50 protein-coding genes (2 of these 50 running past the window's edge) are annotated in these 57,671 nt (G+C 61.4%); 18 read left to right on the forward strand and 32 right to left on the reverse strand.

The features are described 5' to 3' along the window. The 10 genes from AOA59_RS20025 to AOA59_RS20075 all read right to left on the reverse strand — a co-directional run. Positions 1–1,309, reverse strand: the 5' portion of a protein-coding gene (locus tag AOA59_RS20025; RefSeq protein WP_099488837.1) for an AAA family ATPase. The gene continues 2,330 nt to the left of window position 1, outside the view; 1,309 of the gene's 3,639 nt are visible here — the first part of the coding sequence; it begins with the start codon at positions 1,307–1,309; the stop codon falls past the left edge of the window. Beyond that, a complete protein-coding gene (locus tag AOA59_RS20030; protein WP_099488838.1) occupies positions 1,306–2,547 on the reverse strand; it encodes an exonuclease SbcCD subunit D C-terminal domain-containing protein in 1,242 nt (413 codons plus the stop codon). Before AOA59_RS20030 ends, AOA59_RS20025 begins: the two co-directional genes overlap by 4 nt. Before the next feature lie 185 nt (positions 2,548–2,732). Beyond that, complete coding sequence (locus AOA59_RS20040; RefSeq protein ID WP_099488840.1) at positions 2,733–3,032, reverse strand: DUF6124 family protein; 300 nt, start codon at positions 3,030–3,032, stop codon at positions 2,733–2,735. A gap of 373 nt (positions 3,033–3,405) precedes the next feature. Further along, a complete protein-coding gene (locus tag AOA59_RS20045; RefSeq protein ID WP_099488841.1) occupies positions 3,406–5,046 on the reverse strand; it encodes a BatD family protein in 1,641 nt (546 codons plus the stop codon). Next, complete coding sequence (locus tag AOA59_RS20050; protein ID WP_069786348.1) at positions 5,043–6,782, reverse strand: tetratricopeptide repeat protein; 1,740 nt, start codon at positions 6,780–6,782, stop codon at positions 5,043–5,045. The genes AOA59_RS20045 and AOA59_RS20050 overlap by 4 nt, the downstream gene beginning before the upstream one ends. Further along, positions 6,779–7,867, reverse strand: a complete 1,089-nt coding sequence (locus AOA59_RS20055) for a VWA domain-containing protein (protein ID WP_065931297.1) — start codon at positions 7,865–7,867, stop codon at positions 6,779–6,781. The genes AOA59_RS20050 and AOA59_RS20055 overlap by 4 nt, the downstream gene beginning before the upstream one ends. After that, positions 7,860–8,354, reverse strand: coding sequence for a DUF4381 domain-containing protein (locus tag AOA59_RS20060; RefSeq protein ID WP_017136650.1), 495 nt, complete (start codon positions 8,352–8,354; stop codon positions 7,860–7,862). The genes AOA59_RS20055 and AOA59_RS20060 overlap by 8 nt, the downstream gene beginning before the upstream one ends. Next, positions 8,351–9,283 carry a DUF58 domain-containing protein gene (locus AOA59_RS20065; protein ID WP_056860262.1) on the reverse strand — a complete coding sequence of 311 codons (933 nt, stop codon included), beginning with the start codon at positions 9,281–9,283 and terminating at the stop codon, positions 8,351–8,353. The genes AOA59_RS20060 and AOA59_RS20065 overlap by 4 nt, the downstream gene beginning before the upstream one ends. Positions 9,284–9,288: 5 nt before the next feature. Further along, complete coding sequence (locus AOA59_RS20070; protein WP_003174327.1) at positions 9,289–10,248, reverse strand: MoxR family ATPase; 960 nt, start codon at positions 10,246–10,248, stop codon at positions 9,289–9,291. Between the two features lie 279 nt (positions 10,249–10,527). Next, positions 10,528–10,881, reverse strand: coding sequence for a hypothetical protein (locus tag AOA59_RS20075; RefSeq protein WP_099488842.1), 354 nt, complete (start codon positions 10,879–10,881; stop codon positions 10,528–10,530). A 492-nt stretch (positions 10,882–11,373) separates the two neighbouring features. Here AOA59_RS20075 and AOA59_RS20080 point away from each other — a divergent pair, with 492 nt between their 5' ends. Next, positions 11,374–16,242 (forward strand): NAD-glutamate dehydrogenase, encoded by a 4,869-nt coding sequence (locus AOA59_RS20080; protein WP_099488843.1) that lies wholly within the window; start codon positions 11,374–11,376, stop codon positions 16,240–16,242. 187 nt (positions 16,243–16,429) lie between these two features. Here AOA59_RS20080 and AOA59_RS20085 read toward each other — a convergent pair whose 3' ends face one another. The 4 genes from AOA59_RS20085 to AOA59_RS20100 all read right to left on the reverse strand — a co-directional run bounded on the left by AOA59_RS20085 (position 16,430) and on the right by AOA59_RS20100 (position 19,990). Further along, complete coding sequence (locus tag AOA59_RS20085; RefSeq protein WP_065931300.1) at positions 16,430–17,032, reverse strand: hypothetical protein; 603 nt, start codon at positions 17,030–17,032, stop codon at positions 16,430–16,432. Positions 17,033–17,101: 69 nt separating this feature from the next. Continuing rightward, positions 17,102–17,800: a GntR family transcriptional regulator gene (locus AOA59_RS20090; RefSeq protein WP_099488844.1), complete on the reverse strand. Its 699-nt coding sequence runs from the start codon at positions 17,798–17,800 to the stop codon at positions 17,102–17,104. 17 nt (positions 17,801–17,817) lie between these two features. After that, on the reverse strand, positions 17,818–18,519 hold the full coding sequence (locus AOA59_RS20095) for a FadR/GntR family transcriptional regulator (RefSeq protein ID WP_065931302.1): 702 nt from the start codon (positions 18,517–18,519) through the stop codon (positions 17,818–17,820). 145 nt (positions 18,520–18,664) lie between these two features. Continuing rightward, positions 18,665–19,990, reverse strand: a complete 1,326-nt coding sequence (locus tag AOA59_RS20100) for a C4-dicarboxylate transporter DctA (RefSeq protein WP_169986452.1) — start codon at positions 19,988–19,990, stop codon at positions 18,665–18,667. 217 nt (positions 19,991–20,207) lie between these two features. On the opposite strand from AOA59_RS20100, the gene AOA59_RS20105 reads away from it, so the two are divergent. Beyond that, positions 20,208–20,837 (forward strand): DNA-3-methyladenine glycosylase I, encoded by a 630-nt coding sequence (locus AOA59_RS20105; RefSeq protein WP_069786351.1) that lies wholly within the window; start codon positions 20,208–20,210, stop codon positions 20,835–20,837. Between the two features lie 50 nt (positions 20,838–20,887). On the opposite strand, the gene AOA59_RS20110 is transcribed toward AOA59_RS20105, so the two are convergent. The 7 genes from AOA59_RS20110 to AOA59_RS20140 form a co-directional block, all read right to left on the reverse strand. Further along, positions 20,888–21,655 carry an SDR family oxidoreductase gene (locus tag AOA59_RS20110; RefSeq protein ID WP_056860254.1) on the reverse strand — a complete coding sequence of 256 codons (768 nt, stop codon included), beginning with the start codon at positions 21,653–21,655 and terminating at the stop codon, positions 20,888–20,890. A 22-nt stretch (positions 21,656–21,677) separates the two neighbouring features. Then, positions 21,678–22,745 carry a phosphotransferase family protein gene (locus AOA59_RS20115; protein WP_099488845.1) on the reverse strand — a complete coding sequence of 356 codons (1,068 nt, stop codon included), beginning with the start codon at positions 22,743–22,745 and terminating at the stop codon, positions 21,678–21,680. A 130-nt stretch (positions 22,746–22,875) separates the two neighbouring features. Beyond that, positions 22,876–24,768, reverse strand: coding sequence for a pilus assembly protein TadG-related protein (locus AOA59_RS20120; protein ID WP_099488846.1), 1,893 nt, complete (start codon positions 24,766–24,768; stop codon positions 22,876–22,878). Between the two features lie 90 nt (positions 24,769–24,858). Next, entirely contained in the window at positions 24,859–25,809 is a 951-nt protein-coding gene (locus AOA59_RS20125; protein ID WP_069786353.1) for a 2-hydroxyacid dehydrogenase, read from the reverse strand. Positions 25,810–25,904: 95 nt separating this feature from the next. After that, entirely contained in the window at positions 25,905–26,429 is a 525-nt protein-coding gene (locus AOA59_RS20130) for a cysteine hydrolase family protein (protein ID WP_099488847.1), read from the reverse strand. Positions 26,430–26,611: 182 nt separating this feature from the next. Continuing rightward, complete coding sequence (locus tag AOA59_RS20135) at positions 26,612–27,226, reverse strand: TetR/AcrR family transcriptional regulator (protein ID WP_099488848.1); 615 nt, start codon at positions 27,224–27,226, stop codon at positions 26,612–26,614. 134 nt (positions 27,227–27,360) lie between these two features. Next, a complete protein-coding gene (locus AOA59_RS20140; protein ID WP_099488849.1) occupies positions 27,361–27,801 on the reverse strand; it encodes a hypothetical protein in 441 nt (146 codons plus the stop codon). Between the two features lie 494 nt (positions 27,802–28,295). Between AOA59_RS20140 and AOA59_RS20145 the strand changes: the two genes are divergently transcribed. The 3 genes from AOA59_RS20145 (at position 28,296) to AOA59_RS20155 (ending at position 31,952) form a co-directional block, all read left to right on the forward strand. After that, positions 28,296–29,573, forward strand: a complete 1,278-nt coding sequence (locus AOA59_RS20145; RefSeq protein WP_099488850.1) for a serine/threonine transporter — start codon at positions 28,296–28,298, stop codon at positions 29,571–29,573. Between the two features lie 125 nt (positions 29,574–29,698). Next, positions 29,699–30,316, forward strand: a complete 618-nt coding sequence (locus tag AOA59_RS20150; protein ID WP_056860246.1) for a ParB-like protein — start codon at positions 29,699–29,701, stop codon at positions 30,314–30,316. Further along, positions 30,306–31,952: a SulP family inorganic anion transporter gene (locus AOA59_RS20155; RefSeq protein WP_099488851.1), complete on the forward strand. Its 1,647-nt coding sequence runs from the start codon at positions 30,306–30,308 to the stop codon at positions 31,950–31,952. The genes AOA59_RS20150 and AOA59_RS20155 overlap by 11 nt, the downstream gene beginning before the upstream one ends. 136 nt (positions 31,953–32,088) lie before the next feature. Here AOA59_RS20155 and acnB read toward each other — a convergent pair whose 3' ends face one another. Further along, a complete protein-coding gene (gene acnB / locus AOA59_RS20160; protein WP_017137496.1) occupies positions 32,089–34,698 on the reverse strand; it encodes a bifunctional aconitate hydratase 2/2-methylisocitrate dehydratase in 2,610 nt (869 codons plus the stop codon). Positions 34,699–35,092: 394 nt separating this feature from the next. Between acnB and AOA59_RS20165 the strand changes: the two genes are divergently transcribed. Then, positions 35,093–35,563, forward strand: coding sequence for a DUF1289 domain-containing protein (locus AOA59_RS20165; protein WP_056860344.1), 471 nt, complete (start codon positions 35,093–35,095; stop codon positions 35,561–35,563). Positions 35,564–35,688: 125 nt separating this feature from the next. Here the strand turns inward: AOA59_RS20165 and AOA59_RS20170 are convergent, their stop codons facing one another. After that, the gene (locus AOA59_RS20170) at positions 35,689–36,552 is read right to left on the reverse strand and encodes a universal stress protein (protein WP_099488852.1); all 864 of its coding nucleotides are present in this window, start codon (positions 36,550–36,552) and stop codon (positions 35,689–35,691) included. Positions 36,553–36,702: 150 nt separating this feature from the next. On the opposite strand from AOA59_RS20170, the gene AOA59_RS20175 reads away from it, so the two are divergent. Further along, complete coding sequence (locus AOA59_RS20175) at positions 36,703–37,305, forward strand: tRNA-(ms[2]io[6]A)-hydroxylase (RefSeq protein ID WP_058421365.1); 603 nt, start codon at positions 36,703–36,705, stop codon at positions 37,303–37,305. Here AOA59_RS20175 and AOA59_RS20180 read toward each other — a convergent pair. Genes AOA59_RS20180 through AOA59_RS20195 form a run of 4 tightly spaced genes read right to left on the reverse strand, consistent with a single transcriptional unit; the run spans position 37,261 to position 39,834 of the window. Further along, positions 37,261–38,460: an MFS transporter gene (locus tag AOA59_RS20180; RefSeq protein ID WP_099488853.1), complete on the reverse strand. Its 1,200-nt coding sequence runs from the start codon at positions 38,458–38,460 to the stop codon at positions 37,261–37,263. The genes AOA59_RS20175 and AOA59_RS20180 overlap by 45 nt on opposite strands. A 44-nt stretch (positions 38,461–38,504) precedes the next feature. Further along, a complete protein-coding gene (locus tag AOA59_RS20185; RefSeq protein ID WP_099488854.1) occupies positions 38,505–38,891 on the reverse strand; it encodes an ectoine synthase in 387 nt (128 codons plus the stop codon). Positions 38,892–38,903: 12 nt separating this feature from the next. Then, positions 38,904–39,362, reverse strand: coding sequence for a hypothetical protein (locus AOA59_RS20190; protein ID WP_158235258.1), 459 nt, complete (start codon positions 39,360–39,362; stop codon positions 38,904–38,906). Then, positions 39,301–39,834 carry an AMP-binding protein gene (locus AOA59_RS20195; RefSeq protein ID WP_099488856.1) on the reverse strand — a complete coding sequence of 178 codons (534 nt, stop codon included), beginning with the start codon at positions 39,832–39,834 and terminating at the stop codon, positions 39,301–39,303. Before AOA59_RS20195 ends, AOA59_RS20190 begins: the two co-directional genes overlap by 62 nt. A gap of 566 nt (positions 39,835–40,400) precedes the next feature. Between AOA59_RS20195 and AOA59_RS20200 the strand changes: the two genes are divergently transcribed. Beyond that, positions 40,401–41,108, forward strand: a complete 708-nt coding sequence (locus AOA59_RS20200) for a winged helix-turn-helix domain-containing protein (RefSeq protein ID WP_069786361.1) — start codon at positions 40,401–40,403, stop codon at positions 41,106–41,108. Continuing rightward, the gene (locus AOA59_RS20205) at positions 41,109–42,386 is read left to right on the forward strand and encodes an ATP-binding protein (RefSeq protein WP_099488857.1); all 1,278 of its coding nucleotides are present in this window, start codon (positions 41,109–41,111) and stop codon (positions 42,384–42,386) included. It abuts the gene before it with no gap. 142 nt (positions 42,387–42,528) lie between these two features. Here the strand turns inward: AOA59_RS20205 and AOA59_RS20210 are convergent, their stop codons facing one another. The 4 genes from AOA59_RS20210 to AOA59_RS20225 form a co-directional block, all read right to left on the reverse strand. After that, entirely contained in the window at positions 42,529–43,320 is a 792-nt protein-coding gene (locus AOA59_RS20210) for a MipA/OmpV family protein (protein WP_099488858.1), read from the reverse strand. 17 nt (positions 43,321–43,337) lie between these two features. Then, the gene (locus AOA59_RS20215; protein ID WP_099488859.1) at positions 43,338–45,161 is read right to left on the reverse strand and encodes a serine hydrolase; all 1,824 of its coding nucleotides are present in this window, start codon (positions 45,159–45,161) and stop codon (positions 43,338–43,340) included. Between the two features lie 94 nt (positions 45,162–45,255). After that, a complete protein-coding gene (locus tag AOA59_RS20220) occupies positions 45,256–45,744 on the reverse strand; it encodes a GFA family protein (RefSeq protein ID WP_069786365.1) in 489 nt (162 codons plus the stop codon). Positions 45,745–45,776: 32 nt separating this feature from the next. After that, positions 45,777–46,667, reverse strand: coding sequence for a LysR family transcriptional regulator (locus AOA59_RS20225; RefSeq protein WP_099488860.1), 891 nt, complete (start codon positions 46,665–46,667; stop codon positions 45,777–45,779). A 253-nt stretch (positions 46,668–46,920) separates the two neighbouring features. Here AOA59_RS20225 and AOA59_RS20230 point away from each other — a divergent pair, with 253 nt between their 5' ends. The 8 genes from AOA59_RS20230 (at position 46,921) to dctM (ending at position 55,655) form a co-directional block, all read left to right on the forward strand. Continuing rightward, positions 46,921–47,739, forward strand: a complete 819-nt coding sequence (locus tag AOA59_RS20230) for a MaoC family dehydratase N-terminal domain-containing protein (RefSeq protein ID WP_099488861.1) — start codon at positions 46,921–46,923, stop codon at positions 47,737–47,739. 28 nt (positions 47,740–47,767) lie between these two features. Then, positions 47,768–48,931, forward strand: coding sequence for an acyl-CoA dehydrogenase family protein (locus tag AOA59_RS20235; protein ID WP_099488862.1), 1,164 nt, complete (start codon positions 47,768–47,770; stop codon positions 48,929–48,931). A 10-nt stretch (positions 48,932–48,941) separates the two neighbouring features. Beyond that, positions 48,942–50,291, forward strand: coding sequence for an MmgE/PrpD family protein (locus AOA59_RS20240; RefSeq protein ID WP_099488863.1), 1,350 nt, complete (start codon positions 48,942–48,944; stop codon positions 50,289–50,291). Between the two features lie 9 nt (positions 50,292–50,300). Further along, entirely contained in the window at positions 50,301–51,494 is a 1,194-nt protein-coding gene (locus AOA59_RS20245) for a CaiB/BaiF CoA-transferase family protein (protein ID WP_099488864.1), read from the forward strand. 15 nt (positions 51,495–51,509) lie between these two features. Further along, positions 51,510–52,325, forward strand: coding sequence for a CoA ester lyase (locus AOA59_RS20250; RefSeq protein WP_099488865.1), 816 nt, complete (start codon positions 51,510–51,512; stop codon positions 52,323–52,325). Positions 52,326–52,565: 240 nt separating this feature from the next. After that, a complete protein-coding gene (locus tag AOA59_RS20260) occupies positions 52,566–53,549 on the forward strand; it encodes a TRAP transporter substrate-binding protein (protein WP_065931333.1) in 984 nt (327 codons plus the stop codon). 193 nt (positions 53,550–53,742) lie between these two features. Then, positions 53,743–54,375, forward strand: a complete 633-nt coding sequence (locus AOA59_RS20265; protein ID WP_065931334.1) for a TRAP transporter small permease — start codon at positions 53,743–53,745, stop codon at positions 54,373–54,375. After that, positions 54,375–55,655, forward strand: a complete 1,281-nt coding sequence (gene dctM / locus AOA59_RS20270; RefSeq protein WP_065931335.1) for a C4-dicarboxylate TRAP transporter large permease protein DctM — start codon at positions 54,375–54,377, stop codon at positions 55,653–55,655. The genes AOA59_RS20265 and dctM overlap by 1 nt, the downstream gene beginning before the upstream one ends. A gap of 119 nt (positions 55,656–55,774) precedes the next feature. Here the strand turns inward: dctM and ampC are convergent, their stop codons facing one another. Further along, positions 55,775–56,917, reverse strand: a complete 1,143-nt coding sequence (gene ampC, locus AOA59_RS20275; protein ID WP_069786371.1) for a class C beta-lactamase — start codon at positions 56,915–56,917, stop codon at positions 55,775–55,777. A gap of 131 nt (positions 56,918–57,048) precedes the next feature. Between ampC and AOA59_RS20280 the strand changes: the two genes are divergently transcribed. Then, on the forward strand, positions 57,049–57,671 hold the 5' portion of the coding sequence (locus AOA59_RS20280; RefSeq protein WP_099488867.1) for a LysR family transcriptional regulator. 256 nt of this gene lie beyond the right edge of the window; 623 of the gene's 879 nt are visible here — the first part of the coding sequence; the start codon lies at positions 57,049–57,051; its stop codon lies off the right edge, out of view.

A 57,671-nucleotide genomic window follows, 5' to 3' on the forward strand; every position in this document is an offset into this window, starting at 1 on the left:
GCGGCGCCAACGCGGCGCTGCGCTCAAGTTCAGCGGCCAGGCGTTGCAGGCGCCCGGTAACCTGGGCCTGCTTCTCCAGCAAACCATTGAGCAACGATTGCCCTTCGGCGCAGGCGGTGTCCTGTTGCTGCTTGTCGTCGTTGCGTTTGGCCAGGTCTTTGCTCAGGTGGGCGAGGGTGCTCTGCTGTTCGAACGCCTGGCGCAGCAAGGGCACGGCGTCGGCCTGGTGTTTCAAGGCGTCAGCCAAGGCAATCTGGGCGGCGGACTGCTGCTGTTGCGCCTGCTCCTGGCGCGTTTGCAACGTGGTTTGCTGCTCGAGGTGCTGTTGAATCTGCACCGCCAGCGGCGTCAGCAGGGTGTCAAGTTCAGCCAGGCGCGCGAACTGATGGCGTTGTGGCGCTAACTGCTCCAGGCGGCTCAGGTCCTGACGTTGTGGGGCTTGGCTGTCCCAGACCTGTTGGGCTTGTTGCAACTGTTCGGTGGCACTGAGCTGGCGCTCCTGCCACTCACGCAGCTCCTTGAGCCAGGTGTGCTGCAATTCCAACTGTTTGAGTTGAGCCTGTTGGGTCTTGAGGTGCAGCTGCGCCTCGGCCAATTGCTGGTCGAGTTCGGCGCGGGCCTCAGGCGCCAGCGGCACCAGGCCGGTGGCCTGGTCTTGCAGCTGTTTATGCGCGTCCCGGGCATCCTTGGCCTTGTCGAAGGCGCGGCGGCCGAGCTGGGTGTACAGCGCGGTGTCGGTGAGCTTTTCCAGCAGTTCGCTGCGCTCATTGTCGTTGGCTTTGAGGAACGCGCTGAACTCACTTTGCGCCAGCAATACGGCGCGGGTGAACTGCTCGAAGTTCAAGCCCAGGGCCAGTTCCAGCTGGGTTTTGTATTCGGTTTTCTGGCTGGCCAGCAGTTGGTCGCTGTCCAGGTCGATCAGGCTTTGGCGGCTGTTTTGCAACTTGCCGCTGGCCTTGTCGCGCGCGCGGTTGGCTTCCCAGCGTGCCCGGTAGCGACGGCCGTTGACGCCGACAAAATCCACCTCGGCATACCCGCCGCCGGTGCCGCGGCGGATCAGGGTGCGCGGGTCGCCGATGGAGATATCGCTGTCGGCATCCGGCATCTTCGCCTGGCCGGTATCGCCCAGGCGCGGCACGGCGCCAAACAGCGCCAGGCACAAGGCATCCAGCAGGGTACTTTTACCCGCGCCGGTGGGGCCGGTAATTGCAAACAACCCGGCACTGGCCAGGGGCTCGGCGGTAAAGTCGATTTCAAACGGGCCGGCCAGTGAGGCGAGGTTTTTCAGGCGGATGGCGAGGATCTTCATGGCTGTTCGCCCTCCTGTTGCACTTCCTGGAGCAGCACGGCGAAGTCCTTCAAGGTCTGTTCATCCACCTCACTGCCGTAGTTGTCCTGCCAGGCGCGGCTGAACAGTTCCTGGGGCGTGAGCTGGTCCAGTTCGACCAGGCGCTCGTCGTCGGTGTCGTCGCTGCCGCGTTTGCCGGCGTATTCGGCGGCGATGCGCACCAGGCGCACGGCCTTGCCTTGCAGGGCGGTTTCGATTTGCTGGCGCAGGTCCGGTTGCGGCTCGTCGAGGCGCACACGCACTTCCAGCCAAGGGTGGCGCTGGGTTTCGGCGAGCAGGTCGATGTCGGGCAGGTCGGCCAACTGCGCGAGGATATCCGCCAGTGGCGCGGCGTCCAGGCGTTGCAGGTTGACCGAGCGTGGGATCAGGCGCGGCTCGACACCCACCAGGCGTTGGCCTTGGAACGTCACATCGAGAATCTGGTGTTTGTAGCCGATTTCGGAAAAAGACAAGGGAATGGGCGAGCCGCTGTAGCGGATGCGCTCCTCGCCGTTGACCTGCTGCGGCTTGTGCAAATGGCCCAGTGCCACATAGCTCACACTGGCGTCGAACAGGCTGGCAGGCAGGGCTTCGGCATTGCCGATAATCAGGCTACGCTCGGAATCCTCGGACACCGAACCTCCGGCCATGTGCGCATGGCTGATGGCAATCAGCGCCTGGCCTTTTTTGCGTTTGGCATTGGCGGCAGCGATCAGCCATTCATGTACCTGGCCGATGCCGCGCAGATAGTCGTCGCCCAGATGTGCGCCGGTCACTTCCGCCGGGCGCAAAAACGGCAGCGCCAGGCACCAGGCGGCGATCTTGCCTTTGGCGTCGGGCAGCGGGATCAGCAGGCGCTCGGCGTCCAATTGGCCGTCATCCAGCCACAGCACGCGGCCCAGCGCGTGGGTGCGCAAACGGCGCATCAACGGCGCGGGCAGCTCGATCCGCGAGCCGGAATCGTGGTTGCCGGCGATCATCACAATGGTCAGTTTGGGGGTTTGTTCGTGGGCGCTGATGATGAAGTCATACAGGCGCTCCTGGGCCTTGAGCGGCGGGTTGACCGTGTCGAAGATATCGCCGGCGATCAGCAGCGCATCCGGCTGCTCGGCTTTCAACTGGCCCAGCAGCCAGTCGAGAAAACAGGCGTGTTCGTAGTCGCGTTCCTGGCCGTGAAGGTTTTGGCCAAGGTGCCAGTCGGAGGTGTGGAACAGACGCAAGGCGAACTCCGTGGAGAAGATGAAAAGGAGGGGAGTTTACCTGTAAAACACCGTTCTCGCGGACAACCCTGATCAAATGTAGGAGCTGGCTTACCTGCGATGCAGACACCTCGGTTTTTCAAGTAAACCCAGTTGATGCCATCGCAGGCAAGCCAGCTCCCACACAAGCCACTTCCTACTGAGGGTTAGGCGGCGTGCAGGCACTCCAGTGCGCGGTCGGCAAGGGTTTTGGCCTGGTTGATCAAGTGCTCGGTGGCGCCGGCCATGTGGTGTTCATCGCCTGTCAGCGTTTGGCGCGTGCCTGCGGCAGTGGCGGCTGCACAGCGCAGCAAATCGCAGATTTGGGCGAGGGCGTCTTCGAAGCTGAGGTCGTGATGCACGGTGAAGGACGGCGGTGGGGCAGGTTGCAGGTAGTGGCGCAGGGCGCGCTCAAAGAGTTCGCGGTCGGGGGTGAAGCGGGGTGGGTCTGGGACGATTTTGGTCATGAATGAAACTCCTAAAAGGTTGGGAGCCATTCTTTTGCAGATCTCACTCAACAAAAGGTGGCAGCTATGTGCGGGGTGAGATAACCGGTCAGGAGCACCCGGCCAGACCTAAGTCTGCCCGCACACAGCCGCCATAGAGCATGTTGCTCGCGGTTGTGGCACTTGGCACTCCGTTCACAGGATCTCACTCCTGATCGCTGATATGCAGCGACGGAGCGAAGGCTAGCCACTGAACTGAGCAGGCGCAAGGCCAAGGGATTGTCTAGGAAACTTCCCGCAAATTAAAGGGATATGGACTGCTGGCCTTTAACAATGCATGTCGCCCAGGCAAGCCAGCTCCCACATGGGTTTTATGGTGTGAGCTGGATCAAGATTACTTGGGGTACAGCGGCGGCAAGCTGGTGGTATCCGTCGCCGGGTCTTGCTCGCGCTCGACCATTGGAATCGCCTTGACCGCACGCCATAAATCTTCACCCAGCCAATACTGGCCGCTCTCGCTGTACAGCGCGCCATTCAACCCATCCAGGGCATCCGACAACGGCACAAATCGCGCCGCCATGTCGGCCAGGGTTTCCGGCTGTTGCCGCGCCCAGGCATCCAGCGCCTGGCGTGTGGCTTGCGGGTCGTTGGCCTGGGTGGCGCGTTTGAGGTCGTCCAGCAGCGAGCGTGGGCTCGGGCCGGTTTGGGCCGCGCGCTGCACGGCAGGTTGGCGACGCGCGCGCCACCACAGGCCGAAACCCAACAGCGTGGTGCAGGCGAGTATCAAGGTGCTCAGTTGCCACAGCCACAGGCGGCTATCGTCCGGTGCGGTAATCACCGTTGGCGTGGCGGGCGTGTCCACCACCAGGCTTGGGTTGGTCGCCACTTGCAGCGTGCGCGCGGGCAGGCTGGTGCGTTCCAGGTGATCCTCGTGGGTGTTCCACCACACCACTTCCACGGCGGGCATTTCCACGCTGCCGGCGCGGGTCGGCACCAGGGCTTCGCGGTCTTCACGGCTGCCGATCAGGCCTCGGTCGCTGTTCTGGTTGGCGAGTACCGGCTGGTCCGGGTAACGGCGCAGGCCGTTGACCTCGCTGGTGGGCAGTGCCGACAGTTGTGCGCTGGACAAACCCTCGGCCTTGACCGTGAGGCTGCGCGTCAGGGAGTCGCCGACTTGTACGTGATCGGGTTCAGGGTTCCAGGCTTCACTCAGGGTCAGGCTGCGCGCAGGCAACCAGGCCACGTCGGCGGGGTAAAATTCCGGCTTGGGCTTTACCGTCAGTGGCAACTCGGCCGAGCTGACATGAATCAACTTGCCCGGTTTGGTGCCTTGCAGGGTGTTCTCCTGGTGCGGCCGCGATTCCACCAGGGTGGCACTGAAGGTCTGCGCCGGTATCACCAGGGCGCCGCTGCGCTGCGGGTAGATCGCATAACGGGTTTCGATCACACCGTGTCGAATGCTGTTGATGACCTTTTCGTAGGTGCGCGACTCGCCCAATTGCTCGATGCGCGCATCCGGGATTTGCAACGGCGTGAGACTGCTGTCGTCATACAGCGACACCGAGTGGTACACGCGCACGGTCAACAGTGCCTGGGCCTGCACGTACACGCTGCTCTGGTCGAGGTTGGCTTCGATAAACACCGGGGCCAGTTCGGCGCTGGTGTTCTGGCTGGCGGTTTCCAACACTTGCAGGCTGATCGGCTGGGTCTTGAGTTCGCCCACTTGCAGCGGCGGAATCACCACGGTGCCGTTTTCCTTGGGCAGCAACGTGATGATCCAGCGCGTGGTGGCGTGGTTATCGCCGCCCAAGGTGGTGAGCTGGTTGATCTGACGCGTGCCGCTGACTTCGAACTGCGCATCCAGCGGTGACAAGTCGGGTTTACCGAACTGGGTGACGTCACTGGACTCCACCGTCAGCTCCACCGTTTCCCCGGAATTGACGCGGCTGCGGTCGACACTCGCCACCAGGTTGGCCGCCTGGGCGTGGCCTGCCGAGAGTGCAAACAGGAGCAGAAGGGTGGTGCGGCGGCTCATCGAGTCTTGTCCTGATGTTGTTGCTGTTCGTACCAGAATTTACGCCGCAGCAACTCGCCGGGGTTGTCCGGGATCTGCTGCAGCCATTGCTCCAGCGCCTGGCGATGCTCGCCATCGAGGCTGGCATCGGCGGGGCGCAAGGGCGGGGTGGTGGTGTGCTCGTCGCCCAGTTCGCTGCCGGGTACGTCATTGCCGCCGGCTTTGGGGGTGGCGCCCGTCTGGTTGTCGCCGGCACTGGCCTGGCCTTGGCCTTGAGGCGATTGCTCGCCGCCCGTGGCACTTTGGCCGCTGGCGCCCGGTTGCGCAGTTTGGCCGGGTTGGGTGGTTTCGTCATCCTCATTTTTGGCGGGCTTGGCCGGTTCCGGCTGGGCTTTTTCCTGGATCAGGCTTTCGACCAGGGCTTTGTTTTTCAACGCCGGTTGCAGGTCTGGCTGGGCTTCGAGCGCTTGCTCGTAAGCGTCGATGGCGGCTTCCAGTTCACCGGACTTGGCCAGGGCGTTGCCGCGATTGTAGTGGGAATAGGCGTCGTTGCCCTGGGCAAAACGCTTGATCGCCTCGGCGTAGTCGCCCGCCTCATACAGCGCCACGCCTTGCCATTGCGGGTCTTCGAAGTGTTCGGCGGCCTCGCTGGGGCGCTTTTTCTTCAGCAGGTATTGGCCTTGCTGGTCGGGGCGCAGCCACAGGTCCTGAAGTTCAAAGGCATAGCTGGGCTGCGGCGCGCCCAACAGCAGCAACGGCAAACAGAACAGCCAGCCACGGCGGCCCGCGCAGGCGGCGAGCAGCAACAGGGGCAGCAGCAGCCAGTAACCCTGGTCGGCCCAGGTATCGAGGTGCAGCAGTTGGCCGTCATTGCGCAGTTGTTGCGGGCCGTCGAGCAGGTTGAGCTGGCGCAGGTCTTTGTCGTCCAGGCGCGCGGCGCGGTAACGGCCGCCCATCTCACTGGCAAAGGCTTTGAGGGTCGGGCTGTCCAGGCGCGGCACCAGGATGGCGCCCTGGTCATCCTTAAGGAACTCGCCGCTTTCCTGGGTCACCGGCGTGCCTTCGCGGCTGCCGATGCCGAGGATCGACAGGCTCGGGGCCTGGGCGCTCTGCAACTGCAGGCGGATGCCCTGGCGCTCCTGTTTCGACAGTGACGAGCCCACCAGCAGCAGGCGCCCCTGGCCAAGGCCGGCCTGCTTGAGCAGGCTCAGGGCTTTTTCCACCGCCAGGTCGGCGCGATGGCCGGGCTCGGGCATGATCGAGGGGCGCAACGCTTCGAGCAGGTTGCGGCTGGTGGCCAGGTCGTCCGACAGCGGCACCAGCGTGTGCGCGCTGCCGGCATACACGACGATGGCGGTGGGCGCGTTGTCACGTGCTTGCAGCAAGTCGTAGAGCTTGCGCCGCGCCTGTTCCAGGCGATTGGGCGGGCTGTCGGTGGCAAGCATTTCCGGGGTCAGTTCCAGCAGCACCACCACCGGGTCGGCGGGTTTCTGGCTGTTCTGTTCAACCCTTTGCCAGCTGGGGCCGAGCAACGCCAACACGGCCAGCAGCCAGGCGACGCCCAGCACCACCCACGGCGATTTGCTCTCGCGGCCGTTGCCGCCACTGAGCAGCACCGCATGAAAGGCCGGCGGCAAAATCATCTGCCAGCGCCCGGCGCGCTTTTGCCGGTGCCACAGCTGCCACAGCAGCCAGCCGAGCAACGGCAGCAGCAACAGCCACCAGGGGCGGAACCAGTGCGGCCACAGGTCGATCATCGACGCCTCCGCAAGCGCAGGCGTTTAAGGCGTTGGCGCCATTGCGGGTGTTGCTGCAAAAAAATGCCTTTGGTCGAGAGCTTATTGAACCAGCGTTGCAATGCGTTATTGGGCCAGCGCTCCTGCACCACCAGCAGCATGCTCAGTATCAGGGCCAGCGTCAGGGGTGCGCTGTACAGCGCCTGGGCCGGGCGTGCCTGGGTCGGTTGTTGGGCCACCGGTTCCAGCTGATCGAGGGTTTGCTTGATCTTTTGCAGCTCATCGCCGTCGCGGGCGCGGAAGTAGCGGCCACCGGTGGCGTCCGCGATGGCCTTCAAGGCCGGTTCATCCAGGTCCAGGCTCGGGTTGACGCCCAGGATGCCCAATGAGCCGGTTTGCTCCGGGTCGGCGCCGATGCCGATCGGGTAGATTTTCACGCCTTCTTCGGCCGCCAGGCGCGCAGCGGTCAGCGGGTCGATCTGCCCGGCGTTGTTGGCGCCGTCGGTGACCAGGATCAGCACGCGGCTTTGCGCCGGGCGCTGGCGCAGGCGTTTAAGCGCCAGGCCAATCGCATCGCCGATGGCGGTGTTTTTACCGGCGATGCCGATGCGCGCTTCATCCAGCCAGGTGCGCACGGTGCGCCGGTCGAAGGTCAGCGGCGCTTGCAGGTACGCCTGGCTGCCGAACAGGATCAGGCCCACGCGGTCGCCTTCGCGGCTTTCCAGGAAGTCGCCGAGCAAATGCTGCACCAGGCTCAGGCGGCTGACGTCATCGCCCTGCCAGTGCATATCGGGAAAGTCCATGGAGCCGGACACGTCCACGGCCACCAGCAGGTCACGGCCGCTGGCGGCAATCGGCAGCGGTTCGCCGAGCCATTCCGGGCGCGCGGCGGCGGTCAACAGCAGTAACCACAGCACCACGAACGGCGCTTGCTGACGCCAGCCGGGCAGGTTGACCCGTGCGCGGCGGCGCGCCAGGCCTTCAAGGTCGGCCAGGTAGCTGACCTTCAGCGCGGGCTCGCCGCTGTCGGCCACCGGCAGGATAAAGCGCATCAACCACGGCAAGGGCAACAGGGCGAAGATCCACGGCCAGGCGAACTCAAACATGTTTGCGAATCCAGGTATCGACCGCTTGGGTCAGGCCGGCGATGGCCTTGTCGTCAAGTTTGCATTCGGGTTTGTAGGCGCCTTCGACCAACACCATCCAGCGCGTAAGGCCGGCGGCCGGGCAACGGTTGTCGAGGAACGCCAGCCATTTGCGCCCGTTGAGCGTGTGGCTCTGGCTGTAGGGGTAGTCGTTGCGGCACAGGCGCTTGAGCAGGCCATTGAGTTGTTGCAGCCAGGCACCGGCGGGCGCGCCGTCGTAGGGTTTGGGCATCAGTGCCAGTTCGGCCAGGGCGGCGATGCGCAGCGGGTCCAGTGGTTGTTCGGCACGGGCCACGGGGCGGCGTGTGGGCAGGAACCGGCGCAACCACCACAGGCCCCAACCCAACAATGGAATCACCAGCAGCAACAACCACCAGCCCGGCGCAGGCGGCCAGAAGCCGATGGCCGGTGGGGCGATCAGGGGCTGCAGTTGGTCGAGGCTGCTCATTGCTTTTTAACCGGGCGTTGCGGGTTGAGGTATTCGCGCAGTTGCTCGACCATTTCGCTTTGGGTGCTTAAGGGCATCAATAGAATGCGCAGCTTCTGTGCAAGCAGTTCCCAGCGCGCAATACGCTCCTCGGCCTGGGCTTTGTAAGCCTGGCGCAAATCGAAGTTCAGGGTGTCCAGTTCCAGTTGCGCGCCTCTTTGTGCGAAACGCAGCAGCCCCGCAGCGGGCAGGGCGTGGTCCAGCGGGTCAGAAATAGGCAGCAACAGCAGGTCGCAATGCCGTGACAACAGGCTCAGTTGCTGCTCGGCACCTTCGGTCAGGGCGCGCTCGTCGCAGATCACAATGACCAGGCTGCCCGGGCGCAGCACTTCGCGGCCACGGCGCAGGGCCATGCCCAACGCGTCGGCTTCGGGGCGACTTTCGGTGTTCAGGCTCTGGTTCACCCGCACCAGGCGGTTGAGCAATTGCAGCAGGCTTTGTTTGCTGCGCCGGGGTTTGATTTCGTAGTGTTCGCTGTCGCCGAACACCAGCCCGCCGACACGGTCGTTATGCCCCAGCGCGGCCCAGCCGATCAGGCTGGCGGCTTGGGCGGCGAGCACCGATTTGAACATCTGTCCGGAACCAAAAAACAGCCGGCAGCTTTGCTCGACCATGATGAAAATCGGCCGTTCGCGTTCTTCGTGGAACAGCTTGGTGTGCGGCTCCTGGGTGCGCGCCGTGACGCGCCAGTCGATGGTGCGCACATCATCGCCGGCCTGGTACACGCGCACCTGGTCGAAGTCGACCCCGCGCCCACGCAGCTTGGAGTGGTGCAGGCCGATCAACGGGCTGCGCTGGCTGGGTGTGGAAAACAGCTGCACTTCGCGAACGCGATGGCGCATCTCAATCAATTCACTGAGCGTGACGCGGATTCCATCGCCGGCATTCATGGGGTTCAAGCGACGGCTACGACGTCGAGAATGCGTTGCACCACGCGGTCCTGGTCAATGCCGGCCGCTTCGGCCTCGAACGACAGAATAATGCGATGGCGCAGCACGTCGAACAGCACCGCCTGGATATCTTCGGGGCTCACAAAATCGCGCCCGGCCAGCCATGCATGGGCGCGGGCGCAGCGGTCGAGGGCGATGGAGCCGCGCGGGCTGGCGCCATAGGCGATCCACTCGGCCATTTCCGGGTCGAACTTGGCCGGGGTGCGTGTGGCCATGACCAGTTGCACCAGGTATTCCTCCACCGCATCGGCCATGTACAGGCCTAGGATTTCCTTGCGCGCGGCAAAAATCGCCTGCTGGCTTACGCGCCGTTCAGGCTTGGTTTCGCCATTGAGTGCTTCGCCACGGGCCTGTTGCAGGATGCGCCGTTCGACGGCCGCGTCCGGGAAGCCGATTTTGACGTGCATCAGGAAACGGTCGAGCTGGGCTTCGGGCAACGGGTAAGTGCCTTCCTGCTCGATGGGGTTTTGCGTGGCCATCACCAAAAACAATGGCGACAGGTCGTAGGTGCTGCGGCCCACGCTGACCTGGCGTTCGGCCATGGCTTCGAGCAGTGCCGATTGCACCTTGGCCGGGGCGCGGTTGATTTCGTCCGCCAGCACCAGGTTGTGAAAGATCGGGCCTTGCTGGAACACGAAGCTGCCGGTTTCCGGGCGATAGATCTCGGTGCCGGTGATGTCGGCGGGCAGCAGGTCGGGGGTGAACTGGATACGATGGAACTGCGCTTCGATGCCTTCGGCCAGCTCTTTGATGGCCTTGGTCTTGGCCAGGCCCGGTGCGCCTTCGACCAGCATATGGCCGTCGGCGAGCAGGGCGATCAGCAGGCGATCGATGAGTTTTTCCTGGCCGAGAATCTGCGTAGAAAGAAAGGTTCGCAGCGCAAGCAGCGCTTCACGATGTTCCATCGATGACGGTTCCTGGAGAGATGAGCCCCAACGTCGAAAAAAACCGCCGGGCCTGGGGCGTCTACTTTAATGCATCGCGGGGTGCGGCGACTAACGGCGCGGGCGGTATTTTTAGCAAAACGTGTAGGATTTTTGTGTGCAGCGTACAAATTTCACCAAAGGTTACTCGGTCCCTGTGGGAGCCGGCTTGCCTGCGATGCAGGCACCTGGGTGTATCAGGTACTCCCAATTGAAGCCATCGCAGGCAAGCCAGCTCCCACATTTGAGCGGTGGAGCTGGCTAAATACGGGTAAAGGTGCCGGTGCCCTTGAGAATGTTCTGCAAGGTTTCTTCGACTTCAGCCATATCCGCCGCAGCGGTGGTGTGGGTGATCGCCAGGCAGTCCTTGCCGCCCAGTACATCGGCATCGCCGGCCGCCAGTTCAATCACCAGGGTGGTGTCACTCAGGGCGACTTTCAGCCCGTCCAGGGTCGACGGCTCATAGTCCCAGGTCAGTTCAACCTCATCTTCGTCCGGGTAGCGGCTGAGCATGAACATCTCGCCATTTTTGCCGTGACAGCACAGCATGGCCATGTTGTCTTCTTCGTCGTCGCACGGAGTGGCCATCAACGCATCAGTGTTCATTTGCAGCATGGGAAATCCTGTAGGGGGGAGGGCGCAGCGAGGCAATTGTGCCATTGCGGCGAATTTTGTGCTGCATTCTGTGTCAGAACCAATGCATGACTTGACGGGCAACATCAGTCATTTTTGATACTCGACAGGTTGGAAATAGCCGGTTTTTCTTCGGAAAAATTCGGGTTGCCCAAGTCGCAACCCCAAGCCTGCGTACCGATGACCGAATATGTCGCAGCGTCGCAAGCAGCTGTCTTCCTACACTCGTTAAGCTGCGCAACGGATGTGCCCTGTGCCGGGAGCCTGACCTGCCCGTCTTACCGTCGTCTGGCGTGGAGTGCATCTTATGGAAGTTGTATGTGACCTCATTGTCTTGTCCAGCTTCACCCACCTGTCACCCTGATTCGTTTAAGGTGCTTGTTATCAGTACCGACGAACAGCGCTGACGGTCTCCCTGCAAGGGGATAACACGCGACGCTTCCATCAATAACAAGCCCAAGCGGAGTACCACAGATGGCGTTCTTCACCGCAGCCAGCAAGGCCGACTTCCAGCATCAACTGCAAGCGGCACTGGCGCAGCACATCAGTGAACAGGCACTGCCACAAGTGGCGCTGTTCGCTGAGCAATTTTTCGGCATTATTTCCCTGGACGAACTGACCCAACGTCGCCTTTCCGACCTGGCCGGTTGCACCCTGTCTGCCTGGCGCCTGCTTGAGCGCTTTGACCACACTCAACCGCAAGTGCGGGTCTACAACCCCGATTACGAACGTCATGGCTGGCAGTCGACCCACACCGCGGTTGAAGTGCTGCACCATGACCTGCCATTTCTGGTCGACTCGGTACGCACCGAGCTCAACCGCCGTGGCTACAGCATCCACACCCTGCAAACCACTGTGCTCAGTGTGCGTCGCGGCAACAAAGGCGAGTTGCTGGAAATCCTGCCAAAAGGCACCCAGGGCGAAGGCATTCAGCAAGAATCGCTGATGTACCTGGAAATCGACCGTTGCGCCAATGCCGCCGAACTCAACGTGCTGAGCAAAGAGCTTGAGCAGGTGCTGGGCGAAGTGCGCGTGGCTGTGGCCGACTTCGAACCGATGAAAGCCAAGGTCCAGGACCTGCTGGCCGGTATCGACGCCAGCGAGTTCAGCATCGACGGCGAAGAGAAAGCCGAGATCAAGAGCTTCCTGGAATGGCTGGTGGGCAACCACTTCACCTTCCTGGGTTATGAAGAGTTCGTGGTACGTGACGAGGCGGACGGCGGTCATATCGAATATGACACCGGCTCCTTCCTCGGTCTGACCAAATTGCTGCGTGCCGGCCTCACCGCCGAAGACACGCGCATCGAAGACTATGCCGTGGCCTACCTGCGTGAACCGACCGTGCTGTCGTTCGCCAAGGCCGCGCACCCAAGCCGCGTGCACCGCCCGGCTTACCCGGACTATGTGTCGATCCGTGAGATCAGCGCCGACGGCAAGGTCATCAAGGAACACCGCTTCATGGGCCTCTACACCTCGTCGGTGTACGGCGAAAGCGTGCGGGTTATCCCTTACATTCGCCGTAAAGTCGCGGAAATCGAGCGTCGCTCGGGCTTCCAGGCCAAGGCGCACCTGGGCAAAGAGCTGGCCCAGGTGGTTGAAGTGTTGCCCCGTGATGACCTGTTCCAGACCCCGGTCGACGAGCTGTTCAACACCGTGATGTCGATCGTGCAGATCCAGGAGCGCAACAAGATCCGCGTGTTCCTGCGCAAAGACCCGTACGGTCGTTTCTGCTACTGCCTGGCCTACGTGCCGCGCGATATCTATTCCACCGAAGTGCGCCAGAAGATCCAGCAAGTGCTGATGGACCGCCTGAAAGCGTCGGACTGCGAATTCTGGACCTTCTTCTCCGAGTCCGTACTGGCCCGTGTGCAATTGATTCTGCGGGTGGACCCGAAGAACCGCCTGGACATCGACCCGGTTCAACTGGAAAAAGAAGTGGTGCAGGCTTGCCGCAGCTGGCAGGACGACTACGCCAGCCTGGTCGTGGAAAGCTTCGGCGAAGCCCAGGGCACCAACGTGCTGGCGGACTTCCCGAAAGGCTTCCCGGCAGGTTACCGCGAGCGTTTTGCCGCGCATTCGGCCGTGGTCGACATGCAGCACCTCAACAGCCTGACCGAAGCCAACCCGCTGGTCATGAGCTTCTATCAGCCGTTGGGCCAGGTCTCCGGCCAGCGTGAGCTGCATTGCAAGCTCTACCACGCCGACACGCCGCTGGCGCTGTCCGACGTGCTGCCGATCCTGGAAAACCTCGGCCTGCGCGTGCTGGGCGAGTTCCCGTACCGCCTGCGTCATGCCAATGGCCGTGAGTTCTGGATCCATGACTTTGCGTTCATCGCCGCCGAAGGCGTGAACCTGGATATTCAGCAGCTCAACGACACCCTGCAGGACGCGTTCGTGCACATCGTGCATGGCGATGCCGAAAACGATGCGTTCAACCGCCTGGTACTCACCGCCGGCCTGCCTTGGCCCGACGTGGCGTTGCTGCGTGCTTACGCCCGTTACCTCAAGCAGATCCGCCTGGGCTTCGACCTGGGTTACATCGCCAGCACCCTGAACAACCACACCGACATCGCCCGCGAGTTGACCCGGTTGTTCAAGACCCGCTTCTACCTGGCGCGCAAGCTCACTGCCGACGACCTCGAAGACAAGCAGCAACGCCTGGAGCAAGCGATTCTCACAGCCCTGGACGATGTTCAGGTGCTCAACGAAGACCGCATCCTGCGTCGCTACCTGGACCTGATCAAGGCCACCCTGCGCACCAACTTCTACCAGACCGACGCCAACGGCCAGAACAAGTCGTACTTCAGCTTCAAGTTCGACCCGCGTGCGATTCCCGAGCTGCCCAAGCCGGTGCCGAAGTTTGAAATCTTCGTGTACTCGCCGCGTGTTGAAGGCGTGCACCTGCGCTTTGGTAACGTGGCACGCGGCGGCCTGCGCTGGTCCGACCGTGAAGAAGACTTCCGCACCGAAGTGCTTGGCCTGGTAAAAGCCCAGCAGGTGAAGAACTCGGTCATCGTGCCAGTCGGTGCGAAGGGCGGCTTCCTGCCGCGTCGCCTGCCATTGGGCGGCACCCGTGACGAAATCGCGGCCGAGGGCATCGCCTGCTACCGCATCTTCATTTCCGGCCTGTTGGACATTACCGACAACCTCAAGGACGGCGCCCTGGTGCCGCCGGTCAATGTCGTGCGTCATGACGACGATGACCCGTACCTGGTCGTTGCGGCGGACAAGGGCACTGCGACCTTCTCCGACATCGCCAACGGCATTGCCATTGATTACGGCTTCTGGCTGGGTGATGCGTTCGCTTCCGGTGGTTCTGCCGGTTACGACCACAAGAAAATGGGCATCACCGCCAAGGGCGCGTGGGTGGGTGTGCAGCGTCACTTCCGTGAGCGCGGCATCAACGTGCAGGAAGACAGCATCACCGTGGTGGGCGTCGGCGATATGGCCGGTGACGTGTTCGGTAACGGCTTGCTGATGTCCGACAAGCTGCAACTGGTCGCGGCCTTCAACCACCTGCATATCTTCATCGACCCGAACCCGAACCCGGCGACCAGCTTCGTCGAACGTCAGCGCATGTTCGAGCTGCCGCGTTCGGCCTGGACCGACTACGACACCAGCATCATGTCCGAAGGCGGCGGGATCTTCTCGCGCAGCGCCAAAAGCATCGCTATTTCGCCACAGATGAAAGAGCGCTTTGATATTTCGGCCGACAAGCTGACCCCGACCGAACTGCTCAACGCCTTGCTCAAGGCGCCGGTGGACCTGTTGTGGAACGGCGGTATCGGGACTTACGTCAAGGCCAGCACCGAAAGCCACGCCGACGTGGGCGACAAAGCCAACGACGCGCTGCGCGTCAATGGCAACGAGCTGCGCTGCAAGGTCGTGGGCGAGGGCGGTAACCTCGGCATGACCCAATTGGGCCGTGTGGAATTCGGCCTCAATGGCGGCGGTTCCAACACCGACTTCATCGACAACGCCGGTGGTGTGGACTGCTCCGACCACGAAGTGAACATCAAGATCCTGCTCAACGAAGTGGTGCAGGCCGGGGACATGACCGACAAGCAGCGCAACCAGCTGCTGGCGAGCATGACCGACGAAGTCGGCAACCTGGTGTTGGGCAACAACTACAAGCAAACCCAGGCACTGTCCCTGGCCGCGCGCAAGGCTTACGAGCGTGCTGCCGAGTACAAGCGCCTGATGAGCGACCTGGAAGGCCGTGGCAAGCTGGATCGCGCCATCGAGTACCTGCCGACCGAAGAGCAGCTTGTGGAGCGTGCCTCCACCGGTAAGGGCCTGACCCGTCCCGAGCTGTCGGTGCTGATCTCCTACAGCAAGATCGACCTCAAGGAAGCCCTGCTCAAGTCGCTGGTGCCCGATGACGATTACCTGACCCGTGACATGGAGACCGCGTTCCCGCCGAGCCTGGTGGCCAAGTTCGGCGAAGCCATGCGCCGTCACCGCCTCAAGCGCGAAATCGTCAGCACCCAGATCGCCAACGACCTGGTCAACCACATGGGCATCACCTTCGTTCAGCGACTCAAAGAGTCGACCGGCATGAGCCCGGCGAACGTGGCCGGCGCTTACGTGATCGTGCGTGACATTTTCCACCTCCCGCACTGGTTCCGTCAGATCGAAGCCCTGGACCACCAGGTGTCCGCCGACGTGCAACTGGAGCTGATGGATGAGCTGATGCGCCTGGGCCGTCGCGCTACGCGCTGGTTCCTGCGCAGCCGTCGCAACGAGCAGGACGCTGGCCGCGACACCGCGCACTTTGGTCCGCACCTGGCGGCGTTGGGCCTCAAGCTCGACGAACTGCTGGAAGGCCCGACCCGCGAAGGCTGGCAGAACCGCTACCAGGCCTACACCGAAGCCGGCGTACCGGAGTTGTTGGCGCGCATGGTTGCCGGTACGACTCACCTGTACACCTTGCTGCCGATCATCGAAGCCGCCGACGTGACCGGGCATGACGCCGCCGAAGTGGCCAAGGCCTACTTCGCCGTCGGCAGCGCCCTGGACCTGCCGTGGTACCTGCAGCAGATCAGTGATCTGCCGGTGGCCAACAACTGGCAGGCTCAGGCCCGCGAAGCGTTCCGCGACGACGTGGACTGGCAGCAACGGGCGATCACCATCTCGGTGCTGCAAATGGCCGATGCGCCACAAGACATGGAAGCCCGCGTGGCCCTGTGGCTTGAGCAGCACCAGGACATGGCCGATCGCTGGCGCGCAATGATGGTCGAAATCCGTGCAGCCGTCGGCACGGACTACGCCATGTATGCGGTCGCCAACCGTGAGTTGCTCGACCTGGCATTGAGCGGTCAGTCGGTGCTGCAACCGGCTTGATCCCTCGGTAAAACAAAAGCCCCCGCCTCGTGAGAGGCGGGGGCTTTTTGTTGGCGCCACATTCATCAAACCCCACACACCCAATGTGGGAGCTGGCTTGCCTGCGATAGCGGTCTTTCAGTAACAGGAAGGCTGCCGACCCACCGCTATCGCAGGCAAGCCAGCTCCCACACTTGATCTTCCAGCGTTAACGACTACCCAAACACGGCTGGATAACTTTTTTTAACCCATCGTTGTTTGCCGGCAATGTGAAGGTTGCCGTCAGCGGCTTGCCGCCTGCCATGGCGGGCGCCAACCAAAGTTTCAGCGTCTGGCCCCGTGAGGCATCACTGGCCCAGTAGGCCAGTTCATCACGCGGCACTTGGGTGCTGAACGCAAAGACGGTTCCTAGCTGGAAAGACCCGGCGTAAGCCCAAACGCCGCTGACCGAAAGCTCAATGGCCGTGCGGGTTCCTGTGGCAATACGCAACGGCCCACTGGTACTGGCGTCTGGACCATGAAAGGGTTCAATATCGAAGCCCAACGATTGCGGCTCTATTTGCAGCGCCAGCCCGGCCGTTGGGTTTCGCGGGTGGCAGCTGATTTCCAGGCTGGCCTTGGTGTGGAAGTTGTTGTAAGCGCTGTCACCAAAAGTCCGTGCGGTGGTCAACATCGGGTTGTCGACGTCGGGCCGCTCAAGCAACCACACGGGGTGCGCGGGTGTGATGATTACGTCGTCACCGGCGTGTGCGTAAACCGTGAGCGATGGTATGAAAAGAGCTGCGAGCAACGTAAAGGCAAAGGGTTGCATCGAAGTATTCATCCGTAGGTGGGCCTTGATGTAAGGAATGAATGCATTCTGCAGCTTAGCGGACGCTCGTTATGTCGGGCGTTTCCCAAGCGGGAGTAGTTTGTCTTCCAGGTGATCCAGATGCCGGCTCATCAGGCTTGTCGCGCTGCGCACGTCGCGTTGCTCCACCGCATCGACAATCGCCAGATGCTCCTGCCACGCGCAGTAGGTGCAGGCTTTCGCTTCATATTGCGCAATGATCAATGACGTCAACGGCACCAGGCTGTTGAGGAATTGCGCCAACGGGGCGTTGCCTGCCATCTGCGCCAATTGCAGATGAAACTCCCCCGATAATCGAATGGCCGGCCCGCGCTGGTCGCGTTCGATGCAGTCGCGCTCCCGTGCAATCAACTCGCGCAGCTGGCGTATCTGCGTGGTGGTCGCCTGGGCGCACGCCAACTGCACCACGGTGATCTCGGTCATCCGCCGTGCTTCCAGGATCTGCCGCGTCTGTTGCGCATCCGGCGCCGCCACCTGGGCGCGCTGGTTGGGGCGCAGGATGATCACTTGCTGGTGGGACAGTTTGGCCAGCACACGGCGAATCACGCTGCGGCTCACACCAAAGGTTTCGCCCAGGCTCTCTTCGGTAAAACGGCTGGCCGGGGCGATGCGTTGTTCGAGGATGGCGTCGAACAGGCGTGGGTAGATGTCATCCACCGACAGTTTTTTGCCGCCAACCAGGCGCAGGGCAGGGAGGACGGCATTGCGTTGCAGGGCGTGGGCGCTCATGGTCGGTCTCCAAAAAATCAGCTGCCCAGATGGTCGTCCGGGATGTTCAAACGAATGCCCATGCGCAGGCCTTCCTGGAGGATGTGCCGGCGCATTTCGGCGCTGGCCAGGGCGCTGTTCTTGTTGCGGATGGCGCGCACCACGGCGTCGTTCTCCTGCAGGCGTTCGGCCAAGTGCTCGGGCGAATTGCGCAGTACCTGGGCGCTTTGCTTGAGGGCGTTGCTGGTCTGCTGCACCACGTTCTGGAAGATCGGGTTGGAGGTCAGCGCGAACAGCTCTTCGTGAAAGCCGATGTAAGCGTTCATACCCGCTTCGGCGTCGCCGGCCTCCAGGGCTTCGCGCATGTCCATCAAGGTCAGGCGCAATTGGCCGACTTCCTTGCTGCTGATGGACTGGGCCACCAGGCCGACAATAAAGGGTTCGAGGGTGTAGCGCAGTTGCAGGATATCTTCGAGGCTGGCGTCGGCCACGGCGTCGCTGGATTGCGGTTCGTTGACGCTGGTTTCCAGCACCACCACGCCTTTGCCGGGCATCGAGCGCACCAGGCCGAGGGTTTCCAGCACGATCACGGCTTCGCGCAGGCTCGGGCGGCTGATGCCCATCTGCTCGGCCAGTTCACGCTGGCCGGGGAGCATGTCGCCCTGGCGCCATTGGCCCCGCTTGAGTGCGGCGCGCAGTTTTTCTACGACTGAATTGACGACGGTTGAAGTGCTGATCACGTCTACGTCTCCTTGGATGTTGCCAATACGATGACGATTCCATGTGGGAGCTGGCTTGCCTGCGATGACTGACTGTCACTTAACATCTTTATGGCTGACCCACCGCTATCGCCGGCAAGCCAGCTCCCACAGTTGAATTATGTTGCTAGAACTCCTGATGCGCCGGCAGCACCGGCTTCTTGGCCTGGAAGGCATACCCTTGCTCGCCGTCGAGCACCTTGTTGGCGCGCTGGATATCAATGTCTTTTTCCCAACGGGCGATGGCCACGGTGGCCACGCAGTTGCCGATCAGGTTAGTCAGCGCGCGGCCGATGCCCATGAACCAGTCCACCGCCAGCACCAGCACCAGGCCGACTACCGGAATCGCCGGGATCGCGGTCAGCGTGGCCGCCAAAATCACCAGCGCCGAGCCCGGAATGCCATGGGCACCTTTGGAGGTGATCAACGACACCAGCAGGATGGTCAGCAAATCAGTCATCGACAGCGGCGTGCCGGTGGCATTGGCGATAAACACAATGGCCAGGGTCAGGTAGATTGAGAAACCGTCGAGGTTGAACGAATAACCGGTCGGAATCACCAGGCCGACGGTGGAGCTGCCAATGCCCAAGTGCTCGAGTTTACGCATGATCTGCGGCAATACCGCGTCGGAGGAGGCGGTGCCCATCACGATCAGCAGCTCTTCGCGCAGGTACTTGAGCAGCGGCAGCATGCGCAGGCCGGACAAACGCATCACCAGGCCCAGCACCAGCCCGACAAAGGCAAAGCAGGTCAGGTAGAACAAGCCCACCAGGCTGCCCAGGTGTTGCAGAGAATCGAGGCCGTAGGTGCTGGTGGTGAAGGCAATGGCGCCGAATACACCGATTGGCGCCAGGCGCACGATCATGCCCATGATGCGAAAGATCACATGGCTAAGTTCGTTGATCAGCCGCGAGATGCCGGAAGCGGCTTCGCCCACCAGGTTCAGCGCGCTGCCGAACAGCACCGAAAACAGCAGCACTTGCAGTACGTTGTTGTCGGCAAAGGCGCCGATCACCGAGTTGGGGATCAGGTCCATCAGGAACTGGCTGGTGCCGCGAATGTGCTGGCCCTTGTCGGCCAGTTCATTGAGGCCGGCGGACGACAGCTGCTCCAAGTGAATATTGGCGCCTTGGCCGATACCGGTGCTGAACGCCATGATCAGGCCGATCACCAGGGCGACGGTGGTCAGCACTTCGAAGTAGATCACTGACTTCAAGCCGATGCGCCCGACCTTCTTCAGGTCGCCGGCACCGGATATACCGCTGACCACCACGCAGAATACGATCAGGCCGATCAGCATTTTGATCAGCTTGATAAAGCCGTCACCCAGGGGTTTGAGTTGCGAGGAGAATTCGGGAAGGGCCAGGCCGCAGATAACGCCTAACATCAGGCCAATCACGACTTGCAGGAAAATCGAACGCGAGCACCATCTGAGCATGGGAGGGATCTCTATTCGGTGCCCTGGTGGTTCCAGGGCTTAATTGTTGTGGTCTTACCGGTATGTCCAGTGCGAGGCCAGTCTACGCCGGGTTTTTTTCAAATCACAAGTAAATATTCGGCGGTTGCCAGGTCCCGGTCTGACCAGTTGGTCGGTATGGGTGATGCTTGAGCGGTTGGCAGGTAATATTTTTTTTCGCTTATCATCCGCGCCTTGATTGGCGAGGTGACACATGGATAGACCCGGGCTGACCACCGACGCAGCAGGCCAGACGCACTGCACCTGGCGCACTGCCGCACCTGAATATCCGCGTTACCACGACCACGAGTGGGGCGTGCCGGTGGCAGACGATACCCAGCTGTACGAGAAAATTTGCCTGGAAGGTTTTCAGGCGGGCATGGCGTGGATCACCATTTTGCGCAAGCGCGAGCAGTTTCGGGCGGCGTTTGAAGGGTTTGATTTTCGCCGCGTTGCGCAATACGGCGAGGCCGATATCGAGCGGCTGATGAACGACCCAGGCATCGTGCGCAACCGCGCAAAGATCGTCTCGACCATCAACAACGCGCGCCGGGCCTGTGAACTGGTGGACGAAACCGGTTCGCTGGCGCGCTGGTTGTGGGCATTTGAACCTCCGCCAGAGGAACGCCCGGCGGTGGTGGACATGGCTTACTGGACCGGCAACCCGACGTCACCGGCATCGGTGCGCTTGTCCAAGGCCTTGAAGAAACGCGGCTGGACCTTTGTTGGCCCCACCACGATGTACGCGCTGATGCAGGCGATGGGCATGGTCAATGATCACCTGGAGGGGTGTGTTTGCCGAGCGCGCATAGAGACGCTACGCCAACAGTTCAAGCGCCCTTGAGTCAACGACTGCCGCTCCCACAGGGGATTGGCAGTGCCTGCAGGCTCTGGTCAGGACAGGAAACCACCGTCCACATTCAGCGACACACCGGTGGTGTAGCTGGACGCATCGCTGGCCAGGAACAGCACCGCACCGGCCATCTCGCTTGGGTCGGCCACGCGCTTGAGCGGGATCTGCGCCAGGGCCATCTTCAGGATCGAGTCGTTCTTGACCAGCGCCGAGGCGAACTTGGTGTCGGTCAGGCCCGGCAGCAGCGCATTGCAACGGATGCCGAACGCCGCGCATTCCTTGGCAAACACCTTGGTCATGTTGATCACGGCGGCCTTGGTCACCGAGTAGATGCCCTGGAACACACCCGGGGAGATGCCGTTGATCGAGGCCACGTTGATGATGCTGCCGCCGCCGTTGTCGCGCATCAGCTTGCCGGCTTCCACTGACATGAAGAAGTAGCCGCGAATGTTCACGTCAACGGTCTTCTGGAACGCGCCCAGGTCGGTGTCCAGTACGTTGCAGAATTGCGGGTTGGTTGCGGCATTGTTGACCAGGATATCCAGGCGCCCGAACTGCTCACGGATACCGGCGAACACCTGGGTAATCTGCTCCATTTCACCAATATGGCAGGCCACGGCGGTGGCTTTGCCGCCGGCGGCGATGATCGCATCGGCCACGTGCTGGCAGCCTTCGAGCTTGCGGCTGGAGACGATCACATGCGCACCTTGCTGGGCCAACAGCTTGGCGATGGCTTCACCGATGCCACGGCTGGCGCCGGAAACAAATGCGATTTTGCCGTCGAGGTCGAACAGGTGGGTCTTGGACATGCTGGGTTCCTTGCTCTTGTAGTCAGAGGGCTGATTTAGCGATGACATTCAGGCTCATTTGCTCCAGCAGCTTGTTCATATGGATGAACTGCGCAAAGCGTTTGTCCTGGGTCTGGCCGTGGAAAAAACGGTAGTAGATCTGCTGCACAATGCCGGCCAAACGGAACAGGCCATAGGTGTAGTAGAAGTCGAAATTGTCGATCCGGATGCCGGAGCGTTCGGCGTAATAGTCGACGAATTGGCGACGAGTCAGCATGCCCGGCGCATTACTGGGTTGGCGGCGCATCAGTTGTACCGGCGCAGGGTCCGCGGCTTCGATCCAGTAGGCGAGGGTGTTGCCCAAGTCCATCAGCGGGTCGCCCAACGTGGTGAGTTCCCAGTCCAGTACGCCGATGATCTGCATCGGGTTGTGCGGGTCGAGAATCACGTTGTCGAAGCGGTAGTCGTTGTGCACGATGCTGGCGGTCGGGTGGTCAGCCGGCATCTTGTCGTTGAGCCACGCGCGCACCTTTTCCCAGCTGGGTGCGTCGGGCGTCAGGGCTTTTTCGTAGCGGTCGCTCCAGCCGCGAATCTGACGGGCTACATACCCTTCGGGCTTGCCCAGGTCGGCCAGGCCACAGGCGGCGTAATCCACCTGGTGCAGTTCAACGAACTTGTCGATAAAGCTTTTGCACAGTGCCTCGGTCTTGGCCGCGTCCAGGCCCAGTTCGGCCGGCAGGTCCGAGCGCAGGATGATGCCGTTGACGCGCTCCATCACATAGAACTCGGCGCCGATCACCGATTCATCAAGGCAGTGCACATAGGCTTTGGGGCAATACGGGAAGCCGTCCTTGAGCTGATTGAGAATGCGGTATTCGCGGCCCATGTCGTGGGCGGACTTGGCTTTGTGGCCAAACGGCGGGCGACGCAGCACGAATTCCTGGCCGGGGTATTCCAGCAGGTAAGTCAGGTTGGACGCGCCACCGGGGAACTGGCTGATTTTGACCGGGCCGGCAAGGCTCGGAATATGCGCCTTGAGGTAGGGATCGATGAGGCTGGCATCAAGTTCTTCGCCGGGGCGAATCTGGGTCGATTGGTCGTTAAGCGCCATGCTTATCCCTTCTGCTTATTCTAAAGGCCTTGGACTATTGGCTAATCTAATGCGCACCGCCGCCCAGCGACAAGGTCGGGGCGGCTTAATAGGTTAGCGTGTTGGACGATGATCAGTGGGCCTGATGTGCTCAAATCACCAGCATCGCGCGGCCACCGGGATTGCAGGACAGGTTGGCACCGATTTCGACTTTTGCCAGGTCGATGCCAAGGCCGGCGAGCAGGTTGTTGACGATGGGGTCGAGCAGCGGGCCGAGCAGCCCGGCAATCAAACCGCCCAGGGTGGTGAGCAAACCGTTGACCACGCCCGTGACCAGGCCCAGTACGGCGCCCAACAGGCTGGCCATTTTGGGCGGGTGGTTGATCAGTTGGACGCCGGTGAGTGTTTCCTTGAGGCTGCTGACCGCGTTCGAGCTGGCGAATGCGTAATAGAGCGGTTGCTGGTTGATAGCGGGCGGGTCGGTGTAGGTGTGCGCACGCGCGCTTTTCAACACTTCGCTGTCGACTCGGACGCCCAGGCCGCCCGCGGCAAAGGCCTGCCTGTTGCCGCACACGCCGGTGCCGCGCTTGCAGGTTTTAGTGCCGATATCCACCAGCGGGTACTCGTCTACCTTGAGTGTTTCGGTGGATGAGTACAGGTTCTTGGGGTCAACCTGGCCAATCATCGCGCGCAATGCCGAGGTTTCGCCGAGTACCGACAACGACTTTTTACCGCTGTCGCAACGGTAGCCGGTGACCCTGGCGCTGCCGCCGGCCGCTTCCAGGGCGATATTGAGGGTGTCGCCGATTTCCAGGCTGGCGACCAGGCAGCAATTGGGGTCGAGCAAGCCAAACAGCCCGCCCAACAGGTCACTGAGCGCCTGCACCACGCCCCCCAGCAGGTTATTGACCAGGGTGACGATCGGCAATTTGACCGAGATCAAGGTGCGCACTTGGGCGGTGCGCACATAGATGGGCTGCCTGGCGATATCTTTGGGGTTGCCGATGCTGGAAACCTGCCCCGGCTCGATCACTTTGGTCGACAGGGTCACGCCGAGCAGGCCCAGCACATTGACCGGCAGCTCCACGGCAACCGCGCTGGCTTTGTTCGACAGTTGCACAAAACCCTGGATCAGGTTGAACAGTTGCAGGTTCACATCCAATGCAGTTTTGTCGGTGCCGTTCTGGATATTGATCAGGTCGCCCAGGTGCAGGATCTGCGAGCCCGGCGCAATCAGCTTGATGGCTTCCAGGTCGTTGATCACCACGTTGACCGCATCACCGCCCAGCTTGAGCACATCAATGGCCGCCTGGATCAGTTGGCCGACGGTGGCGTCGGTCTTGAGCAACTGGTCGTAGTTGCCGGCGCTGACTTTCAATTCGATGGCCAGGGCATCCAGGTACTTGAGCAGGCTGATATCGGTATTAAGCAAACCGTTCCAGCCCACTGCGTCCAGTTGCAACTTGCCGCCCAGCAGGCCACCGATCAAGGCGTTAAGGGCAACAGACTGGGTGCTGTCCACGGTCAATAAGGTGCTGCGAACCGTGAGCTGGGCAACCGTGGGGGTTGGCGCGGCGGCGACGGCAGTGGCGCTCAGCAGCGTTGTGAGGTTGACGGATTGGCGCGAGAACAGGGTGAGCACGCCATGGGCAAGGCTGGTGTGCACGCGATGGGTGGCAACCACCCGGATGGCGTCGGTTTTGTTCGGGTCGGCGCTGAACGTGCGCATAAAATCTGCGCCGGTGGCGAGGGTGCCGCAGGCGGTGGCCAGGGTGCGATTGTCGTCGAGGCTGAAGTTGTTGCGCGCCGCGCTTTCAGTTGCAAACTGCGCAGCATTGTTGGCGGGCGCCGCACAAGTGCCGCTGCGGCTTACCGCCTCCAGCGCCGCGGTGTCGGCCACACGCTGCAATTTGCGCTTCTCCAGGTACAGGCGACCGCTGTCGACCACCAGCAGCAGAAACAGCAGCGCAATACCGAGGGTTAACGCGCCTATCAGGCCGATGGCGCCGCGCTGGCGGGCCGGGCCGAGTCCATGGCCAATCATTGTGCGTTCCTTCGCCGGTCCTGCACCGACGTCCTGAGCATACCCGCAAGCAGTGTAGTCAGGTTTTGCGCCGGCGCTGGCTAATCGCTACTAGTTGCGCGGCGGCAGGGTAACCGGTGTCAGCACTGGGCGGCCGGCGAAGTATTCCACCAGGTTATCGGCCACGCGTTGCACGGTGTCGTGGGCCGCTTCCGGCGACAGGCCGGCGACATGGGAGGTGAGCACGGTATTGCTCAGGCGCTTGAGGGCGTCGGGCACTTTCGGTTCATCGTCGAACACATCCAGCGCGGCGCCGCCGATACGGCGTTGTTCCAGCGCAGCCACCAGGTCGGCGGTCACCACCACGCTGCCACGTCCGATGTTCACCAGGTAACCGTTCGGCCCCAACGCGTCCAGCGCGTGGCGATCAATCAAATGGCGGGTGCCGGCCCCGCCCGGCGTGGCCAGGATCAGGAAGTCCGAGGTGCGCGCCAGCTCCACGGCGGTTGCGCAATAGGTGTAGTCCACATCATCGCGGGGCTGGCGGTTGTGGTAACTCACTTCCATGCCAAAACCGAGGGCGGCACGCTTGGCAATCTCCATGCCCACTGCGCCGAGGCCGAGAATGCCCAGTTGCTTGCCACCCAGGGAAGGGCGCATCACTTTCGGCCATTCGCTGCGCCGCACCGCCGCGTCAGTCTGGGGAATGCCGCGCACCAGCGCCAACAGCAAAGCCATGGCGTGGTCAGCTACCGACGGCGCGTTCACGCCAGCGCCGTTGGTGACCACGATCCCGCGATTGCTTGCCGCTTGCAGATCCACGTGCTCATAACCTGCGCCGATCACGCAGATAATTTCCAGCAACGGCAGCGCCGCGATTTCTTCGGCATACAGCCCCAGCGGGCCACGGGTGAGTACCGCCTTGATCTGCGCGCCGTGGGCCTTGATCGCTTGGGCACGCTCGGCCGGCGTCGGCGCCAGAATCACATGAAAGTCATTGCTCTCGATGATTTGCAGGTATTCGTTGATGGTTTCAACCAGGACCAGAACAGTGGTGGGCATCGCAAGGCTCTTCCTGAAAGGTTTGATAGGACGAGTATGCGGGATTTGTAAGACGGAACGATCTGCTCAATCAGAAAAATCCCGCACAGGTGACGCTAGAACTCGATATCCAGCGCTTTCACCCGCTTCACAAATGCTCCCGCCAAGGTCGCATTGTGATGCTCAATGATCGCCAGGGCCGACAAGGTCGGGGTGTTCATGCAGGTATGACCGTCCTCGGGCAGCACCACCGAAAACCCAAGCTCCACTGCTACGCGGCACGTGGTGTCGATGCAAAACTGGGTTTTCATGCCGACCACCACCAATTCGTCGACCTGCGCTGCCGCCAGTTGTTGCGCCAACTCGGTGCCCAGGAAGCAACTGGGGCGGGTTTTATTGAACAGGTGGTCGCGCGCTGCGTCCACCTCGAGGCCGTGCCACAGCTGCCAGAGCGGGCTGCCTGCTGCAATCGGCGAACCCGCCGGGCCGGTGTGGCGGGCGGCGAAGATGGGGGCGCCGGCGTTGCGGGCGCGCTGGATAAGCTGATTGATGGTGCCCAGCACGCGCTCGCGCTCGAAGGGGGATTCCGGCCCGTCGTATAAACCGGTTTGCATATCGATGATCAACAGGGCGTTTGCCATGGTCTTGCTCCTTGCAGTGGCCAGCGGGCGGGGCAATAAAAAGGCCCCGTCCATTACTGGCGGGGCCTTGGGTTGTTGCTGGGTGTCTTTAGCTCTGGCACCCACAGCAACCGCACGACCCGCCATAAGCGGTCGTGGTGGTGGTGCGGGTGAGGCCGGGCTGAATTAAGTTCATGGCCTGATCATGCTGGGGAGGGCGCGTGGCTGTCAACGGCGCTGTCCGAGTTCTGCTCTTGCAGCAGGGTATTTCTTGCAGCCTCAAGGAATTCATCTGACAAACTGCTGCCGCGTGTCGCACGGGCGAGGGTGAGCGCGCCAATCATCATTGCGTACTTGGCGAGCATCGCCTCGCGGTCTTCATCCTGAAGCTGCGCAAAAACCTGCAGTGACTGTTCAACACCCTCAATAAAGGTATGTTGCAACGCCGTGTCAGCGGGCTCATGGCACATGTCCGGGGTGAAGGCCGAGATGGGGCAGCCGTCGCCAGGGTTGTCACGGTGCCTGGTGGAAAAATACGGGCGCAGGATGGCTTCGCGGGCGGCGCGCACATCATCACTGCGGCTGATTTTTTCCTGCCAGCCCTGGTTCGATTGTTCGAATGCCTTTTGGCACGCCTCGGTGGCCAGCGCTTCCTTGGATGCGAAGTGCCCATAAAAACCGCCGTGGGTCAGGCCGGCTGCGGCCATTACGTCAGACAGGCTGATACCGTGCAAGCCGCGCTCTCGGAAGAGGTGCGTGGCTGCCTCGACGATGATTTCGCGGTTGAGTTCGGCTTGTTTGCGGGAGACGCGCGGCATGGCTGGGTTCTCAGGATGTAGGCGGACACTGCCTGAAACGTACAGGAATGGGGGGGATTCTAAAATAGATTTGTTGTGGAATGTATTCTCCATGGGCTGCCGTGGTGTTTGAAACGGCAGCCCCTGCATCGCGACTACTGAGTGGTTTGCGCTTGCCGCGCCTTGGTTTGTTCCGCTTGCGCAATGGGCATGAAGTCGTAGGTAGGGAAGAATTGCGTGGTGTAAACACCCCAGGCGGTGTTTTCGATCGCCAGGTTTACTTCTGCCAGGCGCGACGCGGGCAGGCGCAGGACGATGACCTGCCCGATGCCCATGGTTATGTTCCAACTCACCACTTCTACACCGGCAGGCGGGAATACTTTGTGAAATTGCTGCTTGGCCAATTGTGCCTTCAACTCACTCAAGGGCCGCGACTGATCATGCTTGAGAAACACCGTTAACATGACGGCGTTATCAGGCGTGGTCGTGTTAACGGTGGTTTGCGTACTGGTTGTGGCGTTGGCTGCGCCGGGAAACAATACGGCGGTTACCAATGCAGGTATTAAAAGCAGTTTGAGAGCGTTGCTGGGGTTCATGTTGGGCACCTTCATTGTTGTTAACGTGCAGGGTGCAGCATTGGGGCGGGGGAATAATGTCATTCGATAGGGCTGTTTTTTTATTGGACCGCTAACGGGTTAACAGCACGGCACGGTGTTTGTGTGAAGTGTGAGCGGGGATCTTAATTTGCACCTTGGCGATGGCTCAATGGCTATGTATGGTTCTGTAACAGTTATAGGTCTATTGAGATGAAAATATAAATTAGATGCAGGACGTGTCTTTTTTTAATGTCGGATGTGTTTTGTAAGTTAGTTGTTTTAAATGGATTCCGGATCCTGCGCCTACGCTGCCCCAGCCCTCGCAAACGGCCGCCCAGGGCCCCCTTGCACGCCTGCACCGGCTAACCATTCCTCAGCTAAGTCTTTGCTTATTCGAGAGAATCCCGGACAATCCGGCCCCTTCTATGGACGGGGCGCTGCCTGTCAGGTTTTTCTGACTCGCCCCGGCCGTGTAAATGCGGAGATCCGACCGGATGAATGATCAGGCCAATAGCGTCGATGAACGCTATGCAACGACACCTGCAACCCTCACAAGCTGGAGCCGCCAGGACACCACCTGGATGCTTGGCCTGTTCGGCACCGCCATTGGCGCCGGTACTTTGTTTTTGCCGATCAACGCCGGCCTGGGCGGCTTCTGGCCCCTGGTGATCCTGGCATTGCTGGCGTTCCCGATGACGTTCTTCGCTCACCGTGGCCTGACGCGCTTCGTGCTGTCCGGCCGCGCCGGCTCCGACATCACCGACGTGGTTGAAGAGCATTTCGGCCTCAAGGCCGGTGCGCTGATCACCTTGCTGTACTTCTTCGCCATCTTCCCGATCCTGCTGATCTACAGCGTGGCCCTGACCAACACCGTCAGCAGTTTTATGGAACACCAACTGCACATCCTGCCGCCGCCACGCGCGATCCTGGCCTTTGTGTTAATCCTCGGCCTGCTGGCCGTGGTGCGTTGTGGCGAGCAAGTGATCGTCAAGGCCATGAGCCTGATGGTGTATCCGTTCATCGTTGCCTTGCTGTTCCTGGCGGTGTACCTGATTCCGCACTGGACCGGCGGCATCCTCAGCACCGTCAGCGAAGTCCCGGCACCCTCAGTGCTGCTCAATACCCTGTGGCTGGCGATACCGGTGATGGTGTTCTCGTTCAACCATTCGCCGATTATCTCGGCTTTCGCGGTTGACCAGAAACGCCAGTACGGCGCCAACGCCGATGCGCGAAGCTCGCAGATCCTGTGCCGTGCGCACCTGTTGATGGTGGCCATGGTGCTGTTCTTCGTGTTCAGCTGCGTACTGACCCTGTCGCCGGCGCAGTTGGCTGAAGCGAAAGCGCAGAACCTGTCGATCCTGTCGTACCTGGCCAACCACTTCGACAACCCGACCATCGCCTTCGCCGCGCCGTTGATTGCGTTCGTGGCGATCGCCAAGTCGTTCCTGGGCCACTACATCGGCGCCAGCGAAGGCCTCAAGGGCCTGGTGCTGAAAACCGGTCGTCGCCCGGCTGCCAAGTCCCTGGACCGCATGACCGCCGCCTTCATGCTGGTAGTGTGCTGGCTGGTCGCCACGCTCAACCCGAGCATTCTCACCATGATCGAAACCCTCGGTGGTCCGATAATCGCGTCGATCCTGTTCCTGATGCCGATGTACGCGATCCGCAAGGTGCCGGCCATGGCCAAGTACCGTGGGCAGGCGTCGAATGTGTTTGTCACCGCTGTAGGCCTGATCGCGATTACTGCGTTGGTTTACTCGCTGCTGTCCTGATAACCGGCAGCAGGCAGCAAAGCCGATTCGCGCACTGCGTGAGTCGGCTTTTTTTGTGTCCGAAAAAAATCCCGATGGCAATGAGGGCTAAGCTGTCGACGTGTTGGTTCCCTTTGGAGATACCCATGGCTCGGCCCCGCCCGCAACTGGTCACAGGCAAACTGGAAAAACTGCACCCTACACAATTGACGGTCGGCATGGCGGAAGTCGCTGCCAAGCGCGACGCTTGGACCAAACTCAAGCGCAAGGAGCGCGCCGCCGCCCTCGACAAACACTGGTTTCCTTGTGTGCTGGGGCCGGACGAGCGCTACTACATCACCGACCATCACCATTTTGGTTTGGCCTTGATTCTGGAAGAGGTCAAGAGTGTGTCGCTGCTGATGCTCAAGGACCTGTCTTTCGTGGAGCGCAGCACCTTCTGGAATGTCATGGCATTCAATCAATGGGTCCACCCCTACGACGCGCGCGGTTTGCGGCGTACCTATGAAGCCATTCCCCGCAAGATAACCGACCTGCAGGACGACCCTTACCGCAGCCTTGCCGGCCTGCTGCGCACCGCCGGTGGTTACGCCAAGGACGCAACACCGTTCAGTGAGTTTTTGTGGGCGGACTTCTTTCGCAGCCGTATCGGCAGCGATGTTGTCAGCCAGCCAAATGCCAAATTGGTGGGCAAGGCCATGACCCTGGCGCGCAGTCAGGAAGCCCGTTATTTGCCTGGGTGGGTTGGGCCGATTGAAAACTGAAACCGTTACGCCCGTTGCCTTACCACCCAATCGTACCCAGGACATCCTTGCCGGGTTGTCCATCGCCGGTTTATTGCTGCCGGAGGCTGTGGCGTATTCCAGCATCGCCGCATTGCCGCCGCAGGCCGGTGTGATCGCCTTGTTCGCCGGGCTGGTGTGTTACGGCCTGCTGGGCACCAGCCGTTTCGCGATTGTGTCGGCCACGTCCTCTTCGGCGGCGGTATTGGCGGCTGCTACCGCCAGCCTGGCCGGGGATGATTCGGCGCTCAGGCTGTCCCTGGCCTTCGGCCTGGTGCTGATCACCGGCGTGCTGTTTTTGCTGGCCGGTTTGTTCAAGCTGGGCGGTGTGACGTCGTTTATCGCCAAGCCGGTGTTGCGCGGTTTTGCCTTTGGCCTGGCGCTGACCATCATCCTTAAGCAATTGGCGAGTGTGGTGGGCGTACACCTGACCGATAACAACCTGATCCGTTTCCTGCCGCAACTACTGGAACAACTTGCGCGCTGGAACTGGCCGGCGGCGCTGGTCGCGGGGGCGGCGTTGCTCGTCTTGTGGCTGTGCGCGCGAATCCCGCGTTTGCCGGGCGGCTTGCTGGTGGTGGTGCTGGGGATTGTTGCCGGGCAGTACCTGGGCTTGCAGGCCCATGGCGTGGCCTTGATCGGCATGATTGATCTGCGTCTGGAACTGGGGCACTTTCCGGTGCTGCCGTTCGCGGATTGGTTGCGCCTGGGCGAGCTGGCCTTTGCCTTGGTCATGATCCTGTATGCGGAGTCCTACGGCTCTATCAGTTCGTTCGCACTTAAACATGGCGACCGGGTGTCATCCAATCGCGATCTGTTGGCGCTGGGCGCGGCGAATCTGGTGTCCGGGTTGTTCCATGGCATGCCCGCCGGTGCGGGCTATTCGGCGACGTCGGCGAATGAGGCCGCCGGCGCCGGTTCGCGCCTGGCGGGCATCATTGCGGCGCTGGTGGTGCTGGTGATCGTGTTGACGGTGCTGCCGTATGTGGCGTTAACACCGGAGCCGGTGCTCGCCGCCATCGTCATCTACGCGCTGGGCCGTGGTTTGAGCCTGCAACCCTTGGGCCGTTATTTCCGGTGGCGCCGTGACCGTTTGCTGGTGGTCTGCGCGGTAGCGGCGGTCCTGGTGTTGGGCGTGCTGGATGGCTTGCTGGTGTCGGTGGCGATCAGCGTGGTGTTGATGTTGCGCCAGATGTCTTCGGCGGATATTCAAGTGCTGGGGCGCTTGGGCGACACTCACGATTTTGTTGACCAACAACACCATGCCGATGCGGTGCAAGTGCCTGGCCTGTTGATTGTGCGGCCCAGCGAAGCGCTGTTCTTCGCCAATGCCGAGCGCATACTGGGTGCGGCGTTGCGCTTGATGCGTCAGTCGCCGGTCGAGGCGGTGGTGTTGAGCCTGGAGGAGTCTCCTGACCTTGACGGCACCAGTATCGAGGCGCTGGCAGCGTTTTTTGCGCAGGTGCACGGGGAGGGCAAGCGGCTGGTACTGGCGCGGGTGCGGCATGCGGCGATGGAAGTACTGCAAGCCTTGCCCGAAGCCGTTGCGCCACAGGTTTTGCTGAGTGCCTTGAGTGTCGATGGCGCAGTGCAGTTGGCGTTGCACACCAGGTCGTGAGTGCCAATGATCAAAAAGTGTGGGAGCAGGCAAGCCAGCTCCCACATTTGTTTGGTGGGGTTGTTAGCGCTGTATTCCAGGCATAAAAAAACGCCGCGCATCTTGCGATGCGCGGCGTTTTTCAAATCACAACATCTTAGGCTTGAATCACCGGGATGTTGGCGCTTGCTGCGATCTTGCGGAACTCGGCGATCTGGTCGAAGTTCAGGTAGCGGTAAACGTCACTGGCCATGGTGTCCAGTTTCGCTGCGTAGCCCATGTACTCTTCGACGGTCGGCAAGCGACCCAGGGTGGAGGCAACTGCCGCCAGCTCAGCCGAGGCCAGGTAGACGTTCGCGCCATCACCCAGACGGTTCGGGAAGTTACGGGTCGAAGTCGACACCACCGTCGAGTTCGGCTCTACACGTGCCTGGTTACCCATGCACAGCGAGCAGCCCGGCATTTCCATGCGCGCGCCAGCCTTGCCGTAGATACCGTAGTAGCCTTCTTCGGTCAGTTGGTGAGCGTCCATCTTGGTCGGCGGCGACAGCCACAGACGGGTTGGCAGCTGGCCCTTGACCTGCTCCAGCAGTTTACCGGCAGCGCGGAAGTGACCGATGTTGGTCATGCACGAACCGATGAACACTTCGTCGATCTTCTCACCGGCAACGCTGGACAACAGACGGGCATCGTCCGGGTCGTTTGGTGCGCAGAGGATCGGCTCGTTGATTTCGGCCAGGTCGATCTCGATGATTTCGGCGTATTCGGCGTCGGCATCGGCTTCCATCAGCTCCGGGTTGGCAACCCAGGCTTCCATCGCTTGGGCGCGACGTTCCAGGGTACGTGCATCGCCGTAGCCTTCGCCGATCATCCAGCGCAGCAGGGTGATGTTGGAGTTCAGGTACTCGGTGACCGAATCCTTGGACAGCTTGATGGTGCAACCGGCAGCCGAACGTTCAGCCGAGGCGTCGGACAGCTCGAAAGCCTGTTCCAGCGTCAGGTCGTTCAGGCCTTCGATTTCCAGGATGCGGCCGGAGAAGGCGTTCTTCTTGCCTTTCTTCTCTACGGTCAGCAGGCCAGCCTGGATCGCGTAGTAAGGAATGGCATGAACCAGGTCACGCAGGGTGATGCCAGGTTTCATTTTGCCTTTGAAGCGCACCAGGATCGATTCCGGCATGTCCAGTGGCATTACGCCAGTGGCTGCGGCAAACGCGACCAGACCGGAACCGGCCGGGAACGAAATGCCCATCGGGAAACGGGTGTGGGAGTCACCACCGGTGCCGACGGTATCCGGCAGCAGCATACGGTTCAACCAGCTGTGGATGATGCCGTCGCCTGGACGCAGCGATACACCGCCACGGGTCATGATGAAGTCAGGCAGGGTGTGGTGGGTGGTCACGTCGATCGGCTTGGGGTACGCCGCGGTATGGCAGAACGACTGCATGACCAGATCGGTCGAGAAGCCCAGGCACGCCAGGTCTTTGAGTTCATCACGAGTCATAGGACCGGTGGTGTCCTGAGAACCCACGGTGGTCATCTTCGGCTCGCAGTAGGTGCCAGGACGAACGCCTTTGCCTTCTGGCAGACCGCAGGCCTTGCCGACCATTTTCTGCGCCAGGGTGAAGCCTTTGCCGGTGTCGACAGGGGCTTCAGGCAGCTTGAACAGGTCGGTAGGGCCCAGGCCGAGTTCGGCGCGCGCCTTGTCGGTCAGGCCACGGCCGATGATCAGCGGGATACGGCCGCCGGCGCGAACTTCGTCCAACAGCACCGGGGTCTTCATTTCGAAGGTGGTCAGGACTTCGTCGGTGCCGTGTTTGCAGACTTTGCCAGCATGCGGGTACAGGTCGATCACGTCGCCCATGTTCATGTTGGTCACGTCGAATTCGATTGGCAGTGCGCCAGCATCTTCCATGGTGTTGTAGAAGATTGGAGCGATCTTGCTGCCGAAGCAGAAGCCGCCGGCGCGCTTGTTCGGCACGTACGGTACGTCGTCGCCGAAGAACCACAATACCGAGTTGGTTGCCGATTTACGCGACGAACCGGTACCCACCACGTCGCCGACGTAGGCGATCGGGAAACCCTGGCCGCGCATCTCTTCGATCTGCTTCATCGGGCCGGTTTTGCCTTGCTCGTCCGGCACGATGCCTTCGCGTGCCATTTTCAGCATGGCCAGGGCGTGCAGCGGGATGTCAGGGCGGGACCAGGCGTCCGGGGCAGGGGACAGGTCGTCGGTGTTGGTTTCGCCGGTGACCTTGAATACGCGCAGGCTGATCTTGTCGGCCAGGGTTGGGCGGTTGCGGAACCACTCGCCGTCAGCCCAGGACTGGATCACGCCTTTGGCGTGCTCGTTGCCGTTCTTGGCTTTTTCGGCCACGTCGTGGAACGCATCGAACATCAGCAGGGTGTGCTTGAGTTGGGCGGCCGCGACAGGGGCCAGCTCGGCGTCGTCCAGCAGCTCGACCAACGTCACGATGTTGTAGCCGCCTTGCATGGTGCCAAGCAGTTCAACCGCGCGTTTCTTGTCGATCAGGGGAGAAGTGACTTCGCCCTTGGCCAGGGCGGACAGGAAGCCGGCCTTGACGTAGGCAGCCTCGTCAACGCCTGGTGGAATGCGGTTGGTGATCAGGTCAACGAGAAATTCTTCTTCGCCAGCCGGAGGATTCTTCAGCAGCTCGACCAGGCCTGCGGTTTGTTCGGCGTTAAGCGGCTGGGGAACGATACCCAGTGCTGCGCGCTCTTCGATATGTTTGCGGTAGGCTTCAAGCACAGTTATTACCCTCATCAGTGGTCCCACGGGACGCTCATCCAGAAATGAACGGCACGCATGCGCTCGGGGGCTTTTTGGGCCGCAAAGCCAGCGCTGCCGGCATTCCTCACAGAAGCTGCTTTCAAAGTTTTACGCCTGCAGAACGGAGCTGATGAGGGTTGGCGCGGGCTCTGACCTACCGGGTCGAACCTGCGCCAACACCGTTCTGAAGGAACGACTGTGCTCGTGACGCTTTGAAAACAGCTTCCAGCGGATTATTGGCGCCTTACAAGGCCGGATGATTCTACGGCAAAAAAAATCTAAAGGTAAGTTACCTCACCAAGTTTGCTGGGTGATCAACCTTAGACAAAGGGCTAACATGGCGCATCGTTTCGCTGATTTGTGTGCGCTGCCCATGTCCAACCAAGCCATCAAGACCCCCTGCGTCGGCCTGTGCTCCACGGTTTACGGCGATCTCGTGTGCCGCGGCTGCAAGCGCTTTCACCATGAGGTGATCCAGTGGAATGGCTATAACGAAGAAGAAAAACGCGCGGTATGGCTGCGATTGGAACAGCTGTTGGTGCAAGTGATGGCCGGCAAACTGGAAGTCTTCGACCCCAAGATGCTGCGCGGGCAGCTTGAGCAGCGCAAGATTCGCTTTGTGCCGCACCAGTCCGAATACTGCTGGGCCTACCAGTTGATCGCCCGTGGCGCGCGGGTGATTTCCAACCTGGAAGCCTATGGCATGGTGCTGCTGCCGGAGTTTCGTGAGTGGGCGCTGCCGGAACTGCGCGATGCCATTGATCGTGAGTTCTTTATCTTGTCCGAGGCGCATTACCAGCGCTATATCGCGCCGGGGTTCCTGAAGGACGCACTGGGCCACTGACCGCAGAGGTCAATGTGGGAGCTGGCTTGCCTGCGATGGCGGTAGATCAGCCAAAGGTGTGTTGACTGAAAGGTCGCTATCGCAGGCAAGCCAGCTCCCACCTTTGATTTCCAGCGCCCCGTAGATCAAGGCTTGGTCGCCAGCTCCTGCAGGTGATCCATCAACGTCTGCGGCTTGAGCACCAGCACATCACCTTCCACCGCATCCAGCACCACCTCCGCCGTATTGCCGATCAATGCGCCGGAAAGCCCGGTGCGCGCCACCGTACCGATAATGGTCACCGCCGCTTGCAGCGTGTGGGCTGCATGGGGGATCAACACATCCGCCGGGCCTTCCTCGATATGCAGGTGGGTGTCGTCGATATCAAACTCGGCCTGGAACGCCTTGCATTGTTCGCGATAGCGCGCCTCGATGGTTTCCTTGAGCTGGAAGGTCGGGTCTGCCGCCGACAGCATCGGCGACGGATGGGCACTGATCACGTGCAGCTGCGCTTTGGCCAGGCGCGCAATGTCGAAGCCATGGTCGATGATGGTGTTGTGCAGCGCCTGGTGTTCGCTGTCGCTGTTGCCCACATCAATCGCCCCCAGCACCACCTTGTCGGCCCAGGGCGTCGAGGTTTTCACCAGCAGCACCGCGGTAGGGCAGTAGCGCAGCAGTTTCCAGTCTGCCGGCGTCAGCAGGGCCTTTTTCAGTGGGCTGTCGGCAAAGTGCTGCTTGATTACCAGGCCACAACCTTCGGCCTGCTGCACGTCGATGATGGTTTCATGCAGGCTGTCATTCCACGCCTGCTCGGTGGTCACGCTGTAGCCGTCCTCCTGCAGGCCGGACTTGAGCAGGCTCAGCAGCGCCGAATGCTCGTGCTTTTTGTCGCACACCAGCAAATGCAGGTGCGCGCCGGTGACCCCGGCAATCAGCTTGGCGCGCTTGAGCGCCAGGCTTTCGGAATGCTCAGGTTCGATAACCACCAGGATGCTGCGAATGGCTTGCATGGTCGGGGTCTCCAAAAGGGTGGGCCTGGAACAACTATAGTTGCTGCCCGCCAGACGTCATGTTGATGCACATCAAGGCCGGTGGCTGGTGGTCTGCGGCGGGGTCGGTATAATCGCCGGCCTTTTGTGACCCTTTTGCCCGTGAGCCCGATGAACCTGCCCGAAATCCACGAATTCCTCGGCTGCCGCACCCCCGATGCCTGGGTCCAGGCCGCGTTGGCCGATCAGCACACCCTGCTGATCGACCACAAGAACTGCGAATTCAAAGCCGCCAGCACCGCCCTCAGCCTGATCGCCAAGTACCACGCCCATGTGGACCTGATCAGCATGATGTCGCGCCTGGCCCGTGAAGAGCTGGTGCACCACGAACAGGTCATGCGCCTGATCAAAAAGCGCAAGGTAGAGCTGCGCCAATTGCATGCCGGCCGTTACGCCTCGGGTTTGCGCAAGGTGGTGCGCAGCCATGAGCCGGTCAAGCTGGTGGACACGCTGGTGGTCGGCGCCTTTATCGAGGCACGCAGTTGCGAGCGTTTCGAAGCCCTGGTGCCGCATTTGGACGAAGAACTCGGCAAGTTCTACTTCGGTTTGCTCAAGAGCGAGGCCCGGCACTTCCAGGGTTATCTGAAACTCGCCTACCAGTACGGCGACGCCAAGGACATCGCCCAAGTGATCGAACGGGTGCGCGCCGCCGAGCAGGAACTGATCGAGTCACCCGACATCGAGTTCCGCTTTCACAGTGGCGTGCCAGCCTGAGGCGACGGCCACGCCGATCAGCGCGGTGATCCCGGCCAGCAGCAGGATCACCGTTTGCGTGCCCAGCGGCGCCGCCAGCACGCCGATCAACAGGCCCGCCAACGGCTGCGCCAGGTTGTTGAGCAAGGTGATCACGCCGACTGTCTTGCCGAAGTCCTGCACCGGAATCACCCGCTGGCGGGTGCTGCGCATGTACACGTTGAACATCTTGTCGAACCCGGTGATCAGCAGGAACCCCAGGGTGTAAGCCCACAGATTGGGGCTGACGGCCATGATCAACGCCCCGGCCGCGATCATTGAATAGGACAGCCCGCCGAGCACCTTTAACGGCAGGCTGGAACGCGCCAGGTAAAACAGAATAACAATGGTCACCACCGCGCCCGCAGCCTGCAACAACGCATAGGCATCTTTGCCCGCCGCGAACAGGCCGGTGACCATGGCCGCGGACGTGGCCAGCGTGACCCCGATGATCAAGTTGACGCCCACGGCCAGGACAATGATGCGTTTCAGCTCGACCAGGCCGCGGATATGCCCGAAGGCAATGCGCAGCGGTTGCAGCCAGATATCCTGATGCTGCTCAAAGCTCTCCAGGCTGACCGTGGTGTTGCGCTGCCACACCAGCATCGCCAGGTCCGCCAGCACAAACAGCCCGGCAATGCCCACCACTACCCAGGGCCACGCCCACACCTCCAGCATCAGCGCCGCCACCAGCGGCCCCAGCACCAGGCCGGTCTGGTCGGCGATCTGTGAGTAGGACAAGGTCTTGGCATAGGTGTAATGCTTGAAGATATGCGGCATCACCACTTCGCGCGCCATGATGCCCTGGGTCGTCAACACGCCGCACAGCGCCGACAGGATCACCAGCCAATAGATGCCGTCGAACACGCCGTACAACGCCACCGCCAGCACGCATGCCAATGCGCGGTAAACCTGGCTGATATGCAGGATGCGCACCGGCGAGAACTTGTCGCACAATGCGCCGCACACCGGGAACGCCAGGTAACGCGGCAGTGACTCGACGAAAAACGCCAAGCCGGCCCACGACACGCTGTTGGTGGTTTGGAATACGATCAGCGGCACGATAAACAACAGAATCTGGTCCGCCAGCCGCGACAGGAACAGCGAGATAAAAAAAGCCAGGTAGTCCTTGCGCATGGTGCTCTCGTTTCAATCGATCAAAGCGTCAACACACGGGCCGCTCAGTAGCTTGAGCCGCCGGTATCGGTGAGGTTATGGCGCTCATCGCCACGAAGCGGCGGGTTGAACACGCTCACCAGTATCAGATCCTGATGCACGCCACCGCGTAGATAATGCCGGTCATGTTGGTCCAGGACATACATATCGCCCGGGCGGATCGGGTAGATATTGCCGTCCATATCTTCAACCTCACCTTCACCGGCGATGCAGTAACAGGCTTCCAGGTGATTGCGGTAGTGCAGCAGCGACTCTGTGCCAGCACGCACAACGGTATGGCAGACGGTATAGCCCATTCCGTCTTTCTCCGTCAGCAGGCGGTGACTGGTTCCAGCGCCCCATTCAACAAAGTGAGCGGTGTTCTCAATTTCGGTCTTGTTGCGAACAAACATGGTCGTCTCCTGTTAGTGCCGGGCGTTAAGGCAGTGATTGAGTTCTGAAGTGGCACTGGCCAGCATCGCCGAGTCCCAGTGCACGTCACGGTGGGCGGCCATGGTCTGCAGGTCACGCCAATGCCTGTGCAACGGGTTCTCGGTGGTCATCAGCGAGGCGCTGCTGTGTTCGACCAAGCGCCTTACCGCTTCGACGCATTGATGGGTGAGGTAGCTGCGATCACGCTTGAGGGCCAGCAACTGGCGCTCGGTGAGCGCGCGTTTTGCCTGGCCCGACGCATGCAGACGATCGACCAGTGAATCAAACAGCGCACCGGCTGCTGTCAACTGCGCGCGACTGTGGGCAGCACGCTCGAGGGCGATGGCGCAAGGAACTGTGGTGCCTCGTGCCAGTGCCTGGAGGTGCAGCTCATAAGCGCCCTCGGCGCATCCCAGAATTGGGCCGATGATCGACGTCGTGATGAACGGCACGATGGGTACGCAGTACAGGTACTCGTGCCCGGCCCCAGCCGGCCGGTGGCCGGTCCAGAGAGATGACTTCAGGCGGCGTTGCCTCAGCGTCCCCGATCATTATTATTCGTTCTAAATCGGTGTCCCGACCCAGAGTTTCCAGCGCCTCGCAGCCTTGGGTGATGAGGACCCTGGCACCGGTATGCTTGAGTTGGTGAACCAGTTTCTCGCGGCTGTAAGTGGGGTGCGTTGCCGCCGTAATTGCACCCACGCGCAGGACGGCGAGATAAGCGGCAATGAGATCGATGCAGATCGGTGAATACAGGGCGACGCGATCACCTGGTTGAACACCGCTGGCGACCAGCAGTTGGGCTATTTGTGTCGTTCTTGCTTGAAGCATTCCATAGCTGTAATGAACGGCATCGAGCGCAACCGCGCACTTGTGCGGGTGGCGGGAGACGTTATGTTCGATGACCTCGTGATACAAAAGCATGGTGTGTACCTGTATTCAATAACACGCTTAAATAAAGACAGAACGGCTGTGTAAGAGCGGCTCGCTAAATTAAATAAGGGCTGTGTTTGAATAAGGCGTTGAGGCAAGCGCAAGGGGCAGCAATCGATAAAAGTTGCGAGCGCACGATATCAACTCCTTTGATATTTATTTTAATTATCTTCCATGATTTTCATCGGCAGGTGTCGCTGAAAAGTGCATGGATAGTTTCATTGGCATTGTTGGGCTGTCAACGACGGCCGCGTCACTGTTTTGTCACTGCGTCGTGACAATTTAAGGCGTTTGCTCAATGAATGTTAGTGTCGAAACTTCCGAAAATGACGTGAGTTATGGCTGTCGGAAAAATCACCATCTTGCTTGGGCAAGGCTGCGAACGCCGCGATTTGATACGTTAAAAACTCCGGGTGAAATGTTAAAAACCTTTAAAAGCATGAAGGTTGTTCGAAAGCCCCCAACAAAGGCGTTTTTTGCCGCGCCCAGTACCTTTTCGGGCCAGCTTGCCACCTATAATGCTCACACTTCAATCCGCGCATCCACACTGAGAACTTATGGAAAACCTGGGTCTGGGCAAGGTCCTGCTCGTTGAGGACGATGAAAAGCTGGCAGGGCTGATCGCGCACTTCCTGTCGCAACACGGTTTCGAGGTGCGCGTGGTGCACCGGGGCGATGAGGCGCTGGCGGCCTTTCTCGATTTCAAACCCAAGATTGTGGTGCTCGACCTGATGCTGCCGGGCCAGAGCGGGCTGCATGTGTGCCGGGAGATTCGCAATGTGTCCGACACGCCCATCGTCATTCTCACCGCCAAGGAAGACGACCTGGACCACATCCTGGGCCTGGAGTCGGGCGCCGACGACTACGTGATCAAACCGATCAAGCCGCCGGTACTGCTCGCGCGCCTGCGCGCCTTGCAGCGCCGTCAGGTGCCGGAGCCCACGGTGCGCGGCGCGCTGGAGTTTGGCCGACTGTCGATTGATCGCAGTTGCCGCGGCGTCAGCCTGGGCGGTGAGGCCATCGACCTCACCACCATGGAGTTCGAACTGCTGTGGCTGCTGGCCAGCAACTCGGGAAAAATCCTTTCGCGCGACGACATTCTCAACCGCATGCGCGGCATTGCCTTCGACGGCCTGAACCGCAGTGTCGACGTGTACATCAGCAAGTTGCGCAGCAAGCTCAACGACAACCCGCGCGAACCGGTGTGCATCAAGACCATCTGGGGCAAGGGGTATTTGTTCAATCCGTTTGCGTGGGAGGTTTAGATGCTGCGCCTGTTTCTGCGCCTGTATGTGATCCTGGCGCTGGGGTTGGCCGGGGCGATCTGGCTGGTCAACTACACCTTCGATGAGTTATTGCCCGAAGCCAACGAAGTCTATAACCGCGAAGCCTTGCGCGGGCCGGCCTACGGCCTGGTCGAGCAACTGCGCCCGGTGCAGGGCGCGGCCCGCGATGCGCGCCTGGCCGAGCTGCAACCCCATTACGGCCTGCGCCTCAAGCTGGTGGCACGCGACACCCTGGCGCTCACTGACCGCGAACAACAACTGCTGGCCGGCGGCCAATTGGTGGTGCGCGGCGACTTCATGGAATTTCTGGCCACCATTGATGGCGGCCCGCAGCTGCTGCAGATCAAGCTGCCGGAAGAGCCCAAATGGTTGTACCTGTGGGCCTATGGCTTTCTGGGTGTAAGCCTGGCCATCGTCCTGTATTTTTGGGTACGCCCGCACTGGCGTGACCTGGAGCATATTCGCCTGGCCGCGCAGCGCTTTGGCGATAACGACCTCGGCTCGCGCATCCTGCTGCCACGCCGTTCGACCGTGCGCGAGCTGGCCGGGCACTTCAACCAGATGGCCGAGCGCATCGAAAGCTTGATCGCCAACCAGCGTGAGCTGACCAACGCGGTGTCCCATGAGTTGCGCACGCCGATTGCGCGCTTGTCATTTGAGCTGGATCAACTCAAGCAACAGGCCGACCCACGCCAGAGCCGCGAACTGATCGCCGATATGTACGCTGACCTTGGCGAGCTGGAAGAAATGGTCTCCGAACTGTTGACCTACGCCAGCCTGGAGCGCGGCGCCACCCAGGTCACTCGGGAGAATATCGAAGCCCACAGCTGGCTCGACAGCGTGATCGGCAGCGTGGCGCTGGAGGCCGAGGCAGCCGGGGTGCAGTTGTCGTTGCGCACCTGTGAGGTCGACTTTATCCAGATCGAGCCGCGCTTTATGGCGCGTGCAGTGATCAACCTGCTGCGCAATGCCATTCGCTACGCTGAGCGCCGTGTAGAGGTGTCGCTGGTCAAGTTCGGCAATGGCTACGAAGTGCGGGTCAATGACGACGGCCCTGGTGTGCCGATGGAGGGGCGGTCGAAGATCTTCGAACCCTTCCTGCGCCTGGATGCCAGCCGCGATCGCCGCACCGGCGGCTTTGGCTTGGGCCTGGCGCTGGTCAAGCGCGTCAGCCAGTGGCATGGCGGGCAGGTAGAAGTGCTGGATTCGGAGTGGGGCGGGGCTTCATTCAGGATGACATGGGCGTACGCCGAGTAAAGCTCGGGCCTAGCAGGGTACAGGTGTGATAACCCCTTCAATGTGGGAGCTGGCTTGCCTGCGAATACGGTGTATCAGTCAACAGATCAATTGACTGACACACAGCAAGTCTGCTCCCACAGATTCTGATGGTGTTATCCGATCAGAACGTATATTCCAAAACCCCCATCACCGACGTCTGCAACCGTCGCTCCACGATCGGGCTCTTGCCCGCTTCATCCGCCAGGTACTGCACATCCAGCAAGGTCGAGAACTGGGTGTGCTCGCTGATCGGCAGGCTCCACACCAGGTTCAGGCCATTGCTGATATTGCCCGCGCCGGCCTTGTAGGCTTTGAAGCGGCTTTGCGCGGCCTGGCCGGTGGTTACGCCATACCAGGTCTGCAAGTAGTTGCGGTCGCCAAAGTGGCTGCTGAGGCTGGCATCCACCGAACCGTAGCGACCTTCGTACAGGTTGGTGCCCACGCTCAGTTCCAGGTGGGTGTAGGCCTTGCCGGTGTCTTTTCGGTCGTTCTCCTTGAGGGCATGTTCCAGGGTCGCGCCAACAATCACACCGCCCAGGTTATAGCTGGCGTTGACGCCCAATTGCGGGCGGGCCTTGATCTCGCCCATGCCTTTAAGGCGTTTGGAGCCGGCATGCAGGCGCTCGTTTTTGTCCTTGCGCGCGGCGCTTGCGCCGACATACGCACTGAAGCTCAGGGCGTTGCCTTCGTAACCCCAGCCCAGGCCCTTGTCGGTGTCGAGGAAAATCCCCCACGGGCTCACGACTTTGCCGCCCAACAGTGGCGCGGTCATGCGTTCGTCGCTGCCGCTGTAGCGCGGCAGGTTGCCCACGCCGGCCTTGAGGCTGTATTGCCAGTCTTCGGCAATCGCCGTGTCTGCAGCCGCGAGCAGGCACAGTGAGGTGAATGACAGGCAGAGGTTTTTTGAGCGCATCCGGGTATTTGTCCTTGTTAAAAATTCAAGAGGTTGTTGGGCGATTGCGTGCGTTTGAAGGAGTAACCCGAGGCGCTGAGGCCGTTGACCTGGCGGCTGACGGTATCGCCCAGGCCGTAGCCGTTGCCGGCCAGCACCGCGTGGGCGTTGTCGACGGGAAGCAGGATGTAGTCGGTAAGCGGCTCGTTGTGCAGTTGGCCGCGAATCACCAGGAAGCCTTCTTCCAGGCGCACGCTGATGCCGCTCAACGGCGCGTCGGGTTCATGGGTGTTGAGCACCTGATAGGTGCCGATGGTGGAGGCCCAGGCCAGCGGCAGCGGCGGCGGGTCGATGCGTTCACCGATGGCCAGGCGTTGGCCGTGGCTGCGGGCGGTGAGCACTTGGCGGCCCTGCACCGTGACCACGTCCAGCTGAACGCGGCCCAAATCACCGAGGTCCTTGAGCCAAAAGCCCAGGACTTTTTTCTGCGCGCGCAGCCAGCCGTGTTCGTCGCGCAATAACTCAAAGTCAAAGCCGGCCAGTTCTCCGCTCAGCCGATTGCCCTCATCCTTGACCCGGAATACGCCCCAGGCCGTGGCATAAAACCCGGCCAGGCGCTTGCGGTCGACGGCGGCCGGCACCTGGCGCAACTTGAGCCCATGGCTGGGTGCCTGGCAGTCGTCGGCGCACACGGCTTGCCCGGTTTGCGCCTGGAGCAACAGGCGCAGGGTCTCGGTGGCCAGGCGTGCGACCAGTTCTTCGGCATTGCTGTCATTGGCCATGATGATCACCGCCAGTTGCTGGTCGGGCAGCACGCTCAACTGCGCGGCAAAATCATCACCGCCGCCACTGTGCTGGTAGGTGCGCACGCCGGGGGCGACGGGTTCATCGCCGCAGGGTGCGAGGAACCAGCCCAGGCCCATCCGGCAATCGAAGTCCAGGGCATTGCCAGTGTTTTGCTGGGTGAACATCTGATCAATCGACGGGCTCTCAAGCACGCGGGTGCCTTTATAGAGGCCATGGGCAAACAGCATCTGCACGTAGTGGCTGAGGTCTTTGGGGCTGGCCCACAAGCCGCCGGCGGCCAGGTCGCGCACCTGCGCATCGGTACTCGCCACGCCGTCTTCGTAACCGAGGGCGCGAAAGCTCAACTGCGTGCCGGTGCCGACAAAACTCGACTGGTTCATCTCCAGGGGCTGGAGCAGGCGACTTTGCAACTGGGCTTCAAAACTTTTGCCGCTGCTGCGCTCGATCGCCGCACCCACCAGCGAATAACCGAGGTTGGAATAGGCCACCTGCGAGCCCGGCGGGCTGCTCAGCCACACGCCCGACACGCGCATCGGCATCTGGCCCATGGCATAGGTGCTGCGCACGTCGCGCAAGTGTTCACTGGGCAAACCGGATTGATGACTGAGCAAGCGGCGCAAGGTGATGTCGCGGTCGGCGGCGGCCTGGTCGGTGTGAAAGCGCGAACGCACGTAGAACTCGCGCAGGGTCTGCTGGATGGGCGCGTCGAGGGCCAGGCGCTGCTGCTCGACCAATTGCAGCGCCGCCGTGGCCGTCAGCAGTTTGGAAATGCCGCCGGCGCGAAACGCCGTGTTGGCGGTCACCGGCACCCCCTGTGCCTTGTCGGCCAGGCCAAAGCCGCGCGCCCAGATCAGCTCCTGGCCATTAACCAGCGCAATCGACAAACCGGGCACATTCTCGCGGGCCAGGTCTTTGGGAATACGCGCTTGCAGGTAGCGGATGATCGCGCCGTAATCGCCCTTGGGAATCGCCGGCGGGGCAGGCGGCTGCACGTGGCAGCCGAGCGTGCCCAGCAGGCAACCCCATAACGGAATACCGCGCAATGTGCGAAACATGAAGAGCACCCGGATGGTGGTTTGGATGCTCGAATGCTAGGGCCATGCCGGCCAACAATCTTTGAGAGCTTTGTCGAGAAACTGTCAAAGAGTGTTAACGCGTCAGCCCCAAACGCTCATGCCACTGGGCGATGGATTCTTCGGGGTATTCGTCGAACTGCAAATCGCCCTTGCGCACACTGACTTCCACCCACGGCGCCTTCGAGCCGAGCATCAGGTGCGTGTGCTCAGGCGGCACCGGCAACGGCGTGTCGATGGCCGAGGCAAACGGGTGAATCAACGCCGGCCATTCGGGGCTGAACAGCCACAAGGCGCTGCCGCACTGCGAGCAGAAATGCCGTTCGGCAGTGCTCGCATGCGCGCGGCTGGCGCCTTCGGGCTTGAGGCGGGCGTGGTAGATCGAAATGTGTTTACGCCCGTGAACCTTCAAACTCTTGGCGTCGGCGCCCAGGTTGATCGCATAACCGCCGCCGCCTTGGGTTTTGCGGCAGATGGAGCAGTAGCAGCGCTGGTAAGGGTAGGGGTGCTGGCTGGTCAGGCTGAACGTTACGGCGCCGCAATGGCAGGATCCTTCGAGTTGCATAACAGTCTCCTCAGGCAAGGTGACTGTTGAGCTTAGGCGCTTTGCGGCATCAAGGTGGCGATCAACGCCCGAATGGTGCCGGGCAACGCTTCCAACTCGCGCACCAGGATACTGCGCTCGCGAATCGCCCACGGCTCATCGAGTTTCACCGTCACCAACTGCATGGTCCGGCTGTGCCGCACGGCGGCGGACTCGGGAATGATGCCGATGCCTACGCCGGCCTCGACCATCCGGCAGATCGCTTCGAAGCTCGACACCTGGATGCGCAGCGATAAATGCTTGCCCAGGCGATCAACGTGTTCACGCAAAAAACTCAATAGCGTGCTGCCTTCGTGCAGGCCGATGTGCTGATAGGCCAGGGTTTGCCCCAGCGTCACCGAAGACTGGTCGGCCAGCGGGTGACCGACGGGCACCATCAACACCAATTCATCGGTGCTGAAATGCAACACCTGCAAACCTGCGGCCTCAACCGGCCCGGCAATGATGCCCATGTCGCTGGTGCCATCAAGCACACCACGCACAATATCCCGGGACAAACGCTCCTGCAGGTCGACGGTCACACCCGGGCGCTGGGACAGGAAGCCCGCCAGCACCTCCGGCAGAAACTCGGTCACCGCCGTGGTGTTGGCGAAGATGCGGATATGCCCGGCCGAATCCACGCCGTATTGGGTGAACTCGCTTTTAAGGTAATCCACCTGGCGCATGATCAGCCGCGCATGGTGCAGCAGCCGCTCGCCCGCCGGGGTGATCTCCACGCCACGGCTGTCGCGGTACAGCAGGCGCGTGTCCAACTGACCCTCCAACGCCTTGATCCGCGCACTGGCGGCGGCCGGCGAGAGGAACGCACGCTTGGCGCCTTGGGTGAGGCTGGGGGATTCGGCGATATGGATAAACAGGCGCAGGTCGGCGAGATCGAAATGCATGCAAACCCCTATTTGGGCAACGGTGAGGTTCAAGTGTGGGAGCTGGCTTGCCTGCGATAGCGGTATGTCAACACCGATGATGTTTCTGGTACACCGCTATCGCAGGCAAGCCAGCTCCCACAGGATATGAGGGCGGACTCGAAGTTGGCGTTCAGCATAACCGAACGCTGGTTTATTGAAATGCAAATTCTCAGAACGGGCAGGCGCTTGCATGATCCGGGGCAGACACTCACTGCCCGAGGACCTGCACCCGATGAGCGCCACTGATTGGATCGGCCGAAGCGAGACCGCCCACGACCACTTGAGCCATAACCTGCTCAAACGCATTGCCGCCACTTTTGGCGAGCCGGTGCCTGCACAGGGCGCCGATTTGCCGCCGCTGTGGCAGTGGTGTTTTTTCCAGGACCCGCTGCCGGAACCCGCCTTGGGCACTGACGGCCACCCGGCCCGTGGCGGTTTCCTGCCGCCGGCCGACAACCGCAATCGCATGTGGGCCGGTGGGCGCATCGAGTTCCTGCATGCCTTGCGCGCCGGTGAGGCCGCCACTCGCGTGTCGACCATCACCCAGGTCGAAGAAAAGACCGGGCGAACCGGCTCGCTGCTGTTCGTCACCGTGCGGCATGACTATTCCCAGGACGGCCGCCTGGCGATCCGCGAAGAGCAGGACATCGTTTACCGCGAGCCCACGCCGCCCAAATCAGGCAGCGGTGACGCCTTGCCCGAAGGTGAATGGCAGGAGTCGATCAGCCCCACGCCAACCCTGTTGTTTCGTTACAGCGCCGTGACCTTCAACGGCCACCGCATCCACTACGACGACCCCTATGTCACCGGCACCGAAGGCTATTCAGGCCTGGTGGTGCACGGCCCGTTGATCGCTACCTTGAGCCTGCGCGCGTTTTGCCGCGCCCATCCCGATGCGACCCTGCGCCGCTTGGCCTATCGCGGCGTGCGCCCGCTGATTGCGCCGCAGCCGTTTGCTGTGGGTGGGAGGGTGATTGAAAACGGGGTTGCAGAACTGTGGGCTGGCAACGCAGACGGTCTGGCTCAGAAAGCCGAAATCCACTTCGAATAATCCAAGAACAACAGGCGGAGAGCCGTTAATGAACCCCAATGACAACGAAGAACTCAATGCCATCCGCGAAGGCGTGCGCGCCTTGTGCGCCGAGTTCGATGCCGCCTACTGGCGCAGGATCGACGAACAAAAGGGCTTCCCCGAAACCTTCGTCAAAGCCCTGACGGACGCCGGCTGGCTGTCGGCGATGATCCCTGAAGAATACGGCGGCTCCGGCCTGGGCCTGGCCGAAGCCTCGGTGATCCTCGAAGAGGTGAACCGTTGCGGTGGCAACTCCGGCACCGTGCACGGCCAGATGTACAACATGTTCACCTTGCTGCGCCACGGCAGCGAAGCGCAAAAAAGCTTCTACCTGCCCAAGCTCACCAGCGGCGAATTGCGCCTGCAATCGATGGGCGTGACCGAGCCCACCACCGGCACCGACACCACCAAAATCAAGACCACCGCGATCAAGCGTGGTGACAAGTACGTGATCAACGGCCAAAAGGTCTGGATCTCGCGCATCCAGCATTCCGACTTGATGATTCTGCTGGCACGCACCACGCCGCTGGCCGAAGTGAAGAAAAAGTCCGAAGGCATGTCGATCTTCCTGGTCGACCTGCGCGAAGCCATCGGCAACGGCCTGACCGTGCAGCCCATCGCCAACATGGTCAACCACGAAACCAACGAACTGTTTTTCGACAACCTGGAACTGCCCCTCGACAGCCTGATCGGCGAGGAGGGCAAAGGCTTCAAATACATCCTCGACGGCCTTAACGCCGAACGCACCCTGATCGCTGCCGAGTGCATCGGTGACGGTCGCTGGTTTATCGAAAAGGCCAGTGCCTACGCCCGCGACCGCGTGGTGTTTGGCCGCCCGATCGGGCAGAACCAGGGTGTGCAGTTCCCGATTGCCGAGGCGCATATCGAAATCGAAGCGGCGGACCTGATGCGCTGGCGTGCCTGTGAGGAATACGACAGCGGCAAGAATGCCGGGGCCAGCGCCAACATGGCCAAGTACCTGGCGGCCAAGGCGTCCTGGGAAGCCGCCAACGCCTGCCTGCAAACCCACGGTGGTTTCGGCTTTGCCTGTGAGTACGACGTGGAGCGCAAATTCCGCGAAACCCGCCTTTATCAAGTTGCGCCGATCTCCACCAACCTGATCCTGTCCTACGTGGCCGAGCACTTGCTCGAACTGCCACGCAGCTTCTGAGGGCCTGACCATGAGCCATACCCACGCCTTGTGTCGGTTCCTTGCGGACCTTAACGACGAACAATTGCCGGAAAAGGTACTGGCACGCACCGAAGACCTGTACCTGGACTGGCTGGCCTCGGCGCTGGCCAGCAAGGGCGCGCACCCGATCCCGTTGTTTGAACGCTATGCGCAAAAAATGGGACCCGACAGCGGCCCGGCCCAGTTGATCGTCAATGGCGGCAGCACCAGCGCGTATTTTGCCGCGCTGGTCAACGCCGCATCCTCCCACCTGGTGGAGCAGGATGACCTGCACAACAGCTCGGTGCTGCACCCGGCGACCGTGGTGTTTCCGGCCGCGCTGGCTGCCGCCCAGGACCTTGGCAAATCCGGCCGCCAATTGCTGCTGGCCTCGGTGGCGGGCTATGAAGCCGGTATCCGCATCGGCGAATTCATGGGCCGTTCCCATTACCGTATCTTCCACACCACGGCCACCGTCGGCACCCTGGCGGCGGCGGTTGCTGTGGGCAAGCTGATGAATTTTAGCCAGGAGCAGTTCATCAACCTGCTCGGCAGCGCCGGTACCCAGGCAGCCGGGTTGTGGGAGTTTTTGCGCGATGCCGCCGACTCCAAGCAGTTGCACACGGCCAAGGCAGCGGCGGATGGCTTGCTCGCGGCGTATTTGACGGCGGACGGGCTCACCGGCGCACGCAATATTCTGGAGGGTGACCAAGGCCTGGCGGCGGGCATGTCCAGCGACGCTGAGCCTGGCAAGTTATCGGCCGGCCTCGGCAGCCGTTGGGCACTGCTGGAGACCTCGTTCAAGTTCCACGCCTCGTGCCGTCACACCCATCCGGCCGCCGATGCGCTGTTGGATCTGATGCAGCGCGAAGGGCTGTGCGCTGCCGATATCGCCACGGTTCAAACGCATGTCCATCAAGGTGCCATCGACGTGCTCGGCCGCGTGACCAGCCCTGCCACTGTGCATCAGGCCAAATTCTCCATGGGCACTGTGCTCGGCCTGATCGCTGTGCATGGCAAGGCCGGGCTCACCGAGTTCCACGAACACGCGTTGACCGACCCCGCCGTTTCGGCCTTTCGCGACAAGGTCAGCATGACCCTGGATGCGCACGTCGACGCCGCCTACCCGCAGCGCTGGCTGGGCCGTGTCACCGTCACCACGTTCGATGGCCGCACGCTGCAGGGCGCCATCGACGAACCCAAGGGCGACCCCGGCAACACCCTGAGCCGGGTGGAGCTGGCGGATAAATTCCAGCGCCTTACCCAATTCAGCGGCGCGCGCACACCCGCGCAGGCCAATGCACTGATCGAAAAGGTCTGGAACCTGCGCGATGCAGCGTCCATGGCCCACTGGCTTTGAGGAGGCATCATGACTAATCAACGACCGCTGGACGGCATTACCGTCATCAGCCTGGAGCACGCGATTGCTGCGCCATTCTGCACCCGCCAGTTGGCGGACCTCGGCGCCCGTGTGATCAAGGTCGAACGCCCTGGCGCCGGTGACTTTGCCCGTGGCTATGACGAGCGCGTGCGCGGCCTGGCCTCGCACTTTGTGTGGACCAACCGCTCCAAGGAAAGCCTGACCCTGGACCTCAAGCAGGGCGAGGCCGGCGACATCCTGCAAAGCCTGCTGGCCGATGCCGACGTGCTGGTGCAGAACCTCGCACCCGGCGCGGCAGCGCGCATGGGTCTGTCGTTTGAGGCGCTGCATGAGCGTTTTCCACGGCTGATCGTCTGCGATATTTCCGGCTATGGCGAAGGCGGGCCCTACGAGAAAAAGAAAGCCTACGACCTGCTGATCCAAAGCGAGGGCGGCTTTTTGTCGGTGACCGGTGGCCCGGGTGAAGACCAGATGGCCAAGGCCGGTTGCTCCATCGCCGATATCTCCGCCGGCATGTACGCCTACAGCGGCATCCTCTCGGCGTTGCTGCTGCGCGGAAAAACGGGGCAGGGCAGCCGCATCGACGTAAGCATGCTCGAAAGCCTGGTGGAGTGGATGGGCTACCCGATGTATTACGCCTTCGACGGCGCGCCCCAGCCACCACGGGCCGGGGCGGCGCATTCGACGATCTACCCGTATGGGCCGTTTCCCACCGGCGACGGCGGCACGGTGATGCTCGGCTTGCAGAACGAACGCGAATGGGCGGCGTTCTGCGACAAGGTGCTGCTCACCCCTGAGCTGGCCACCGATGAGCGTTTCTCGGCCAACTTCAAGCGTTCGGCCAACCGTGAGGCGCTGCGCCAGATCATCGTTGACAGCTTTGCGCAGTTGGACGCGCAAGCCGTGATCCAACGCCTGGAAGGCGCGCAGATCGCCAGTGCCAGGGTCAACGACATGCAAGGCGTGTGGGACCACCCGCAGCTCAAGGCGCGTGACAGCTGGCGTGAAGTCCAAAGCCCGGCCGGGCCGCTGCCGTCGCTGTTGCCGCCGGCGCGCAATGCCGCGTTTACCCCGCGCATGGACGCCGTTCCCGCCCTGGGCCAGCACAGCCAGGGCATTCTCGATCAGCTTGGGTTTTCGGCGCACACCATCGACGGCCTGCGCGCACGCGGCGTTATTTAATAGGGAATTCACCTGATGCCAAAGCCTTTAGTTCGTTCGGCCCTGTTTGTGCCCGGCAGCCGCCCGGAGCGGTTTTCCAAAGCCCTGGCCAGCGGCGCCGATGCGGTGATTGTGGATTTTGAAGACGCGGTGGAAGAACCCCTCAAGCGCCAGGCGCGGGATAACCTCGGGGTGTTTTTGCACGCGCACCCACAGGCTCAGGTGTGGGTGCGCATCAATGCACCGGAGCATGCCGAGCATTTTGAGGATGTGGCGTTCTGTAAAGCCCATGCCAATGTGGCGGGCGTGCTGCTGCCGAAGGTGGAAAGCGCAGCCCAGGTTGCCGTGGTGGCGGCTGCCGGCAAGGTGATCTGGCCGATTGTCGAAAGCGCCAGGGGCTTGCTGGCGGTGGCTGAGATTGCCCATGCGCCGCAGGTTGAGCGCCTGTCATTTGGTGGTCTGGATTTGGCCCTGGACCTGAACCTGAGCAGCGGTTCTGCGGCTGCGCAGTTTGCGCTCGACCAGGCACGCCTGGCGTTGATCGTGCATTCGCGCGCCGCCGGTTTGGTGGCGCCGCTGGATGGTGTGCACCCGGCCATCGACGACCCCGAAGGTTTGCGCCGCTCGATCCGTCATGCCTATGAAATGGGCTTTGCCGGGGCGCTGTGTATCCATCCCAAGCAGGTGGCGGTGATTCATGCAGCGCTGGCGCCCAGCGCCGAAGACCTGGCCTGGGCCAGGCGCGTGGTAGAGGCGGGAGCCCATGGGGCCGGGGCTTATCAGATGGATGGGCAGATGGTGGATGCGCCGGTGTTGCTGCGCGCACAAAGGCTGCTGGCCGCCCAACTCTGACTGAAACAACCGTGAGCAAAATGTGGGAGCTGGCTTGCCTGCGATAGCGGTGGGCCCGCCCATGAATCGACTGCCTGACACACCGCCATCGCAGGCAAGCCAGCTCCCACACTCGATCTGCATTGTTCTGAAGTATGGCGTTCGGCCTGGCCGAACGCAGGTATCTACAATTCGAAATTCACTACACGCGTCACATCAGGCACCTTGCCCTATAACACAACAATAAGAAGGTGATTCCCCATGCTCAAGCTTTCTCGGGCGCTGCTGTGCGCCGCCACTTTATTTGCCGCGGGCCTGGCCCAGGCGGCCGACCCGATTGTGATCAAGTTCGCCCACGTGGTCGCCGAAAACACCCCCAAGGGCCAGGGCGCGTTGTTGTTCAAAAAGCTTGCTGAAGAGCGCTTGCCGGGCCGGGTCAAGGTCGAGGTGTACCCCAACTCCTCCCTGTTCGGCGATGGTAAAGAGATGGAAGCGCTATTGTTGGGCGACGTGCAGATGCTGGCACCGTCCCTGGCCAAATTCGAGCAATACACCAAGCAAGTGCAGATCTACGACCTGCCGTTCCTGTTCAATGACCTGGCCGCCGTCGACCGTTTCCAGGCCGCCCAGGGCAAGGCATTGCTGACCTCGATGCAGGACAAGAACATCCTTGGCCTGGCCTATTGGCACAATGGCCTCAAGCAACTTTCCGCCAACAAAGCCCTGCATGAACCCAAGGACGCCCGTGGCCTGAAGTTCCGTGTGCAGGCCTCCAGCGTACTCGAAGAGCAGTTCAAGGCGATCCGCGCCAACCCGCGCAAGATGAGCTTTGCCGAGGTGTACCAAGGCCTGCAGACCGGTACCGTAAATGGCACCGAGAACACCTGGTCCAACTATGAAAGCCAGAAGGTCAACGAGGTGCAGAAGTACTTCACCGAGTCCAACCATGGCCTGATCGACTACATGGTGATCACCAACGCCAAGTTCTGGAACGGCCTGCCGCCGGATGTGCGCACCTCTCTGGAGCAGATCATGGTTGAAGTCACCGTCGAGGTGAACAAACAGGCCGAAGCGTTGAACCAGTCGGCCAGGCAGAAGATCATCGACGCCAAGACCAGCGAAGTCATCGAACTGACCCCGGCGCAACGCCAGCTGTGGCGCGAAGCCATGCGCCCGGTGTGGCAGAAGTTCGAGGGTGAGATTGGCGCCGACCTGATCAAGGCGGCGGACGCCTCCAACCAGTGATTGGGCGACCACCCAAAACTACTGTGGAAAGGGCTGTATGTGGGAGCTGGCTTGCCTGCGATGCAGGCAACTCGGTGTATCTGTAGCGCCGAGTTGATCCCATCGCGGGCAAGCCCGGCTCCCACAGAGGTCCGCTTCCACAGTTTGTTCCGCTTTCCACCCCGACATCATTCCTGCTTCGCGAGGTTTTGCCATGCAAACGCTAAGGCGCGTCTGGGAGCACCTGGAGGAAGGATTTATCGCCTTCCTGCTGGCCGCCATGACCCTGGTGACATTCGTCTACGTCATGCTCAACAACATCTACACGCTGTTTTTTGCCCTGTCTGACAAGTGGGCATGGAGCAGCAGCTTTTTCGGCGCCCTGGGCGACCACACCATGACCTGGGCCCAGGACATGACCTGGAGCGTGGCGCTGACCAAGGCCATGTTCGGCTGGCTGATTTTTTTCGGCATCTCTTACGGCGTGCGCACTGCCGGCCACCTCGGCGTAGACGCGCTGGTCAAGCTGACCAAGCGCCCGGTGCAGCGCCTGCTCGGCATGCTCGCGTGCCTGTGCTGTCTGGCCTACGCCGGGCTGTTCATGGTTGCCAGCTACAAGTGGGTGAGTGCCGTGATGAGCGCGCATATCGGCGCCGAAGACCTCGACCAATACGGCGTGGACGTGGGCGATATCGTGATCATCGTGCCCATCGGTTTTGCCTTGGTGTTTATCCGCTACCTGGAAATTTTCTACCGCATCTTTACCCACCGTCAGGTCGGGTTGGGGCTGGCCGATGAGGCCGCAGAGGCCAGCAAGTTGGCCGGCAGCCATGAGGAGCGTCACTGATGGCCGTGCTCTGTCTGTTTTTGCTGTTGTTCGTGTTTATGTTCCTCGGCGTGCCCATCGCGATTTCCCTGGGGCTGTCCGGCGCGGTGTCGATCCTGATGTTCAGCCAGGACTCGGTGAGTTCGCTGGCCATCAAGCTGTTCGAAACCTCCGACGCCTACACCTTCCTGGCGATTCCATTCTTCCTGCTGTCCGGTGCGTTCATGACCACCGGCGGCGTGGCGCAGCGGCTGATCGACTTTGCCAACGCCTGTGTCGGCCACATTCGTGGCGGCCTGGCGATTGCGGCGGTGCTGGCGTGCATGCTGTTTGCGGCGCTGTCCGGTTCATCACCTGCGACGGTGGCGGCAGTCGGCTCGATTGCCGTGGCGGGCATGGTGCGCTCGGGTTACCCGAAGGAGTTCGGTGCGGGGATCATCTGCAACGCCGGTACCCTGGGCATCCTGATCCCGCCGTCAATCGTGATGGTGGTGTACTCGGCCGCCACTGAAACCTCGGTGGGCAAGTTGTTTATGGCCGGGGTCATTCCCGGATTGCTGTTGGGTCTTATGCTGATGGTCGCGATCTACATCGTCGCGCGCATCAAGAAGCTGCCGGCGCAGCCACGTGCGACCTTCCGTGAGTGGCTGACCTGCGCCCGCCGGGCGTTCTGGGGCTTGCTGTTGCTGGTGATCATCCTGGGCGGCATCTACAGCGGCATGTTCACGCCAACCGAAGCGGCGGCCGTGGCGGCGGTGTATTCGGCGTTTGTCGCGTTGTTTGTGTACAAGGACATGACACTGCGCGACTGCTCCAAGGTACTGCTGGAATCCGGGCGCCTGGCGATCATGCTGATGTTTATCATCGCCAACGCCATGCTCTTTGCCCATGTGCTGACCACCGAGCAAATCCCGCAGGAAATCACCGCCTGGGTAATCTCCGAAGGCCTCACGCCGATCGGCTTTTTGATCATGGTCAACGTGGTGTTGCTGGTGGCCGGCAGCTTTATGGAGCCGTCCGCGATTGTGCTGATCCTGGCGCCGATCTTCTTCCCGATTGCCATGAAGCTGGGCATTGACCCGATTCACCTGGGGATTGTGATGGTGGTGAACATGGAAATCGGCCTGGTGCATCCGCCGGTCGGGCTGAACCTGTTTGTGACTTCGGCGGTGACCGGCTTGACGCTGGGGCAGACGATTCGCGCAGCGTTGCCGTGGCTGATGATCCTGTTGGTGTTCTTGATCATGGTCACGTACTTGCCGTTTATCTCGCTGGCGCTGCCGCACTGGCTTGGCATGTAAGGCGGTCTGAAAGTGTGGGAGCTGGCTTGCCTGCGATAGCGGTTGTTCAGTCAGCCAATTCGGTGACTGATATACCGCCATCGCAGGCAAGCCAGCTCCCACATTTTTTTTGTCAGGTCTTAGTTATCCATCGCGCTCAAGATCCCATAAGCCAACTTCACCCGTTCGGCATTCGGGTAATTGCGGTTAGCCAGAATCACCACCCCCATGTCCTTGCTCGGTACATAAACCACATACGCACCAAAACCGCCGGTTGAGCCGGTTTTGTTGTACAGCACGTTGGCCGGTTGCGGCTGCGCCGGAGTCAGCCAATTAACCTTGTGCGGCTGCATCGCCATCTCGGTCGAGTTGCCATCAAGCAACGCCTGCAGCGTGATCGGGTAGGGGTAGCGCTCCCAGCCCAGGCCCTGGGTCATGCCATTGACCGTGTAGTAACCGGCGTGCGTGGCAGCGATGGCCTGTTGCAGCGGCTTTTCCAGCGTGTCGGGATGCATGTTCGCGATCACATAGCGGGCCAGGTCCTGGCTGCTGGTCTTGATGCCGTAGGCTTCGCTGTCCAGCGCACCGGCGCTGACGCGAACAGGCTTCTGGTTTTTGTCATAACCTTGCGCATATCGACCGGCTTTGCCCGCAGGCACGTTAATGTGGGTATTGCTTAACCCAAGCTTGGGCAGCAGGGTGTTCTCCATGGCCACGTTGAACGGTTGGCCCAGGCTTTGCGCGGCGAGGTAGCCGAACAGGCCGATGCTGGGGTTGGAATACAGGCGTTGTTCACCTGGTGCGTAAGTCGGTTTCCAGTGTTGGTAATAGGCGAGCATGGCGCCCGCATTGTCGGCCGCGTTTGGAAACTGCAGCGGCAGGCCGCCGGGGGTGTAGGTCGCCAGCTGCAACAGGCTGATGCGATCAAACACCGTGCCGGCCAGGGCGGGCTGGTGTTGGCTGGCTTTGTCGGAGAGCTTGATCTTGCCGATGGCCTGGGCATAGCCACCGAGGGTGGCGGTAAACGTTTTACTCACCGAGCCCACCTCAAACAAGGTGTCTTCGTTGACGGGCTGCTGGGTATCCCTGGACGCGACACCGTAGTTAAAGTATTGCACCTTGCCTTTGTTCACCACCGCGACCGACAGGCCGGGGATGCCTTGTTGCTGCATCAGTGGCGCAACGCTGGTGTCGACCACCGTGCGCAAATCGGCGGCTGCCATGCAACTTCCAGATACAATTAGTAAGGCCGGTAGCAGTGATTTTTGTAAGATTTTATTCATGGTGTTTCGCTTCCATGTAAAGGGTGCAGTGACGATCAGAGCCTGCGCAGGCGGGGCAAATCTAGGTGGATTTTGTTCGCTGAGCAAACGATGATATCTCGCATCAGCCATTAGATTATTTAGGGTCAAGCATGCTGCGCTCCCACTTACCGCTCAACGCGTTGCGGGCCTTCGAGGCTTCCGCCCGGCATTTGAGCTTCACCCGCGCCGCCATCGAGTTGTGCGTGACCCAGGCAGCGGTCAGTCACCAGGTCAAAAGCCTGGAGGCGCAACTGAATGTCACCTTGTTCAAGCGCCTGCCACGCGGCCTGATGCTGACCCGCGAAGGCGAAACCCTGCTGCCGGTCGTGCGCGAATCGTTCGACCGTATCGCGCTCACCTTAGGCCAGTTCGAAGGTGGCCATTACCGTGAAGTGCTCACCGTCGGGGCGGTGGGCACTTTCGCCGTCGGCTGGTTGCTGCCGCGCTTGCCGGATTTTCAAAGTCGCTACCCGTTTATCGACCTGCGCTTGTCGACCCACAACAACCGCGTCGACGTCGCCGCCGAAGGCCTCGACTATGCGATCCGCTTCGGCGCCGGTGCCTGGCATGGTACCGAGGCTTGCCAGCTGCTCGAAGCGCCGTTGACCGTGCTGTGCGTGCCGCAGATTGCCGAGCAACTGCACACGCCGGACGACGTGCTCAAGCACACGTTGTTGCGCTCTTACCGAGCCGATGAATGGAACCTGTGGTTCCAGGCGGCCGGGCTGCCGGC

The sequence above is a fragment of the Pseudomonas sp. 2822-15 genome, assembly GCF_002742515.1.
Taxonomy (GTDB): Bacteria; Pseudomonadota; Gammaproteobacteria; order Pseudomonadales; family Pseudomonadaceae; genus Aquipseudomonas; species Aquipseudomonas salomonii.

What these genes read in the sequence shown, in the direction of transcription:
- AOA59_RS20110 (WP_056860254.1), bottom strand. Translation starts at nt 21,655, where the DNA reads ATGTCCAAGACCCACCTGTTCGACCTCGACGGCAAAATCGCATTTGTT.
- AOA59_RS20245 (WP_099488864.1), top strand. Translation starts at nt 50,301, where the DNA reads ATGACTAATCAACGACCGCTGGACGGCATTACCGTCATCAGCCTGGAG.
- AOA59_RS20040 (WP_099488840.1), bottom strand. Translation starts at nt 3,032, where the DNA reads ATGACCAAAATCGTCCCAGACCCACCCCGCTTCACCCCCGACCGCGAA.
- AOA59_RS20195 (WP_099488856.1), bottom strand. Translation starts at nt 39,834, where the DNA reads ATGCTTTTGTATCACGAGGTCATCGAACATAACGTCTCCCGCCACCCG.
- AOA59_RS20185 (WP_099488854.1), bottom strand. Translation starts at nt 38,891, where the DNA reads ATGTTTGTTCGCAACAAGACCGAAATTGAGAACACCGCTCACTTTGTT.
- AOA59_RS20120 (WP_099488846.1), bottom strand. Translation starts at nt 24,768, where the DNA reads ATGATTGGCCATGGACTCGGCCCGGCCCGCCAGCGCGGCGCCATCGGC.
- AOA59_RS20065 (WP_056860262.1), bottom strand. Translation starts at nt 9,283, where the DNA reads ATGAATGCCGGCGATGGAATCCGCGTCACGCTCAGTGAATTGATTGAG.
- AOA59_RS20105 (WP_069786351.1), top strand. Translation starts at nt 20,208, where the DNA reads ATGGATAGACCCGGGCTGACCACCGACGCAGCAGGCCAGACGCACTGC.
- AOA59_RS20210 (WP_099488858.1), bottom strand. Translation starts at nt 43,320, where the DNA reads ATGCGCTCAAAAAACCTCTGCCTGTCATTCACCTCACTGTGCCTGCTC.
- AOA59_RS20230 (WP_099488861.1), top strand. Translation starts at nt 46,921, where the DNA reads ATGAGCGCCACTGATTGGATCGGCCGAAGCGAGACCGCCCACGACCAC.
- AOA59_RS20180 (WP_099488853.1), bottom strand. Translation starts at nt 38,460, where the DNA reads ATGCGCAAGGACTACCTGGCTTTTTTTATCTCGCTGTTCCTGTCGCGG.
- AOA59_RS20265 (WP_065931334.1), top strand. Translation starts at nt 53,743, where the DNA reads ATGCAAACGCTAAGGCGCGTCTGGGAGCACCTGGAGGAAGGATTTATC.
- AOA59_RS20050 (WP_069786348.1), bottom strand. Translation starts at nt 6,782, where the DNA reads ATGATCGACCTGTGGCCGCACTGGTTCCGCCCCTGGTGGCTGTTGCTG.
- AOA59_RS20070 (WP_003174327.1), bottom strand. Translation starts at nt 10,248, where the DNA reads ATGGAACATCGTGAAGCGCTGCTTGCGCTGCGAACCTTTCTTTCTACG.
- AOA59_RS20045 (WP_099488841.1), bottom strand. Translation starts at nt 5,046, where the DNA reads ATGAGCCGCCGCACCACCCTTCTGCTCCTGTTTGCACTCTCGGCAGGC.
- AOA59_RS20200 (WP_069786361.1), top strand. Translation starts at nt 40,401, where the DNA reads ATGGAAAACCTGGGTCTGGGCAAGGTCCTGCTCGTTGAGGACGATGAA.
- AOA59_RS20085 (WP_065931300.1), bottom strand. Translation starts at nt 17,032, where the DNA reads ATGCAACCCTTTGCCTTTACGTTGCTCGCAGCTCTTTTCATACCATCG.
- AOA59_RS20150 (WP_056860246.1), top strand. Translation starts at nt 29,699, where the DNA reads ATGGCTCGGCCCCGCCCGCAACTGGTCACAGGCAAACTGGAAAAACTG.
- AOA59_RS20220 (WP_069786365.1), bottom strand. Translation starts at nt 45,744, where the DNA reads ATGCAACTCGAAGGATCCTGCCATTGCGGCGCCGTAACGTTCAGCCTG.
- AOA59_RS20240 (WP_099488863.1), top strand. Translation starts at nt 48,942, where the DNA reads ATGAGCCATACCCACGCCTTGTGTCGGTTCCTTGCGGACCTTAACGAC.
- AOA59_RS20130 (WP_099488847.1), bottom strand. Translation starts at nt 26,429, where the DNA reads ATGGCAAACGCCCTGTTGATCATCGATATGCAAACCGGTTTATACGAC.
- dctM (WP_065931335.1), top strand. Translation starts at nt 54,375, where the DNA reads ATGGCCGTGCTCTGTCTGTTTTTGCTGTTGTTCGTGTTTATGTTCCTC.
- AOA59_RS20115 (WP_099488845.1), bottom strand. Translation starts at nt 22,745, where the DNA reads ATGGCGCTTAACGACCAATCGACCCAGATTCGCCCCGGCGAAGAACTT.
- ampC (WP_069786371.1), bottom strand. Translation starts at nt 56,917, where the DNA reads ATGAATAAAATCTTACAAAAATCACTGCTACCGGCCTTACTAATTGTA.
- AOA59_RS20080 (WP_099488843.1), top strand. Translation starts at nt 11,374, where the DNA reads ATGGCGTTCTTCACCGCAGCCAGCAAGGCCGACTTCCAGCATCAACTG.
- AOA59_RS20165 (WP_056860344.1), top strand. Translation starts at nt 35,093, where the DNA reads ATGTCCAACCAAGCCATCAAGACCCCCTGCGTCGGCCTGTGCTCCACG.
- AOA59_RS20055 (WP_065931297.1), bottom strand. Translation starts at nt 7,867, where the DNA reads ATGTTTGAGTTCGCCTGGCCGTGGATCTTCGCCCTGTTGCCCTTGCCG.
- AOA59_RS20250 (WP_099488865.1), top strand. Translation starts at nt 51,510, where the DNA reads ATGCCAAAGCCTTTAGTTCGTTCGGCCCTGTTTGTGCCCGGCAGCCGC.
- AOA59_RS20215 (WP_099488859.1), bottom strand. Translation starts at nt 45,161, where the DNA reads ATGTTTCGCACATTGCGCGGTATTCCGTTATGGGGTTGCCTGCTGGGC.
- AOA59_RS20060 (WP_017136650.1), bottom strand. Translation starts at nt 8,354, where the DNA reads ATGAGCAGCCTCGACCAACTGCAGCCCCTGATCGCCCCACCGGCCATC.
- AOA59_RS20170 (WP_099488852.1), bottom strand. Translation starts at nt 36,552, where the DNA reads ATGCAAGCCATTCGCAGCATCCTGGTGGTTATCGAACCTGAGCATTCC.
- AOA59_RS20260 (WP_065931333.1), top strand. Translation starts at nt 52,566, where the DNA reads ATGCTCAAGCTTTCTCGGGCGCTGCTGTGCGCCGCCACTTTATTTGCC.
- AOA59_RS20175 (WP_058421365.1), top strand. Translation starts at nt 36,703, where the DNA reads ATGAACCTGCCCGAAATCCACGAATTCCTCGGCTGCCGCACCCCCGAT.
- AOA59_RS20235 (WP_099488862.1), top strand. Translation starts at nt 47,768, where the DNA reads ATGAACCCCAATGACAACGAAGAACTCAATGCCATCCGCGAAGGCGTG.
- AOA59_RS20140 (WP_099488849.1), bottom strand. Translation starts at nt 27,801, where the DNA reads ATGAACCCCAGCAACGCTCTCAAACTGCTTTTAATACCTGCATTGGTA.
- AOA59_RS20205 (WP_099488857.1), top strand. Translation starts at nt 41,109, where the DNA reads ATGCTGCGCCTGTTTCTGCGCCTGTATGTGATCCTGGCGCTGGGGTTG.
- AOA59_RS20225 (WP_099488860.1), bottom strand. Translation starts at nt 46,667, where the DNA reads ATGCATTTCGATCTCGCCGACCTGCGCCTGTTTATCCATATCGCCGAA.
- AOA59_RS20075 (WP_099488842.1), bottom strand. Translation starts at nt 10,881, where the DNA reads ATGCTGCAAATGAACACTGATGCGTTGATGGCCACTCCGTGCGACGAC.
- AOA59_RS20090 (WP_099488844.1), bottom strand. Translation starts at nt 17,800, where the DNA reads ATGAGCGCCCACGCCCTGCAACGCAATGCCGTCCTCCCTGCCCTGCGC.
- AOA59_RS20145 (WP_099488850.1), top strand. Translation starts at nt 28,296, where the DNA reads ATGAATGATCAGGCCAATAGCGTCGATGAACGCTATGCAACGACACCT.
- AOA59_RS20135 (WP_099488848.1), bottom strand. Translation starts at nt 27,226, where the DNA reads ATGCCGCGCGTCTCCCGCAAACAAGCCGAACTCAACCGCGAAATCATC.
- AOA59_RS20125 (WP_069786353.1), bottom strand. Translation starts at nt 25,809, where the DNA reads ATGCCCACCACTGTTCTGGTCCTGGTTGAAACCATCAACGAATACCTG.